General features: G+C 68.0%; 52 protein-coding genes, 1 tRNA gene and 3 pseudogenes (1 of these 56 running past the window's edge). 25 read left to right on the forward strand and 31 right to left on the reverse strand.

Annotated elements, in window-relative coordinates; all coding sequences use genetic code 11:
• Positions 1–147: 147 nt before the first annotated feature.
• From ACLBYA_RS28450 to glsA, 4 genes are all read right to left on the reverse strand, one after another.
• The gene (locus ACLBYA_RS28450; RefSeq protein WP_447712833.1) at positions 148–843 is read right to left on the reverse strand and encodes a YciI family protein; all 696 of its coding nucleotides are present in this window, start codon (positions 841–843) and stop codon (positions 148–150) included.
• A 106-nt stretch (positions 844–949) separates the two neighbouring features.
• Positions 950–2,266 (reverse strand): DUF222 domain-containing protein, encoded by a 1,317-nt coding sequence (locus ACLBYA_RS28455; protein ID WP_447712834.1) that lies wholly within the window; start codon positions 2,264–2,266, stop codon positions 950–952.
• Between the two features lie 114 nt (positions 2,267–2,380).
• Entirely contained in the window at positions 2,381–4,033 is a 1,653-nt protein-coding gene (locus ACLBYA_RS28460; protein WP_447712835.1) for an MFS transporter, read from the reverse strand.
• Complete coding sequence (gene glsA / locus ACLBYA_RS28465; RefSeq protein WP_447712836.1) at positions 4,030–5,049, reverse strand: glutaminase A; 1,020 nt, start codon at positions 5,047–5,049, stop codon at positions 4,030–4,032. Before glsA ends, ACLBYA_RS28460 begins: the two co-directional genes overlap by 4 nt.
• 156 nt (positions 5,050–5,205) lie before the next feature.
• Between glsA and ACLBYA_RS28470 the strand changes: the two genes are divergently transcribed.
• Positions 5,206–5,481: a hypothetical protein gene (locus ACLBYA_RS28470; protein ID WP_447712837.1), complete on the forward strand. Its 276-nt coding sequence runs from the start codon at positions 5,206–5,208 to the stop codon at positions 5,479–5,481.
• Positions 5,482–5,575: 94 nt separating this feature from the next.
• Here ACLBYA_RS28470 and ACLBYA_RS28475 read toward each other — a convergent pair whose 3' ends face one another.
• The 4 genes from ACLBYA_RS28475 to ACLBYA_RS28490 form a co-directional block, all read right to left on the reverse strand.
• Positions 5,576–6,553, reverse strand: a complete 978-nt coding sequence (locus ACLBYA_RS28475; protein ID WP_447712838.1) for an ornithine cyclodeaminase family protein — start codon at positions 6,551–6,553, stop codon at positions 5,576–5,578.
• A complete protein-coding gene (locus tag ACLBYA_RS28480) occupies positions 6,550–7,464 on the reverse strand; it encodes an ABC transporter substrate-binding protein (RefSeq protein ID WP_447712839.1) in 915 nt (304 codons plus the stop codon). The genes ACLBYA_RS28475 and ACLBYA_RS28480 overlap by 4 nt, the downstream gene beginning before the upstream one ends.
• Before the next feature lie 33 nt (positions 7,465–7,497).
• Complete coding sequence (locus ACLBYA_RS28485; RefSeq protein ID WP_447712840.1) at positions 7,498–8,952, reverse strand: MFS transporter; 1,455 nt, start codon at positions 8,950–8,952, stop codon at positions 7,498–7,500.
• A gap of 202 nt (positions 8,953–9,154) precedes the next feature.
• The gene (locus tag ACLBYA_RS28490; RefSeq protein WP_447712841.1) at positions 9,155–9,775 is read right to left on the reverse strand and encodes a GntR family transcriptional regulator; all 621 of its coding nucleotides are present in this window, start codon (positions 9,773–9,775) and stop codon (positions 9,155–9,157) included.
• Between the two features lie 102 nt (positions 9,776–9,877).
• Here ACLBYA_RS28490 and ACLBYA_RS28495 point away from each other — a divergent pair.
• Positions 9,878–10,402 (forward strand): annotated as a pseudogene (locus ACLBYA_RS28495) (DUF6611 family protein).
• A 106-nt stretch (positions 10,403–10,508) separates the two neighbouring features.
• On the opposite strand, the gene ACLBYA_RS28500 reads toward ACLBYA_RS28495, so the two are convergent.
• Entirely contained in the window at positions 10,509–11,180 is a 672-nt protein-coding gene (locus ACLBYA_RS28500) for a hypothetical protein (protein WP_447712842.1), read from the reverse strand.
• Positions 11,181–11,261: 81 nt separating this feature from the next.
• The gene (locus ACLBYA_RS28505; protein ID WP_447712843.1) at positions 11,262–11,933 is read right to left on the reverse strand and encodes a hypothetical protein; all 672 of its coding nucleotides are present in this window, start codon (positions 11,931–11,933) and stop codon (positions 11,262–11,264) included.
• Positions 11,934–12,126: 193 nt separating this feature from the next.
• Between ACLBYA_RS28505 and ACLBYA_RS28510 the strand changes: the two genes are divergently transcribed.
• From ACLBYA_RS28510 to ACLBYA_RS28520, 3 genes and pseudogenes are all read left to right on the forward strand, one after another.
• On the forward strand, positions 12,127–12,312 hold the full coding sequence (locus tag ACLBYA_RS28510; RefSeq protein WP_447712844.1) for a potassium-transporting ATPase subunit F: 186 nt from the start codon (positions 12,127–12,129) through the stop codon (positions 12,310–12,312).
• A pseudogene (locus tag ACLBYA_RS28515) lies at positions 12,249–12,841 on the forward strand (winged helix-turn-helix domain-containing protein); the annotation flags it as partial. The gene ACLBYA_RS28510 and the pseudogene ACLBYA_RS28515, both read left to right, overlap by 64 nt.
• 22 nt (positions 12,842–12,863) lie before the next feature.
• Positions 12,864–14,636: pseudogene (locus ACLBYA_RS28520) on the forward strand (DUF4118 domain-containing protein); the annotation flags it as partial.
• Here the strand turns inward: ACLBYA_RS28520 and ACLBYA_RS28525 are convergent.
• Positions 14,633–15,475 carry a helix-turn-helix domain-containing protein gene (locus ACLBYA_RS28525; RefSeq protein WP_447712845.1) on the reverse strand — a complete coding sequence of 281 codons (843 nt, stop codon included), beginning with the start codon at positions 15,473–15,475 and terminating at the stop codon, positions 14,633–14,635. The pseudogene ACLBYA_RS28520 and the gene ACLBYA_RS28525 overlap by 4 nt on opposite strands.
• 23 nt (positions 15,476–15,498) lie before the next feature.
• On the opposite strand from ACLBYA_RS28525, the gene ACLBYA_RS28530 reads away from it, so the two are divergent.
• Together ACLBYA_RS28530 and ACLBYA_RS28535 are read left to right on the forward strand one after the other, a co-directional pair.
• Entirely contained in the window at positions 15,499–16,050 is a 552-nt protein-coding gene (locus tag ACLBYA_RS28530; protein WP_447712846.1) for a maleylpyruvate isomerase family mycothiol-dependent enzyme, read from the forward strand.
• An 87-nt stretch (positions 16,051–16,137) separates the two neighbouring features.
• Positions 16,138–18,015, forward strand: a complete 1,878-nt coding sequence (locus tag ACLBYA_RS28535; RefSeq protein ID WP_447712847.1) for a propionyl-CoA synthetase — start codon at positions 16,138–16,140, stop codon at positions 18,013–18,015.
• Positions 18,016–18,090: 75 nt separating this feature from the next.
• On the opposite strand, the gene ACLBYA_RS28540 is transcribed toward ACLBYA_RS28535, so the two are convergent.
• The 6 genes from ACLBYA_RS28540 to ACLBYA_RS28565 all read right to left on the reverse strand — a co-directional run bounded on the left by ACLBYA_RS28540 (position 18,091) and on the right by ACLBYA_RS28565 (position 28,314).
• On the reverse strand, positions 18,091–19,134 hold the full coding sequence (locus ACLBYA_RS28540; protein ID WP_447712848.1) for an ABC transporter ATP-binding protein: 1,044 nt from the start codon (positions 19,132–19,134) through the stop codon (positions 18,091–18,093).
• Entirely contained in the window at positions 19,124–20,641 is a 1,518-nt protein-coding gene (locus ACLBYA_RS28545) for an ABC transporter permease (RefSeq protein WP_447712908.1), read from the reverse strand. The genes ACLBYA_RS28540 and ACLBYA_RS28545 overlap by 11 nt, the downstream gene beginning before the upstream one ends.
• Positions 20,642–20,682: 41 nt before the next feature.
• A complete protein-coding gene (locus ACLBYA_RS28550) occupies positions 20,683–21,759 on the reverse strand; it encodes an iron ABC transporter substrate-binding protein (RefSeq protein WP_447712849.1) in 1,077 nt (358 codons plus the stop codon).
• A gap of 307 nt (positions 21,760–22,066) precedes the next feature.
• Positions 22,067–22,903 (reverse strand): siderophore-interacting protein, encoded by an 837-nt coding sequence (locus ACLBYA_RS28555; RefSeq protein WP_447712850.1) that lies wholly within the window; start codon positions 22,901–22,903, stop codon positions 22,067–22,069.
• A gap of 22 nt (positions 22,904–22,925) precedes the next feature.
• Entirely contained in the window at positions 22,926–26,399 is a 3,474-nt protein-coding gene (locus ACLBYA_RS28560; protein ID WP_447712851.1) for an ATP-binding cassette domain-containing protein, read from the reverse strand.
• Between the two features lie 40 nt (positions 26,400–26,439).
• On the reverse strand, positions 26,440–28,314 hold the full coding sequence (locus ACLBYA_RS28565; protein ID WP_447712852.1) for a heavy metal translocating P-type ATPase: 1,875 nt from the start codon (positions 28,312–28,314) through the stop codon (positions 26,440–26,442).
• A 70-nt stretch (positions 28,315–28,384) separates the two neighbouring features.
• Here ACLBYA_RS28565 and ACLBYA_RS28570 point away from each other — a divergent pair, with 70 nt between their 5' ends.
• Together ACLBYA_RS28570 and ACLBYA_RS28575 are read left to right on the forward strand one after the other, a co-directional pair.
• On the forward strand, positions 28,385–28,738 hold the full coding sequence (locus tag ACLBYA_RS28570) for an ArsR/SmtB family transcription factor (RefSeq protein ID WP_447712853.1): 354 nt from the start codon (positions 28,385–28,387) through the stop codon (positions 28,736–28,738).
• A gap of 307 nt (positions 28,739–29,045) precedes the next feature.
• Positions 29,046–30,032 carry an MPT63 family protein gene (locus ACLBYA_RS28575; RefSeq protein ID WP_447712854.1) on the forward strand — a complete coding sequence of 329 codons (987 nt, stop codon included), beginning with the start codon at positions 29,046–29,048 and terminating at the stop codon, positions 30,030–30,032.
• Between the two features lie 87 nt (positions 30,033–30,119).
• On the opposite strand, the gene ACLBYA_RS28580 is transcribed toward ACLBYA_RS28575, so the two are convergent.
• From ACLBYA_RS28580 to ACLBYA_RS28605, 6 genes are all read right to left on the reverse strand, one after another.
• Positions 30,120–30,770: a hypothetical protein gene (locus ACLBYA_RS28580; protein ID WP_447712855.1), complete on the reverse strand. Its 651-nt coding sequence runs from the start codon at positions 30,768–30,770 to the stop codon at positions 30,120–30,122.
• A 32-nt stretch (positions 30,771–30,802) separates the two neighbouring features.
• Positions 30,803–31,735: a Ppx/GppA phosphatase family protein gene (locus tag ACLBYA_RS28585; RefSeq protein ID WP_447712856.1), complete on the reverse strand. Its 933-nt coding sequence runs from the start codon at positions 31,733–31,735 to the stop codon at positions 30,803–30,805.
• On the reverse strand, positions 31,726–32,217 hold the full coding sequence (locus tag ACLBYA_RS28590) for a DUF501 domain-containing protein (protein ID WP_447712857.1): 492 nt from the start codon (positions 32,215–32,217) through the stop codon (positions 31,726–31,728). The genes ACLBYA_RS28585 and ACLBYA_RS28590 overlap by 10 nt, the downstream gene beginning before the upstream one ends.
• Positions 32,210–32,914: an FtsB family cell division protein gene (locus tag ACLBYA_RS28595; protein ID WP_447712858.1), complete on the reverse strand. Its 705-nt coding sequence runs from the start codon at positions 32,912–32,914 to the stop codon at positions 32,210–32,212. Before ACLBYA_RS28595 ends, ACLBYA_RS28590 begins: the two co-directional genes overlap by 8 nt.
• A gap of 9 nt (positions 32,915–32,923) precedes the next feature.
• Positions 32,924–34,213: a phosphopyruvate hydratase gene (gene eno / locus ACLBYA_RS28600; RefSeq protein ID WP_447712859.1), complete on the reverse strand. Its 1,290-nt coding sequence runs from the start codon at positions 34,211–34,213 to the stop codon at positions 32,924–32,926.
• Positions 34,214–34,291: 78 nt separating this feature from the next.
• Positions 34,292–35,032 carry a lytic transglycosylase domain-containing protein gene (locus ACLBYA_RS28605; protein WP_447712909.1) on the reverse strand — a complete coding sequence of 247 codons (741 nt, stop codon included), beginning with the start codon at positions 35,030–35,032 and terminating at the stop codon, positions 34,292–34,294.
• A 237-nt stretch (positions 35,033–35,269) separates the two neighbouring features.
• Here ACLBYA_RS28605 and ACLBYA_RS28610 point away from each other — a divergent pair, with 237 nt between their 5' ends.
• The 6 genes from ACLBYA_RS28610 (at position 35,270) to ACLBYA_RS28635 (ending at position 41,282) form a co-directional block, all read left to right on the forward strand.
• Positions 35,270–36,208, forward strand: a complete 939-nt coding sequence (locus ACLBYA_RS28610; RefSeq protein ID WP_447712860.1) for an EfeM/EfeO family lipoprotein — start codon at positions 35,270–35,272, stop codon at positions 36,206–36,208.
• Positions 36,205–37,443 (forward strand): Dyp-type peroxidase, encoded by a 1,239-nt coding sequence (locus ACLBYA_RS28615; RefSeq protein ID WP_447712861.1) that lies wholly within the window; start codon positions 36,205–36,207, stop codon positions 37,441–37,443. The genes ACLBYA_RS28610 and ACLBYA_RS28615 overlap by 4 nt, the downstream gene beginning before the upstream one ends.
• Before the next feature lie 115 nt (positions 37,444–37,558).
• The gene (locus ACLBYA_RS28620; RefSeq protein WP_447712862.1) at positions 37,559–38,101 is read left to right on the forward strand and encodes a hypothetical protein; all 543 of its coding nucleotides are present in this window, start codon (positions 37,559–37,561) and stop codon (positions 38,099–38,101) included.
• A gap of 101 nt (positions 38,102–38,202) precedes the next feature.
• Positions 38,203–39,627 carry a PepSY-associated TM helix domain-containing protein gene (locus tag ACLBYA_RS28625; protein ID WP_447712863.1) on the forward strand — a complete coding sequence of 475 codons (1,425 nt, stop codon included), beginning with the start codon at positions 38,203–38,205 and terminating at the stop codon, positions 39,625–39,627.
• 61 nt (positions 39,628–39,688) lie between these two features.
• A complete protein-coding gene (locus ACLBYA_RS28630; RefSeq protein WP_447712864.1) occupies positions 39,689–40,099 on the forward strand; it encodes a copper chaperone PCu(A)C in 411 nt (136 codons plus the stop codon).
• The gene (locus ACLBYA_RS28635) at positions 40,092–41,282 is read left to right on the forward strand and encodes a Dyp-type peroxidase (protein ID WP_447712865.1); all 1,191 of its coding nucleotides are present in this window, start codon (positions 40,092–40,094) and stop codon (positions 41,280–41,282) included. The genes ACLBYA_RS28630 and ACLBYA_RS28635 overlap by 8 nt, the downstream gene beginning before the upstream one ends.
• Positions 41,283–41,356: 74 nt before the next feature.
• Here the strand turns inward: ACLBYA_RS28635 and ACLBYA_RS28640 are convergent, their stop codons facing one another.
• Both ACLBYA_RS28640 and mfd read right to left on the reverse strand, forming a co-directional pair.
• The gene (locus ACLBYA_RS28640; protein ID WP_447712866.1) at positions 41,357–42,280 is read right to left on the reverse strand and encodes a nucleoside triphosphate pyrophosphohydrolase; all 924 of its coding nucleotides are present in this window, start codon (positions 42,278–42,280) and stop codon (positions 41,357–41,359) included.
• Entirely contained in the window at positions 42,277–45,915 is a 3,639-nt protein-coding gene (gene mfd, locus ACLBYA_RS28645) for a transcription-repair coupling factor (RefSeq protein WP_447712867.1), read from the reverse strand. The genes ACLBYA_RS28640 and mfd overlap by 4 nt, the downstream gene beginning before the upstream one ends.
• A 112-nt stretch (positions 45,916–46,027) precedes the next feature.
• On the opposite strand from mfd, the gene ACLBYA_RS28650 reads away from it, so the two are divergent.
• A complete protein-coding gene (locus tag ACLBYA_RS28650) occupies positions 46,028–47,587 on the forward strand; it encodes an alpha/beta hydrolase (protein WP_447712868.1) in 1,560 nt (519 codons plus the stop codon).
• Positions 47,587–48,174 (forward strand): LppA family lipoprotein, encoded by a 588-nt coding sequence (locus tag ACLBYA_RS28655; RefSeq protein WP_447712869.1) that lies wholly within the window; start codon positions 47,587–47,589, stop codon positions 48,172–48,174. Before ACLBYA_RS28650 ends, ACLBYA_RS28655 begins: the two co-directional genes overlap by 1 nt.
• Before the next feature lies 1 nt (position 48,175).
• Here ACLBYA_RS28655 and ACLBYA_RS28660 read toward each other — a convergent pair whose 3' ends face one another.
• Positions 48,176–48,769, reverse strand: a complete 594-nt coding sequence (locus tag ACLBYA_RS28660; protein ID WP_447712910.1) for a TetR/AcrR family transcriptional regulator — start codon at positions 48,767–48,769, stop codon at positions 48,176–48,178.
• An 87-nt stretch (positions 48,770–48,856) separates the two neighbouring features.
• Between ACLBYA_RS28660 and ACLBYA_RS28665 the strand changes: the two genes are divergently transcribed.
• The 8 genes from ACLBYA_RS28665 (at position 48,857) to pth (ending at position 54,837) form a co-directional block, all read left to right on the forward strand.
• Positions 48,857–48,928, forward strand: a tRNA-Gln gene (locus ACLBYA_RS28665).
• Between the two features lie 143 nt (positions 48,929–49,071).
• Positions 49,072–50,451, forward strand: a complete 1,380-nt coding sequence (gene glmU, locus ACLBYA_RS28670) for a bifunctional UDP-N-acetylglucosamine diphosphorylase/glucosamine-1-phosphate N-acetyltransferase GlmU (protein WP_447712911.1) — start codon at positions 49,072–49,074, stop codon at positions 50,449–50,451.
• A 122-nt stretch (positions 50,452–50,573) separates the two neighbouring features.
• Positions 50,574–51,554 carry a ribose-phosphate diphosphokinase gene (locus tag ACLBYA_RS28675; RefSeq protein ID WP_447712870.1) on the forward strand — a complete coding sequence of 327 codons (981 nt, stop codon included), beginning with the start codon at positions 50,574–50,576 and terminating at the stop codon, positions 51,552–51,554.
• Positions 51,555–51,588: 34 nt separating this feature from the next.
• On the forward strand, positions 51,589–51,927 hold the full coding sequence (gene arsC, locus ACLBYA_RS28680; RefSeq protein ID WP_447712871.1) for an arsenate reductase (glutaredoxin): 339 nt from the start codon (positions 51,589–51,591) through the stop codon (positions 51,925–51,927).
• Positions 51,924–52,595 (forward strand): LpqN/LpqT family lipoprotein, encoded by a 672-nt coding sequence (locus ACLBYA_RS28685; RefSeq protein WP_447712872.1) that lies wholly within the window; start codon positions 51,924–51,926, stop codon positions 52,593–52,595. Before arsC ends, ACLBYA_RS28685 begins: the two co-directional genes overlap by 4 nt.
• Before the next feature lie 14 nt (positions 52,596–52,609).
• Positions 52,610–53,476 (forward strand): oxidoreductase, encoded by an 867-nt coding sequence (locus tag ACLBYA_RS28690; protein ID WP_447712873.1) that lies wholly within the window; start codon positions 52,610–52,612, stop codon positions 53,474–53,476.
• A 119-nt stretch (positions 53,477–53,595) separates the two neighbouring features.
• Complete coding sequence (locus tag ACLBYA_RS28695; RefSeq protein ID WP_447712874.1) at positions 53,596–54,249, forward strand: 50S ribosomal protein L25/general stress protein Ctc; 654 nt, start codon at positions 53,596–53,598, stop codon at positions 54,247–54,249.
• 12 nt (positions 54,250–54,261) lie between these two features.
• Positions 54,262–54,837 (forward strand): aminoacyl-tRNA hydrolase, encoded by a 576-nt coding sequence (gene pth / locus ACLBYA_RS28700; protein ID WP_447712875.1) that lies wholly within the window; start codon positions 54,262–54,264, stop codon positions 54,835–54,837.
• Between the two features lie 5 nt (positions 54,838–54,842).
• On the opposite strand, the gene ACLBYA_RS28705 is transcribed toward pth, so the two are convergent.
• The 5 genes from ACLBYA_RS28705 to ACLBYA_RS28725 all read right to left on the reverse strand — a co-directional run.
• Positions 54,843–55,505 carry a DUF998 domain-containing protein gene (locus ACLBYA_RS28705; protein ID WP_447712876.1) on the reverse strand — a complete coding sequence of 221 codons (663 nt, stop codon included), beginning with the start codon at positions 55,503–55,505 and terminating at the stop codon, positions 54,843–54,845.
• Between the two features lie 43 nt (positions 55,506–55,548).
• Complete coding sequence (locus tag ACLBYA_RS28710) at positions 55,549–55,782, reverse strand: hypothetical protein (RefSeq protein ID WP_447712877.1); 234 nt, start codon at positions 55,780–55,782, stop codon at positions 55,549–55,551.
• A gap of 28 nt (positions 55,783–55,810) precedes the next feature.
• Positions 55,811–56,083 carry a hypothetical protein gene (locus tag ACLBYA_RS28715; RefSeq protein WP_447712878.1) on the reverse strand — a complete coding sequence of 91 codons (273 nt, stop codon included), beginning with the start codon at positions 56,081–56,083 and terminating at the stop codon, positions 55,811–55,813.
• A gap of 11 nt (positions 56,084–56,094) precedes the next feature.
• Positions 56,095–56,268: a hypothetical protein gene (locus ACLBYA_RS28720; RefSeq protein ID WP_447712879.1), complete on the reverse strand. Its 174-nt coding sequence runs from the start codon at positions 56,266–56,268 to the stop codon at positions 56,095–56,097.
• A gap of 117 nt (positions 56,269–56,385) precedes the next feature.
• Positions 56,386–57,671, reverse strand: the 3' portion of a protein-coding gene (locus ACLBYA_RS28725; protein WP_447712880.1) for a fatty acyl-AMP ligase. It continues 352 nt past the right edge of the window; the window shows 1,286 of its 1,638 coding nt (coding positions 353–1,638); the start codon falls outside the window, past its right edge — the gene reads right to left on this strand; the stop codon is at positions 56,386–56,388.

A 57,671-nucleotide genomic window follows, 5' to 3' on the forward strand; every position in this document is an offset into this window, starting at 1 on the left:
TCCGAGAGGGTTGGTGCGTTCCTAGACAGCTCGCACTTCACTCGGAGGTCTTCTTCATGTCACCACGCCACGCCGTACCTAACGTCTGTGGTCAGTACAGCTAGCGACTACAGCAGAGCACCCTCGGCCGCACCGGCCGGGGGTGTTCTACGTCAACGCCGAGATGTTGGCGAGCTGGCGAAGCTCGACGATCGACACCGGGATCTGGCCGGCGATCTTGACGGCCTCCTCGCGGTCGGCGGCACGTAGTAGATAGAACCCGCCCGCCACCTCGGCGCCCTCGGCATACGGTCCGTCGGTGACGATCGCCTCGCCGCCGCGCACCCGCACCGAGGCCGCCGTGGCCGGGGGATGCAGGGCCGCCCCACCCAAGATGTGCTCGCCATAGGTTTCACCGAACACCTCGTGCTCGCGGATCTCGGTGTCCCACTGCTCACTGCCCGGCTCCGAGAACGTCACTCCGGGCGGCTCCAACAGCAGTGCGAACCAGTCGGCGCCCAGCGGGCCGGCCGGCGCCTCCCAGTCGACCATCGGCCACACCTCGACCCCGCCGGCCTTGCATGCCGGGATGTGCCGAGCCAATTCGACCGCCTCATCGAGACTGTCGGCCTCGAAGACGTAGTAGCCGCCCACCACCTCGGCTCCCTCGACAAACGGCCCGTCGGTGCTCACCCCGTTGGCAATCCGCACCGCCTCGGCAGCCGGAGCCAGCGCGTCGCCACCGCGGATGGCGTGACCGGCGCGGGTATTGAACTCGGTGTACTCGGCCATGATGGCCTCCGCAGCGGCGGCGTCGAACTCGCCCGTGGGCTCGGGGCCCCGCAGAATCGCCAGGTAATGCATCGTCGTCCGTCCTTCGGATCAGGGAGCGCAACCTCGTGTTGAACTCTCCATCCATACGACGAATGGCGCAACGCCGATCCGACACGTCGGCTCAGGAGAACCCCGCCTAATTCTCGGTGGGTGGGTCCTGGGGTTCATAGGGTGTGTACCACCACCATTGGGCGCGTTCCCCAGATGGGCCGCGACACGGTGCGACGTGCGGGGGTGGTCTGGTGGGTGGCCGGGCCAGCGACGCACTGGTCAAGAGTCGGCCCCACCGGTCGGTGACCCGGAGCCGATCCGCGGGTCCGATCAGGATGAGTTCACGTTTGTGATGCAGGCGGTGGTGGTAGGGGCAGACCAGCACCAGATTGCGCAGCTCGGTCTCCCCGCCGTCCTCCCAGTGCACCAAGTGGTGAGCATGCAACCCCATGGTCGCGCCGCGGCCGGGCACCACACAGGTCTTGTCCCGATGCTCCAACGCCCGCCGCAACCGCCGCGAAATGGTCCGCGTACTGCGGCCGGCGCCGATCGGGCGGCCATGGCGTTCCAGCCACACCTCACACGTGGCATCGCAGAGTAGGAATTGGCGTTCGGCATCGGTGAGCACCGGCCCCAGGTGCAGGGCGGCGACCTTGCTGCCCACATCGAGGTGCGCGATGACAGTCGTGTGCGCCCCGTGCGGACGCGCGGCGACGTCGGTGTCCCAGCCGGCCTCGACCACACTCATGAATGCATCCACATTGGTGGGCAACGGCGGCCTGGGATCCGCGGGCAGCGCCACATCAGGGTCCACCGTGGCCTCCGGAATCTGCGCGGCGGCATCACGGCTGCCTTGGGCCTCGCGGTCACGTGTCCAGTCCGCGACCAGTTTGTCTTTGTGGGAGGCCATCGCCGCGTCGAACGTCGCGGCCTCCAACTTGGGCAGCCGGATCCGGTAGGTGGTGTAGCCGTCCTGCTCGTAGCTGATGAAATCCCGCTTGGATTCCCGTTTCGGCTCCGGCTTGGACTGGGGTTCCTGTTTGACCGCGGTCCGCAACTGCGTCACCGTCGCGGTCTTGGCCAACTCTGCGTAGTGGTCATCGGAACCATCGGCGGCGCGCTCAGCGATCACCCCGAACTGATCCATCGACAACTGTCCCTCACACAGGCTGGCCGTCAACCGCGGAAACTGGTCGGTGCGTTGGGCGATCGCCACCAACGTTTGGGCGTTGCGTGGGGACATGCCGGTGCGCCACGCCACCAACGCCGCCAACGAACGACACCCCGAATCACCCCACAACGCCGGGCCCTGGCCACCGTCCATCTCGGCAACGATCCCCACCAATTCGCCGTCGATCGCGTTGCGTTGACCCATCAATTCCGCGATCCGGTCATACAAGCCCAACATCCGATCCGCCACCGACACCACATGCTCGGCGTATGGCGCTGTCGGAGGCGGCATACCCCGATTCTAAAGACAGGGTCCGACAAACCGGACCGCTGAAGCGAGCGCGCGAAAACTCCTCCCCGACACGGTGTGTCGGTCCGCAGACACGCACGCTCGCCGATAAGGCCGTCAATCCTCTGGCGACTCCAGGACGACGGGACTGGCTGCACTGCCGACGTTCTCGGGTATCTCGTCCGGTCGGTATCCCGGCAGCCTCGAGGCCGGCACGATCGCGATCGCGCTGACCCCGGCCAGAATCAGCAGCCCCAGCTTCAGCGCCCGCAGCCGCGCATCGGTGTTGATCTGAACCGCCGCATCGACTTCCGCGTCGGAAGCATCGGTCCGCGCGAGCACGTCACGCAGACGGTCATTACTGACGAAGTTGACCTGATCGAGGTCGACCTGGGCGATCAACCGGTCCGGGATGTCGACATCGTTGATGACCGCCTGACCCACATTCAGCGACAGAATGCCGACCAGCATGGCGCCGGCGATCGCCGTACCGACGGCGGAGGCGAGGTTCTGGGTGGTACCGCGCACCGAGCCGACGTCACCGGCCAACTCCTTGGGCGCCGCGGTCACGAGCACGTTGAAGACCAGTGTCACCAGGGCACCCTGCCCGATGCCGAAGACGATCAGGCCGAGGATCGTCGGCAGGGTCTCCCAGTTGTTGGTCACCACGAACGACAGCCAGATGAGCGCAGCGGTGGTCAGGACGAAGGAGAAGACACCGATGGCGCGAGGGGTGAAGCGCTTGTAGAACCGGACGACGAGGGTCGCGGTGACGAACACGGTCAGGTTGAACGGCAGCATCGCCATCGAGGTGTCAAATGGCGTGCGTCCCTGCACGATCTGGATGTACAGCGGAACAGTGAAATTGAGTGCCGCCTCCAGCGAGACCACGATGAACATGGCGTACACCGCTGCGCGTTCCCGGGGCGAACCCAGCACCGACAGGCTGACAAGTGGCACCTTGCCGGTGCGGGTACGGCGCCGTGTCCAGGCGAAGAAGGCCTGACCGAGCATCACGCCGATCACGACAAGGACGGGTGCGGGCGACAACCCCATCAGATCGAACGGCGCGTCGGGTGTCGCCTGCAGGACGCCCCACCCGTTGAGGTTGTTGAACCCCAGCGTCAAGGACATGACCGCCACGCCGATCAACACCGCAGCCAGGATGTCGATATCCACCGATTTGTCACCGGGAGCGGACTGGAGCCGGAAACTGAACACGAACACGGCCACCGCCAGCAGGAGCACGATCCCGAACACCGGCCGCCAGCCGACGAAGGTTCCGAGTGTCCCGCCGATAAGAAACGCGCTGACGCCAGACAAGGCCCGCGCTGAACCCAGCGATCCCACGGCTGTCGCCTGCTGTGCGCCACGGTAATTGGCAGCGATCAATGCGACCAGCGACGGAACGATGATCGCGGCGGACGCTCCCGCCACTGCCTGCGCGGCGATCACCCACGCCACCGCGGGCGAGAAGATCATCAGCAGAGCTGAACCGGCGAAGGCGGCGACCACGACGCGGAAGACGACGATCCAACCCACCCGCTGCCCGATTTTGGCGCCCACCATCACCAGTGCGGCGACCACCAGTCCGTAGGTGACGATCGCCGTGCTCACCGCGGTCGGCGGCACACCGAAGTCCTCGACCATGCCACCGATCGAAACTGGTAGTGCCGCAACATTGAACGACATCAACATCTGCGCGAGGAACAGCGCCACCATCGGCAGCCATGATGTGCGGTCTTCAGTGTCGATGGACCGGACGGTCACGGGCGCGCCTTTCGCTGTGCGGACAGAGTGTGGGCCTGCGAGGCAAAGATGTTGAGTCCCAGTACCCGTGAGAGGTAGGCGGTGGCGCGTTGGCCGCGCACACTATTTCCGGCCGAATCCAACGGCGGCGAGAACGTGCCGATGCCGGCCTTGCCCGGGGCGACCGTCACCAGACCACCCGCGACACCGGACTTCCCGGGCAGGCCGATCTCGAACAGCCACTCACCCGACCGCTCGTACGCTCCGTTCGAAGCCAGGATGGCCAAGGCGTCGCGACACACCCCCGCCGACACGACCCGCCGGCCGGTGACCGGGTTGACTCCCCCGTCTGCCAATGTCGCGCCCATCACCGCCAGATCTCGGGCCGTCACGCGCAGTGAACACTGGCGGGTGTAGACGTCGACGACCTCAAGCGGGTCCCGATCGATGCGCCCGTAGCTTTCCAACAACCGAGCGATCGCCCGGTTTCGCTGATTCGTCTCGGCTTCCGACCGGTACACGGCCTCGTCGATTTCCAACGGTCGACCGGCGAAGTCCGAGAGCCCGGCGACGATATGCTGCCACTGAGCCTCCGGATCAGCTCCAGGGATCAGCGCAGTGGTGGCGATCGCGCCGGCATTGACCATCGGATTCATGGGATGGCCGTCGTTGAGTTCGATCGCGATGACCGAGTTGAACGGCAGCCCGGTGTTGTTCACCCCGATCCGCTCGGCCACCGCCTGATGCCCGTATTCCTGACAGACCAACGCATAGACGAACGCCTTCGAAATCGACTGGATCGAGAACTCGATGTCGATATCGCCCGCAGCGTGCACACCACCGTCGACCTCGGCGACACATACTGCAAACCAGTTCGGATCGGCCTGCGCGAGAACCGGAATGTAGTCGGCAACCGAGCCATCTGTATCGGATCGGTGACGCCGATGTGCGGCCTCGACCAATGACTCGACCGCTGACCATTCCGGCAGTTCGCCGGTGTATGCGGCCTGCGCGACGTCGCCAACCTCGACTTCCACCAGACGAAGCCTAGGCAACGGCATGGGCCGATGCGACCGGTTCGGTCGTCATCGATCAGCCCGGACATGAGAGATCACTCATCTTCACCTCCAGCACTCCTCATCTGCCGACGTGACAGTGGAGTCATCGGGATGCGAGACGACAAGGAGACACATATGCAGATCATCGCGAAGCTCGCGATCGTGGGAGCCGCGATCGGCGGTCTGGGCATCGCCGGGGCCGGGGCCGCTGCCGCCGACACTGTGTTGCCGCGGTCGGTGAACATGATCACGGTCCCGGCCGACGCACCGTTCGACGACCTGGACGACTACGTCCGCGGCGAGATCCATCAGCACATCGCAGGTTGGCCGGGCTGGCAGCACAACTGGCATCCGGGCGACTGGCGCGACGACGACTGGGACGATGACTGGGATGATCGCTGGGACGACTGATCGCCGAGCACAGCAGCGACCGCCGTCAACAGACGGCGGGCGCTGTGGTGAGCGCGGGGACTGTATTTGACCGATACCGGCCCCGCGCCCACAGTCAGGAGGCCATGGCGACGGAGGTGCCGACCCCCTTCGCGTAGGCCTGTTCGATGACGAGTCCGGCGGTGGCCAGGTCCTGCAGTCCCAATCCGACCGACTCGAACAACGTTATATCGGAGTCGGATTCGCGACCTACAGCCGTCCCGGCGACCACTGCACCGAGCTCGGTGCGCACATCATCGGCAGTCAACAGCCCTTCCTCGATGGCCAGCAGGACCGCACCGGATTTCGCCAGGACCGTCGGTGTGCTGTCGACGACCAGTCGTGCCCGCCCCATGCCCGCTGCGTCAATCTCGCGGTGATCGGCCCGTGGCGGCGCCCCGACGGCGTTGATGTGCTGACCGGGCCGGAACCACTGCCCGAACCCGATCGGATCCTTCGACGGCGTCAATGTACAGACGATGTCGGCGGACCCGAAGACATCCTCGGGCTCGGGCACCGACACCACCGGAACCCGCAGGCTCTCCACTCGGGACCGGAACCGTTCGACCGTGTCGATGCTGCGCGACCACACCACGATGCGGTCGATATCGCGCACGGCGGCCACCGAATACGCATGCTCGACGGCGAGATTTCCGGCACCGATGAGGCCCAGAACCTTGGCCGAATCCCGGGCCAGATGGTCGGTGGCCACCGCACTGGCCGCCGCCGTCCGCACCGCGGTGATGGCCCGCCCGTCCAACAACGCCACACACTCCCCCGTCACCGCCGAGGTGACCAGAATGGTCGAGCGCTGCGTCGGCAGATCGCGTTCCCGGTTGCCCGGGACGTCGGACAACAGCTTCACCGTGGTCATCCCGGCGCCGGTCGCCACCATGGGCAGCGCCACCGCGTGATCGGGCAGTACCAGACCGTGCGGCGCCGGATTGCCGTACTCGCCGGCCGCCAGCCCTGCGAAGGCCTGCTCGACAGCCTTGCGGATCTGGTCCCGGTCCAGAAGTTCCGAGATCTGCGAGTGCGTCAGGATGAGCGTCATCGCGGTGCCAGTTCGGTGACTTGGTCGACCACAGCGGAGCTCACCAAATCGGTGAAGCGGGGTTGGGTGGCCACCATGCCTTCGGCGTGCAGGATTCCCGTCCACCGATCGGTGGCGTCGGCATCGATGACCGGGGTATCCCAGGTGTGCGACAACAGCATCCGCTCACACGCACCCGACAACGTCGGCAACGGCGTCGTCGGCCAGTGGTCGCGCATCAGCGGCGCCAGATCCTCCACGGCGACCGACTTGAGCAGCTGCATCGATTCCTGCAACGCCGAGACGAACCGGACCAGCCGCTCGGAGAGTTCGTCGAATCGGTCGGTGCGGCAATAATAGACGCTGTTGGGCCCCAGCCCGCCGACCTCCAGATAGTCGGCGGCGATGTACCCGGTTCCCTTGCGCTGCATCGCCTCCGCGGTGACCAGGTCGGCGACGATGGCGTCACCGAGTCCAGCACCGAACATCTCGACATACATCGGTGTCGAGAGGTCCCGCAGGAAGGTGATCGATGCCGGGTCCACACCGGACTCGCGGATCAACCCGGCGGTGAAGGCATACGGGGCGCTGCCGCCGATACCCGGTGCCAGAACTGTCTTGCCGACGAGGTCACTCCACGTGAAACCCGGCTGCGCCGAACGCATGACCAGGGCCTTGGGGAACTGATGATTCACCTGAGCGAAGACGGTCAACTCCCGCGGGCCCGCGTGGTACATCGCCGGGACCCACAGCCCGCCCAGGGCGACATCGGCGATTCCGGAGTCCAGATCGTCGAGCACACCGGTCCACGGGTCGCGGGCGGTAGCGCCCACCGTCAACTCACGATCGGCGAACACACCCACGTGATCGGCGTAGTACTGGGGCAGGTAGTTCAGTGCATGTGCGGTGGCGGAGATATTGAGATGCAACATATCTCGTGTTTCCTTTCTATCGTGGGAGGGTGATCAGGCCGGGGCGAGGACCCGCGGCTGCTCGGAGACCTCTTCCAGCGATTTGCCCAGGGTCTCGGGGCCGAAGCGGGAGGCGACGAACAGCAGCACGTACATCACCGCGATCATGAAGAACACCCCGGGCACTCCGAACCGGTCGAAGAAGAACAGCGCGGCGAACGGCATGACCGCGCCGGCGACGTTGCCGATACCGTTGACCACCGAGGTGCCCATGGCACGCACCGAGGTCGGGAACAGTTCCGGCGACCACACCGACAGCAGGGTGTTCGTCATCATGGTGAAGTATTTGAAGATCATGCCCAGGATGACGATCTTCAGCGCACTGTCGGCGAATACCGCGAAGCTGATGGCTGCGGCACACCCACAAATGGCGGCGCCTCCGACTGCAGTGCGGCGCTTGACTTTCCCTGCCAACAACGAGGCCGTCAGGGCGCCGAACACCGAGCCGATGTGCATGAACATGGTGTAGGCCAACGAGTCCGACAGCGAGTACCCACGCGACACCAGCAGGATCGGCATCAGGAAGAGCAGGGTCACCTGCGCACCGAAGGACATCCAGGACGCGGCGCCGACGGCGATGGTGCGGCGCAGGTTGCGGCCCTTGAAGACCTCGGCGTAGCTGCTCTTGGTCTGTAGCGGGATATCGTCGCCGGTCACGAATTGTTTTGTGGGGCCGGGATTGCGCAGACCTGCGACACTGCCGCTGGCCAGCCGGGTCAGGCTCTGGTTGGCTTCCTCGATGCGACCCTTGGAGAGCAGGAATCGGGGCGACTCGGGCAGGTAGCGACGGAAGTACACCACCAGGACCGCAGGCAGCGCCAGCATGACGTAGGTCCAGCGCCACGAGGTGTCGTTGCCACCGAGCGAGTCGTTCAGTGGGCCGAGCACCAGCCAGAAGAACCCGAACGAGACCAGGTTGCCGAAGCCGCCGGAGGCGAGGTTCAGGGTGGCCGTCATTGAGCCGCGGTAGCGGGTGGCCATGATCTCGCTCAAGATCGCCAGGCCGACGGTGAACTCGCCACCGAGTCCGATGCCGACAATGAAGCGGCTGGCCAAGAGCATCTCGTAGTTGATGGCGACGGCGCTGATCAAACCGCCGAGGGTATAGACCAATAGGTTGAGACTCAGCGCGAAGCGGCGACCGTACTTGTCGGCGAGGTAGCCGCCGATCAGCCGGCCGACCAGGCCGCCGACGACGGTGACCGTATTGATCATCGTCAGCTCGGCATTGCCGATCCCGAAGGTTTCCTTGAGCAACGGCCCCATGGCGCCGGTGGAGTTCTGCTCGAGCGAATCGAAGAACAATCCGGCCATCAGCAGCAGGATCAGGGCGGCCTGGACACGGCCGAAGCCGATGCGGTCCAGGACGGCGGTCAGGCCGGGGGCGGCCGCAGCATCGGCTTCTCCCTCGGCGTCGGGTGCGGACTTGAAACGATCCTTCAGGGACACGGCGGGCTCCGAATGTGATGAAAGGTGGCACCGACACCCCTCGTGTCGGTGAGCCCGACCGCAAGTCGTCCCTGACCTCAATCGCGCTGACTGAAGTTGTATACGACTTCTGTTTCATCAACATTGCCCAACAGGGTAGTTACGTTACAAGAATGAAAATCTACCCGATATTGTTAAACAATCCAAGCGGCGCTACTTCGGCTCAGCGGTCGTTGTCGGTGTCGAACATCTCGTCGAAATACCGCTCGTCACGCAGCAGATGCTCGTCCATCAGATAACCGGCCTGGGTGGTCGAACCGTTGACGATGGCCATGGCCAGAATCCGATGATCCCCGACTGAAGCGTCCGGATTGTTGCCCAATCCCCAGTTGACCCGCCGATTCACCGAGCTCAGCAGCTCGGCCAACTGCTGGTTACCCGACGCCTGCGCGACGAGCTCATGGAACGGGGTCTCGTGATCGTCGGTGCCGGCAGCGATGCCGGCGAGTTCGGCGGCGACGGCGCCACCCCGGTTCGCGGCGGCCAGTTGTGCTGCCAGTGACTCCAGTCCGCGACGGATCTGCAACAACTCCCGGCTGTCCTTGATCAGCGTCGTCGACACCGTCGCTCCGCGGTGCCGGATGATGCTGACAAACCCCTCGGACTGCAGCCGTGTCAGGGCCTCCCGCACCGGGATCCGCGACACCCCGAACTGCTTGGCGATGGTGTCCTCGACGAGGCGGGTGCCGGGCTGCAGGCGCCCGGCCAGGATGTCATCGCGCAGCGCATGGGCGATCGAGTCACCGGCGGATTCATCTCGCGGGGCGGGATTGCTCACGCACATCAGCCTAAATGGCGGTGGAGATCCCGTAAGGAAGGCTGCCGGGCCCGTCAAGATTCCGTATGAGACGGCTCGGCCGCGCCGAACCCGGCGCATCGTGGACAGGTGACCGACACCATCAGGCGACTCTGGCAGCTGCTCCTCGACGGCGACACCGCCTGGGGAGCGTTGACCATCCACCCTCAGCGCTGGGGCGCCACGTCCTACCGGATCGTCATGTACCCGCCCGGGATCTCCGTCGAGGAGCGACGCCGGGTCCGACTATGACGCGGCTTCCCGGCATGGGGTGCTGTGCTGTGGTTGTCGGCGACAGCCATCCTGTCCGGCTTCGCCGACCCGTGGTCGGCCGCGCTGATCGGCAGCTGCGCCACAGCGGCCGCCGGGATCAGCGCCCGGATCCGAGCGAAGGCAGTCAGCGCGGCGGTCCGGTCGATGGAAGTGACTGTGCCGGCGCCTAATTCCGACACCGCGCTGCTGATCCGGGCCCGCCTGATCGAAACGATCGGGACGGCCATGACGCGCGCGGACCGCCGACTCGACGACGGGGCGATCACTTGCGCCGACCATGAAACCGTGTGGTGGCGAGCGTACGAACAGCTCGACCCCACGACCGTCCCGGTGCTGAACTGATTTCGGAACCTGAGGACACAGTTGCAATGTTCCGCTGACAGCCTCGCCACGGAAACTATGGCACGGCGGCGCTGTCAGACGACCGTTGCGTCGGTCCGGCCCAGATCTAGGCGGCCGGGGCTTCCCACACGGAGGCGTCCACCGGCGAGCCGGTGACCATCTCGACGGCCGTGAAGATGAACTCGTCCTCGGTCATATCGCCGTCGACCGCCACCTGCTGCAGAGCCTCGTTGACCAACGGGAACCCGGCGGCCAGATCGAAGGTCCAACCCGACGAAGTCCGGGCGAACTCCCAATCCGTCCCGGCAGGCTCACCCTGCACCAGCATCGGGGCGTAGGCACGGTCGCCTTCGACGCGGACGTCGCCGAGGGTGTTGCCCTCCAGCGCAGCCGCGTCGATCATGCCCTCGTCCACCCCGTAGACCAACAGCCCGGAGCCGTCCATCGTGTCGAACTCCGGCGGCACCTGCACCCGCAGTCGCGCGATCATCAGCCGGTCCATCATCCCGACATTCGCGATCTCGGCCGGTCCGGCCGTCCGCGCCAGCGACACCACGTTGTCGTAGTGCTCAATGGTGGCCGGGCTGATCAGGGCGGGTACCGCCGCGCCGTTCTGCGCCCCCGCCTCGACGCGGTACTGCTCGAAGACCGCCTCCACGGCCTCGGCATCCGCGACGGGATCGGCCGAAGCCGCGACCGACTCCTCGGTGCTCGCGGAGCTCACCGCTGCGCCGTCCAGTTCCCGCTCGTTGCCGCAGCCGCTCAACAAGGCTGCCATTGCCAGAAAACCTGCCGCCAGGTGCAGTCGCACCGGATCACCTCCGCGTCGCGATTGTTTGCCATCGCAAACTCTAGCGTGTCAGTCCGATCGCGACGGCCCCAGCGTCACCGCCGGTCGCGCCAACCGCCACCGGGCGCAGCCGTCATCGATGGCCTCATCCACGGCCGACGCGATCGACGTCAGTTCCTGTTTGTCCGCCCGTAACCAGGGCGTCGCCGACCCACCGAGCAGGCTGATGCGGGTCACCTCCGCACCCCTGGAGCGCATACTCGCCAGTCGACCGAGCAGCCGCCCCGCCGCGGCAGCCCAGTCATCAGGTTCGGAACTGCTTATCTCACAATGCATCCCGATCACGCGGGGCATGCCCGGACCGGACACCGGGCAGCCCAGATCGAGATGCACCGATGCGGTCCCACCGGAGAACGCCGCCAACACCTCCAGATGGTGTTCGGTGCACGCGACAAAGCGCGTCACGCCGCTGGTCAACGCACCCGAAATACTCACTGCCGTCGCACCGCAACGCCACACCACCTGCTCGGGCGCCACCCCACTGCCACGGACCAACGCCAACTCGTCACCGCCGCGCGCATGCACCGTCACACCGTGTGCCCGCACCCAGGCCGACACCAGTGGATCGGTCAACAGCGCCGCAGGTAACCCGCACCCCGCCCGGGGCAACACCCGCCGCACGGCCCGCACCGAGGCGCGCAGCCGGTGCGGGCGAGCCGCATGCATACCCAGAACTGTCATGACTTCGGTGATACGCGGCCCGGCTGTCCGCCAGCTGTGCGGTAGCCGGAGATCACACTGGCGCATGAACGCCGTAAAGATCCCCGCTGCCGGCGTCAAGGAACCGTTAATGCCCAGTTCACGGGCCAAATCCAGCCGTAGTTTCGGCATCGGCTTCCGACCACGTTCGGCGGAGGCGTAAACGACCGCAGGAGTGTTGATCCGACGTGTTATCCACCGTCATATTCCTCGTGCTGACAGTCGCGGTGTTCGCGTTGCTCGGCCTGGTGCAGAAGCTGGTCGAGCGACTGTGAACGTTGCCAACGGCGTCGGCCTGGTGCTGGCGATCCTGATCGCGCTCTTCCTGTTCTCGGCCCTGCTGTTCCCGGAGAGGTACTAGTGACCACGACCACGCCCGACATGTCCGGGATCGACGTGCTGGCCGGGCTGCGCGGCTGGCTGACCGTGCCGGTGATCGTGCTCTCGGCGCGCACCGACTCCTCGGACAAGGTGGAGGCCCTCGATGCCGGCGCCGACGACTACGTCACCAAACCGTTCGGCATGGACGAGTTCCTGGCCCGGCTGCGCGCCGCCGTCCGGCGCGGCAGTACCGCCACCGAGGACGATCAGCCTGTCGTCGAAACCTCCTCGTTCACAGTCGATCTGACCGCCAAGAAGGCGACCCGCAGCGGTGCCGAGGTGCATCTCACCCCACCGAATGGGGCATGCTGGAGATGCTGGTGCGCCACCGCGGCAAGCTGGTCGGCCGCGAGGAACTGCTCAAGGAGGTGTGGGGCCCGGCGTACGCGAAGGAGACCCACTACCTGCGGGTGTATCTGGCCCAGCTGCGCCGCAAACTCGAGGTCGACCCGTCGCACCCGAAGCATCTGATCACGGAGGCCGGCATGGGATACCGTTTCCAGGAGTAGCCGCACAGGGGATGATGGGTGGGTGAGCATCCTCGGCCGTAAACGCGCAGACCTGCGCATCTACCTCGGTGCGGCGCCCGGCGTCGGCAAAACCTACTCGATGCTCTCCGAAGCCCACCGCCGGTTGGAACGCGGCACCGATGTGGTGGCCGCCGTCGTCGACACACACGGCCGCCGCAAGACCACCCAGCAGCTCGCCGGTATCGAGGTGATCCCGCCGAAGATCGTCGAACATCAGGGCACCCGGCAGCGCGAACTCGACGTCGACGCGGTGCTGGCGCGCCGACCCCAGGTCGTCCTGGTCGACGACCTGGCCCACACCAACACCCCGGGCTGCCGCAACGCACACCGGTGGCAGGACGTCGAGGAGATCCTCAACGCCGGCATCACCGTGATCAGCACCGTCAACGTGCAGCACCTGGAAAGCCTCAACGACGTCGTCGGGCACATCACCGGGGTCGTCGAACAGCAGCGCATCCCCGACGACATCGTGCGTGCGGCCGACCAGATCGAGCTGGTCGACATCACCCCGGAAGCCTTGCGGCGCAGACTCGCTCACGGCAACGTCTACCCGGCCGCCGAGGCGCAGGCCTCCCTGGAGGACTACTTCCGCCCCGGCAACCTGAGCGCGCTGCGACAGCTCGCACTGCTGTGGCTGGCCGACGAGGTGGACGCGGCGCTGGCCAAGTACCGCACCGACAAGAACATCACCGACACCTGGGAGGCCCGCGAACGGGTGGTGGTCGCGGTGTCCGGTGGACCCGAATCCGAGACGCTGGTACGCCGCGCCTCGCGGATCGCGTCGCGCTCCGGCGCGGAGCTCAAGGTCGTGCATGTGGTGCAGGGCGACGGGCTGGTGGCCATCACCCCGCAGCAGAAGAAGGTGCTGCGCGAGCTCGCCGCCAGCCTCGGTGCGACGATGCACACCGTGGTCGGCGAGGATGTCGCGGCCACCATGTTGGACTTCGCGCGCAGCGTCAATGCCACCCAGTTGGTACTCGGCACGTCCCGGCGGTCGAGGTGGGCGCGGATGTTCGACGAAGGTATCGGCGATCAGGTGATCCAGCAGTCCGGACGTGTCGACGTGCACATGGTCACCCACCCCGAGGCGCACTCCGGGATCACGTGGTCCCAGCTCAGCCCGCGTCGCCGCCACATCATGTCCTGGCTTGCCGCGCTGGTGATTCCGGGCGTCATCTGCGCGGTGATGACCTGGTTGCCGGCCGGTGCGCTGGGTATCGGCGGGCAGAGCGCGTTGTTCTTCACCGGTGTGCTGGCGGTGGCACTGCTGGGCGGGTTCGCCCCGGCCGCATTGTGCGCGGTGCTGTCCGGACTACTGCTGACCTACTTCCTGGTGCACCCGGTGCGCAGCCTCACCGTGTACGACGCCGACAGCGTGGTGACCATCCTGGTCCTGCTGTTGGTCGCGGTGGCCGTCGCCGCGCTGGTGGATCGCGCCGCGCACCGGGCGGCCGAGGCGCGGCGGCTGGCCCGGGAGGCCGAGTTGTTGGCGTTGTTCGCCGACTCCGCGTTGCGCAGCGCCGATCTGAGCCTGCTGCTGGAACGGGTCCGGGAGGCGTATTCGCAACGCGCCGTGAGCATCCTGGCCGCCGACGGTGACCTACTGGCCTCGGCTGGGCAGGACCCGTGCACGGATGTTGATGCCGCGGACACCGCGATCGACGTCATCGACCACGACCATTGGCTGCTGCTGTCGGGCCGCACGTTGAGCATCCGCGATCGCCGGGTGCTCAGCGCCGTGGCCGAGCAGGCGGTGACCATGGTGCGGAATCAGTCGGCGTAGCGCGCGGCGAACGCTCCCGGCGTCATCCCGGTGACACGCCGGAAATCGTGGCTCAGGTGTGCCTCGTCGGCGTAGCCCAGGTCGGCGGCGACGGCCGCGATCGTCGTCGCCCCGGTGCGCAGCCGCCAGGTCGCGTCCTGGATACGACGGCGACGGACCAGCCATTTCGGGCTGAGCCCGACACGGTGCCGGGTGAGCCGCTGCAGCGAGCGCTCCCCGATGTCGAAGTGGGCACAGACATCGGCGACCCGGCTCACCTCGGGATTGTCCTCGATGTGGGCGACGATGTCGTTGACCAGCCGGCCCTGCTCGTCGACCGGCAGGAAACGGCGCAGGAACTGGTGATAGAGCTCGACCGCGGCCGATTGTGACTGTGCCGCAGCCGGATCGGTGGCCATGGCGGCGCGAACCGGTGTGACCAGGGTGGCCCCGGATTCACCCAGCAGGTCGGCGAGTTCGATGTGGGTGTCGGTCCACCGCGCAACCGGCCCACCGGTGATCAGGGCTCCGGCGGCCGGTTCGAACATCACCCCGGCGGCCCAGCCGACACCCGACAGCGGCGTGCTGTTCAACCCCGAGGACGGACCGTAGAAGCGGGCATATTCGGCGGTGATCACCATCAGACAGACCGGGTATTGCAGTACCTGCTGGGTGTAGACCGCACCGGGCGGCACATCCCAGACCGGGATCCAGAACCGCCGAACCAGGCCGTCCAGGTCCGGTGCCGCCTCGGGTCGCGTCATCTGGATCGCGGCTTGGTGGGCGGGATCGAGCAGATGTGCCGGCTCTTCGGCGACGGTGTTGTCGGGTTTGTCCAATCCGTCAGCCATCGGTGCCACCTACCGTCTGTCCCATGACGGATTCGAGTGTCCCAGAGACCTACGACGCGTTGGCCGCGGGCATGGCCCAGGTGATCGCCACGCTGACGCCGGCCCAGTGGGCGGCGCCCAGCCCGTGCGAGGGGTGGACCGCCCGCGATGTGCTCGCCCACCTGATCGACACCCAGCGCGACTTCTTCGACCGGCACGGTTTTGACCTGCCCGCGCGCCCCGACCTGGCCGACCCATCGGCGGCCTGGGCCGCGCACACCTCCGCCATCATGGAGGTGCTGGCCGATCCCGAGGTGCCCGGCCGCAAGTTCGACGGGCACTTCGGCCCGACCACCATCGGGGACGTGCTACTGCAGTTCTACGGTTTCGACCTGATTGCGCACCGTTGGGACCTGGCCGCGGTCACGGCGACGCCGTACCGGTTCACCGAGCCCGAACTCGATTCACTGGAGCAGGCCATCACCGGCTTCGGCGACGCGATCAGGATGGACGGGGTCTGCGGGCCGGCCGTCGACCCGGGGCCTGATGCCGACCGGCAGCGCCAGGTGCTGGCCGCGCTGGGCCGCACCGGATAGCCCGCTGGGCGCAGCTCGTCGACCGCTGGTCCGCCTTTCGTGGCGTTGCAACCGCGTTGCAACGTGACGCAGATTACGGTTTGAACCATGTCCGGCTACCGTGCACTTTTTGACGCCAGCATCTCCGACCCGGAGGCGTTCTGGGCCGACGCCGCCAAGGCTGTCACCTGGACCAAGGAACCGCAGCGGGTGCTCGATGCCAGCAACCCGCCGTTCTACCGCTGGTTCCCCGACGGGGAGCTCAACACCTGCGCCAACGCGCTGGACCGGCACATCGGTGAGCGCGGCGATCAGACCGCGCTGATCTACGACTCCCCCGTCACCGGTACCAAGCGCACCTATACCTACCGCGAACTGCTGGATCAGACCGCCCTGTTCGCCGGTGTGCTGCGCGGGCTCGGTGTCGGCAAGGGCGACCGGGTGGTCATCTACATGCCGATGGTGCCCGAGGCCCTCATCGCCATGCTGGCCTGCGCACGCCTCGGCGCGGTGCACTCGGTGGTGTTCGGCGGGTTCGCCGGGCACGAGCTGGCCACCCGCATCGACGACGCCCGACCGACCGTCGTGGTGTCGGCATCATGCGGCATCGAACCGACCCGCGTCGTCGAGTACAAGCCGATGCTGGACACCGCGCTGACGCTGGCCGAGCACACCACGCCGCGCTGCGTGATCCTGCAGCGTGAGCAGCACCCATGCGAGTTGGTCGAGGGCCGCGATGTCGACTGGGCGGAGGCCATGGCCGCCGCGGAGCCAGTCGACCCGGTACCGGTCGCCGCCACCGACCCGCTGTACGTCCTCTACACCTCCGGCACCACCGGCAAGCCCAAGGGCATCGTCCGCGACAACGGTGGCCATGCCGTGGCGTTGTTGTGGACCATGCGCCACCTCTACGACCTCGCGCCCGGCGAGGTGTTCTGGGCCGCCTCCGATGTCGGCTGGGTGGTGGGCCACTCCTACATCGTCTACGCGCCGCTGCTGCTGGGCGCGACAACCGTTCTGTACGAAGGCAAACCGGTCGGCACCCCCGATGCCGGGGCGTTCTGGCGGGTGGCCGCCGAACACAACGTCAAGGCACTGTTCACCGCGCCGACCGCGATCCGGGCCATCAAGAAAGATGACCCGGACGCGACCAAGCTCGCCGACTATGACCTGTCCGGGCTCAAGTACCTGTTCCAGGCCGGCGAACGGCTGGATCCCGGCACCTACGAGTGGGCCTCAGAGAAGCTGGGCATCCCGATCATCGACCACTGGTGGCAGACCGAGACCGGCTGGGCCATCGCCGCCGACCCGATGGGTGTCGAACAGCTGCCGGTCAAGCCCGGTTCGGCGACCGTGCCGATGCCCGGGTACGACGTGAAGGTGCTACGCCCAGACGGTTCGGAATGTGATGCGGGCGAAGAGGGTTCGATCGTCGTCAAGCTGCCGCTGCCGCCGGGCACGCTGCCCACACTGTGGGGTGAGGACGATCGCTTCGTGTCCTCGTATCTGCGGGCCTTCGACGGGTACTACCTGACCGGCGACGGCGGACACATCGATTCCGACGGGTACCTGTTCGTGGTGGGACGGACCGACGATGTGATCAACGTGGCCGGGCACCGGATGTCCACCGGGTCGATCGAGGCCGTGCTGGCCACGCACCCGGCGGTGGCCGAATGCGCCGTCATCGGCGTGGCCGACGATCTGAAGGGTCAGGTGCCGCGCGCCCTGGTGGTCCTGAAATCCGGATTCAGCGCCGACGGGCTGGATTCCGAGCTGATCGAGGCCGTGCGCAACGATATCGGTGCGGTGGCGAGCTTCAAGCTGGTGGATGTGGTTGCCGCTCTGCCGAAGACACGGTCGGGCAAGATCCTGCGCAAGACCATGCGCGGGATCGCAGACGGCAAGGACGAGCCGGTACCCTCGACCATCGAGGATCCGAGCGTGTTGGACGCGCTGAAGGCGACGCTGTCCCAGCGGCGAAACTGAAGTAGATCGCAAGATCTGGCCGAGATACCGCCATCAACTTCATGTTCGGCGTCAGACGTGACGCCCGGCCACGAACTACCCTGACGGGTAGGCGAGCACGGTACCGTCCACCGCCACCCTGACGACCTCCCCGATACCGGCACCCTCTGCTGCCGGGCGCCGAATCACCAGTGGCGTACCGTCGTTCAACTCGACATGCACCGCGATATCGGACCCGAAGAACCGGCTGGCCGTCACCGTCGCGGCCGCAACGGTTGGGTCCCCGACCAGGCGCACCTGCTCGGGTCGCAGCACCACCACCACGTCACCATCGACGACACGGCCGCGCACCCGGTGGCTGCCGAGGGCGGTGCTCGCCACTCCGGCACGGACCACTCCGGCCAGTTCGATGGTGTCCCCGATGAATCTGGCCACAGCGAGCGTCTGCGGACACGCGTACAGCTCGTCCGGCGGTCCGTGCTGAGAAACCCTGCCGTTCAACAGAAGTACCACCGAATCGGCCAGCGACAGTGCCTCGGTCTGATCGTGGGTGACCAGCAACGCGGTGGTCTGCGTCGCGCGCAGAATACCTGCGATCTCCTCGCGCACCCGGGCCCGCAGGCCGGCGTCGAGAGCGGCAAAGGGCTCGTCGAGCAACAAGACGCTCGGCTCCGCTGCCAACGCTCGGGCCAGCGCGACCCGTTGTTGTTGACCGCCGGAAAGTTCGTGCGGGCGAGCCGCACCGAAGCCACCTAGATCCACGATATCGAGCCAGCGCTGCGCGACGCCGGCATCCGACCGCAGCCGGCGCGGCAGTCCGAAGGTCACGTTCCTCGCCACGCTCAGGTGCGGGAACAGCGCACCCTCCTGGGGCATCAGACCCACCCGACGATGATGGGCGGGAACACCTTTCACCCCCGGTCCTGCCACCGGGCGGCCGTCGACGACCACCGATCCCCGGTCCGGATACTCGAACCCCGCGAGGATTCGGAGCAATGTCGTCTTGCCACACCCCGACGGCCCGAGCAGCGCCGTGATGTTGCCGGCAGCGACCTCAAGGTCGACACCATCCAGGACGACCTTGCCACCGAAGGACTTTCCGATGCCGGTGGCGCTGATACCGGGTGATCTATCGGTCACCGCGGCCCTCCCTACCGATGTTGGCACTCCACCATCCGAGCACTGCGGTCGGCACGGCCGCAAAGGCGATGAGCGCCGCGGCATACGGTGCCGCCTCCGCGTAGTCGCTGACGAAGCTGTGACCCCACAATCTGGTCGCCAAGGTGCTGGTGCCGGTGGGGTGCAACAGCAAGGTGACCGGCAGTTCCTTCATACAGGTCAGCAGAACCAGCGCCGCGCCCGCCGCGATGGCAGGCAGCGCACCACGCGCGGTGATACCGAGGAACGCCTGCAGCGGAGTCCGGCCCAGCGATCGGGCGACCTCCTCGAGCCGGATGGGTGCCGCTTCCACCGCCGTGCGGATCGAACCGACCGCCAGCGGAACGAACAGCACCGCATACGCGAGAACCAGCAGTGGCTCACGCTGGTAGATCGGTCGTAGCAGCAGCACGCCGACCGAAACCATGGCGATGGCAACAACAATGGACGGCAGCCCGTGCGACAGATAGGCGGCGCCCTCCAACATTCTGGTGGTACGGCTGCGATAGCGCGCGGCGAGCACCCCGAGCGGTAGCGCGGCCAGGGTGCACACCACCGCGGCGACTGCCGACAACCAGATCGTCGCCAGCAGCGCCGAGGTCCACTCATCCCTGTCGAATCGGACACCGCCGGCCGACAGCCACCGTGCCAGCTCCAGGAACGGAACCACCAGCGCCGCGGTCAGTACCGCGATGACCGGGAGGGAGGCGACCGGGGTCCACCGGCCGAGGTGACTCACCGGCGCGGGCCGCGGGGACCCCGACCCGATTCGCGCGGCCGCTGCCCGACCGCGGGCGCGGTGTTCGGCGACGATCAGGGCCACCGCGAACACCAAGAGCACCAGCGACAGTACGGCGGCCCGTGCCGGATTGAACCCGGATCGGTAGGCGCCGTAGATCACCCAGGTGAACGCCTCGTACCGCATCGCCGCGACGGCGCCGAAATCGCTGAGCACATAAAGCGCGACCAGCAGCGCACCGGCCGCGATGGCCGCCCGGGCTTGTCGCAGAGTCACCCGGACCAACACGGCAAACCCATTGAGCCCCAGAGACCGGGCCACTTCTTCCTGCGCCGCATCGGCCCGCGCGAAGGCGGCCATCACCGGCATCATCACCAGCGGGTAGCTGACCAGGGTGAGCACCAAGCAGGCACCCCAGAAGCCGACGATCGAGGGGGCCGCAGACGCCCACAGGTAGCTGAGCAGATAACTCGGCATCGCCAGCGGCAAGGTCAACGCCACCGCCAACACCTTGCGGCCAGGAATGTCGGTGCGCCGGATCAGGACCGCGAACCCGACCCCGAGTACCACACAGGCCGCGGTGACCACCCCCACGAGCAGGGCCGTCCGGCCGACGAGCGCGGCAGTGCGCGGCTGGACGAGTTCGTGGACGACGAATCCGAGACCACGTTCGTTGGCCCGCAGCGCCAGGTACCACAACGGCAGCAGCAGTGCGCCCCCCACGGCGACGGCCGCGGACACCAGTGCTATCGGTGTCCGCGGTCGCCGTATCCGGTTGAGCGACAGTCGGTTCAGTTGGTCAGCAGGCCCGTCTCGACGAGCAGTTCCTGGGTGGCTTCGAGATCGTCGAGCTGGGACAGGTCCACCGCCGGCGGCTGCAACTCGGTCAGCGGCGGCATCTCGGCGCTCGGTGCCACACCCTCGATCAACGGGTACTCGGTGGTCTCGGCAGCGAAGTACTCCTGGCCGGCGGTGCCGACCAGGTAGGCGGCGAACTGCTGAGCCTGCTCGGCGTGCGGAGCGGAGTTGAGGACACCAACCCCGGCCACATTGATCAGTCCACCGGGATCACCCGGTGCCATGAACTGGTTCTGCGCCTTCACCTCGTCGGCGGAGGTGCTCTGGATCAGCTCGTACAGGTAGTAGTGGTTGGTCAGCCCCAGCGGCAATTCGCCCGAGTTGATCGCGTCGCGCATCGGACCATTGCCCTCGAACGGCACCGGGTCCTGGGCGGCGAAAGCCTGCAGCCACTCGCGGGCACCGTCCTCGCCTCGGGTGATCCGCAGGCCGGTCACGAAGGCCTGCCAGGACGCGTTGCTCGGGGCGTAGCCGATCTTGCCCTTCCACTCCGGGTCGAGCAGCCCGTCGATGGTGTCCGGCACGGTGGGGGCCAGTTCCGGATTGAAGGCGATGACCCGGGCACGACCCGACACCCCCAGCCAGGTGCCGTCGGCCGCGGAGTACGCGGTCGGCACCTTCGCCAGTGTCTCGGCGTCGATCGGCGCGAACAGTCCGGCATTGGAGACCGCACCCAACGCGCCGGCATCCTGGGACAGGAAGACATCTGCCGGTGAGGCGTCGCCCTCGGTGATCAGCTGTGCTGCCAACTCGCCCGAGCCCGCGTAGCGGACCTCGACCTCGATACCGGTGTCGGTGGTGAACTGCTCCAGCAGCGGGGAGACCAGTTCCTCGTCCCGGCCCGAGTAGATGACCAGAGTATCGGCCGATTCGGCCGCACCGGTCTCGGTGGTTCCGGTCTCGTCCGACCCCGGGGAACCCGATCCGCACGCGGTCAAGGTGAGGGCGAACGCGGCCAGTCCGGCCGTGAAGGCCCACCGAGATTTTCGGCTGCTCCAGTTTTCCGACATGCTGCCCACGGCCACCTTTCCATACAGATTTCGACGTTTCGGCTGTTAAGTCAGCCTGACCTTAGATCGACCCGGCTGTGGGAGTTCTCAGCAAGTGCGTTCAGATATTGCAGTACATACGATTTCGGACGATCGAAGCCGTATTCCGTTCTGGCACAGAATCGAATGCGGCGAGCAACGTTTGTATTTTCGGTTCACCGAAAACCGTTGCATTCCCGGATTCGGCACCGCTCGGTCCACCTCGTCGCATAGCGGCCGATGCTAGGTCGGCCGCGCTGAAGGCACGCTGAGAAGCCCAGGCCGCCCCTTACAGTCCAGCCCGCTCGAGCGCCTCATCGTACTCCTCGTCGGCGACCCGCTCACCCTTACCCTCGGCCACCGCCCGCTCCCAGACAGCGACGACCTCGTCGGACACCAAGGCGAACTTGGCGTCCCAGGCTTCGGAGTCGAATCGCCAGTAGCCGGTCACGTCGAGTTGGTCGACGGCCCATCCGGCGCCGCGCAGATGCTTACGGACCGAACGGGATTCGGCGGCCTCCCCGGCAAACCAGCAGTATCCCGTACCGTCGGGCAATGGATGAGCACGCACCAATGCCGCGAGTTCGCTTGCCGCATGGCCATTTCCAGTTCCCGAACTGGCCACGATATCGACGTTGGAGCGGGCCGGCAGGTACGCCAGATCGCCGGGTTCGACAACTTCGGCGATGACGGTCACCGGCACACTCGTCGGCAGTTCCTCGATGATGCGCGCCAAAGCGGGCAGGCCGGACATGTCGGCCACCAGCAGTTGCCATTCGGTGTTCGGACCGGGGTGATACCACGACCGGGCATGGTCGAGCCCGACCCGGTCACCCGGTGCAGCACCGGCCGCCCACGTCGTGGCGATACCGCGGGCATGCAACACGATGTCGAGCACGATCTGATCACCGTCGCTGTGGCGCACCGAATAGTTGCGCCCCTCGGCCTCCGCGGACGCCGGGTCGCCATGCGTACCGTCGGCCCGGACCGGGAAATAGACCCCGACCGCGGAGTCCCCGCCCGCTTTTACCTGCAGCGCCGCCGGATCGTCGATCTGCAGGGTGATCCGGCGCAGCCGGGGGGTCAGGTGTGTCGCCTCGACAACGGTCGCATACGAAAAGCTCACCTGTCCGAGGCTAACCGCAAAGTCAGGCCGACAGGTGACTCCATGTTGGGCTCAGCTGCGCCCAGGGACCGACCGCCGCGACGGCTCCGTCGACGAGGACGACCACCCGGTCGGCCCGGGCCAGCGCCGCACGTTTGGACGACGACCCGACGATCGTGATGCCGCGGGCGCGTAGATCCGTCCACAGCGCCACCTCCGTCACCGCGTCCAGAGCGCTGGACACATCGTCGGCGAGCAGCAGTTCCGGTTCGGCTGCCAACGCCCTGGCCAGCGCCACCCGCTGCACCTGGCCCCCGGACAGCCGGACGCCGCGGTGCCCGACGAGCGCGTCCACCCCGCCCGCCGCATCGATATCGGGCAGCAACTGGGCGTCGGCGATCGCAGCGCCGATCTCGCGGCGATGGTCGAGTCGGATGTTGTCGGCGAAGGTGCCCGAGACGACGCGGGGCACCTGCGCCACGTGCGCCACCTGGCCGGGGCGCAGGAATGCCTGCGCGTCCTGGACCTCGATCCCGTTCCAGCGGATCGATCCGGTGTGCCCGGCCAGCCCACACAGCGCCGAGAGCAGGCTCGACTTACCGGACCCGACCTGGCCGAGCAGCAGGACCAGCTCACCGGCCTCGACGGTGAGGTCGACACCGGTGACGCCGCGGGTGCCGTCGTCGTGCACCACGTCCACACCACGAAGTTCCAACCGCCGCAACGGGGTCCGCTCGACCGGTGCCGGCGGCGGCGCCGCGCCCCGCCATAGATCCACACCGGCCGGGATCGCCATCAGATCCGCACCTCCGGCGAACCGTGCGGTCTCCAGCTGCCAGGCGCGGGTGCCCGGCGCCTCGGTCACCACTGCGCCCGCCACACTGCCGTAGTAGCCGAAGCCGGACACCGCACCCGAAACCAGCAGCGCCGCAGCCAGACTCCACCCGTCGAGCAGATAAACGGTCCAGGCGGCGACGACACCGAACTGCACCATCAGCACCGGGACACCGAACAGCACGGCATCGATCCGGTGCTCGCGCAACGCCGCCTGCACCCGGCCGCCGTCGACGCGGTCGAGGTGCCTGCGGACGTCGTCGACGGCCGCGGCCAACTTCAGCGTGCGCACACACTCCAGCACCGAGACCAGCGACCGGCCGAAATGGGCGCGGGTGGTGGAGGCGGCCACGGCGGATCGACCTGCCATCGGCCGTCCCGCGACCGACGCCACCGCTGCGGCCACCATGACCGCGAGCAGAATCAGTCCGGCGATCGCCGTGCCGCTCAACGCCGAGGCAACGACCACCACGAACAATCCGCCGACGACGTCGTTGCACCGGTCGGAGTAGAGCAGGAACCGATCCGAGTCCAACACCCGGGAGACGACCTCGCCGGGCGGTGTCCGGACCAGTCGGTGCTGACGTGTCTGCGCCGCCAGCACCGTCGTCCGGATCCGCAGCAGGCAGGCCGTCCACCACGGGAAGAACCGGCGCATGGCCCAGACCAACAGGAACGGTTCGACGATGATGCAGATGACCGAGCCCGCCGTCAGCAACACCGGGGCCTCACCGCGTTCCAGACCCTCGACGAGGCGTCCCCAGACGAAGCCGCTGACCGCGCCCGTCGCACCGAACAGGCCGGTCACGATGAACAGCACGCTGCCCGTCAGGCCCCAGGCCGGCAGCACCCGGATCATGCTCAGGATCCCGCGGACCAGACTGGGCCCGTCACCGGTCTCGACCGACTGCGGCGGTGCACCCTGTCTGCGCACTCCGCCCAAGGCGGTGTCACTCGGCGCGGCAACGTTTTCCGTGTCCGAGGCGGCAATTTCGGTGCCTGCGGCATCCAACATCCGCCGGTACGGTCCGGGGCGCATCGCCAACTCGGCCCGAGGCCCCTGGTCGACGATGCGGCCACCGTCGAGGACGACGATGTGACCGGCTCGCTGCACGGTCGCCAGCCGGTGCGCGATGACGATCCCGGTCCGCCGGGACAACAGCCGTTCGGCCGCGTTGACCACCCGCTCCTCGGTCAGCGGATCCATCCGTGCCGTCGCCTCGTCCAGCACGACGACGCGGACATCGCGTACCAGCAGCCGGGCGAAGGCGACCAGTTGCTCTTCACCGGCCGACAGCGTGGTGCCGCCCGGTCCCAGCCGGGTGTCCATGCCCTCGGGGAGGCTCTCGATCCACGGCCTGAGATCGAGTTCGGTGATCGCCTGCCACAGCCGATTACGCGGTATGTCGGCGAACAGACAGATGTTCTCGGCCAACGTGCCTGCCAGTATCTCGGTGCGTTGGGTGACCACCCCGACCGCCGCACGGAGCTCGTGCAGATCCAACCGGAGCACATCGGTGCCGCCGAGGAACAACGATCCGGGCTCGGGGTCGACCGCCCGGGACACCAGCGAAGCCAGCGTCGACTTACCCGATCCCGTCCGCCCGACGAGCGCGCACGTGGTGCCGGCCGGTACGCGCAGATCGATGCCGCGCAGCGCAAAGCTTCCCTCGGCGTACGAGAAATGCAGATCCCGAAAATCGATATCGGCCGGGTGCGCGGCCGGCGCCAGCCCGCCGGTGGGCTCGGCCGCACTGTCCATGAGCTGACGGACTCGCAGGATCGCCCCCACCCCGGCCTGCAACTCGGGGAGCTGGCGCGCCAGTTCGGCGATGCTGCCGACCATCGTCGCGGTCACCAGGAACAGTGTGATCAGTGCGGCGACATCCAGATTGCCGCCGGACACCAGGGCGACACCGGCCACGACGACCCCGGCGAGCAGCGCGTGCAGCAGGCCGATGGCTCGCAGGACCATCCGCGATTCGACCGCCACGACCGCCCCGACCCGACGTTGTACGGTGCTGGACAGTTCGGCGCAGACCCGCAGCAGATAGGCCTGACCGAGACTGGCGCGCAGGTCATCTCGGGCGGCGATACCCTCTTCCATCATCGCGGCGTGTTCGGTCCAGGCCGTCTCCTCGGCCACCTTGCGGTCGCTGAGCCGTCCCAGCAGTGGCCGGATCGTGAGCACTGTCAACGGCCCCACCACCGGAAAGATGAACCAGGCGGGCCACCAGGTCAGGCCGGCGACTATCCACATCGGCACCGTGCCGATGACCGTGCCGATCGCATCCCAGAGTTGCCCGCGGACGAGCGCACCGATGTCGTGGGTGTCGTCGTCGACGCGGTCCAGTACCTCACCCACGGCCTGTTCGGACAGGTGTTCCAGCGGTTGGTCCAGCGCCGCGGTCAGCAGGTCGGCGCGCAGACACCCCTCGGCACGATCGACGGCGCCTGCCCAACCGATCCGGCCCACGGTGTCCAAGACCGCAGCGCCGAGCAGACAGCCGGCCAGGACAGCGAGCGTCGTCCACAACGGGTCGGCCGCGACCCGGCCGATGGCCACCGTGCTCAGGGCCTGCAGGGTTGCGGCGATGGTCAGCGCTACAAGTGCCGCGCCTGCTCCCCGTCCCCGCAGACGCCGCCAGTCGACGGTGCGGTCGAGCGGCTTTTCTTCTGACATCGCCTCGCAAGGTAACCGGTGCACGCACCGACCGGCGACATCAGGGGGTCGGCCAGGCCCTGTCCCGCAGCAGTCGCAGCCCGTTGAGCGCCACGATGATCGTCGATCCCTCATGCCCGGCCACACCGAGCGGGAGCGGCAGATGCCAGAACAAATCCCAGGTCACCAGCACCACGATGAATCCGCCGGCAATGACGAGGTTGGCCAGTACCATCCGGCGCGCCCGACGGGCCAGCGCCACCACCGCGGGAATGGCCGAGAGATCATCGCGGACGGTGATCGCATCGGCGGTCTGCAGGGTGAGATCAGAACCGCTGCGTCCCATGGCAATCGAGACATGTGCCGCGGCCATCGCGGGCGCGTCGTTCACGCCGTCGCCCACCACCAGCACCCGTCCGGGTAGGTCGCGTACCGCGTCCACCTTCTGCTCGGGCAGCACCCCACCGCGGGCCTGCATCCCCAGGCGATCTCCCAGATACCCTGCCGCGCTGGGATTGTCACCGGTCAACAGGACCGGCGGCGCACTCGTCATCGCCGCGAGCCGACGCACTGTCGGTTCGGCATCGGCGCGCAGCGCGTCGCGCAGACCGATCACCCCGGCCGGCTCACCGTCGACCCAGACCACGACGGCGGTGGCACCCTCGGCCTCCAGAGCACTGACCTGCGACCCCGGCGTCGTGCCCGGCCGCAGCACCTCGACAAGATGGCCGTCGACCGTCGCCCGCACGCCGCGCCCGGGCAGCGCGGTGAACTCGCCGGCCTGCGCGAGCCGGATGCTCCGCTCCCGCGCCGCCGCCACGATCGCCCGGCCCAGCGGGTGCTCACTGGGCTGCTCGGCGGCGGCGGCCAGCGCCAGCACGTCATCGGCCGGTGCGGACACCACACGCGGCCGGCCGGTGCTGAGCGTGCCGGTCTTGTCGAAGGCGACGGTGTCGACTCCTGCCAGGTGTTCCATGGCGACAGCCGATTTCACCAACACACCGTGCCGACCCGCGGTGGCGATCGCCGACAGCAGCGGCGGCATCGTGGCCAGCACCACGGCACACGGGGAGGCCACGATCATGAAGGTCATCGCCCGCAGCAGCGCGCTTCGCAGGTCCTCTCCGAACAGCTGCGGCACGATGAACAACGCCACCGTCGCGCACACCATCACCACCGAGTAGCGCTGTTCGATCTTCTCGATGAACAGCTGGGTGCGGGCCTTGGTCGCCGAGGCCTGCTCGACCATCGCGACGATGCGAGCGACCACACTGTCGGCCGGGTCCCGGATCACCTGCGCCTGCAGCGCGCCGGCACCGTTGAGGGTGCCGGCGAAGATCTCGTCACCAGGGCCTGCAGCCACCGGCAGCGGCTCCCCGGTGATGGTGGACTGGTCGATGTCGCTGGCGCCCCCGACGACGGTGGCATCTGCGGAGATGCGCTCCCCGGGCCGGATCAGGATCCGGTCACCGACCCGCAGGTCGGCGGCGGCGACCACCACCTCGTCGGATCCTTCGAGTCGGACGGCACGTTGCGGCGCGAGATCGAGCAGGGCCCGCACGGAGTCCTCGGTGCGCCGAGTGGCGACGTCCTCCAACGCGCCCGAGGTGGCGAAGATCAGGATCAACAGGGCCCCGTCGAAGACCTGACCGATGGCGGCGGCGCCGATCGCCGCGAGGATCATCAGCAGGTCGACATCGAGACGGCGGCCGGCGAGCTCGCAAAGCCCGTCGCGGGCCGGCTGCCACCCGCCCGCCGCGTAACACGCGAGATACAGTGTCCACCAGATGATTTCGGGCACGCCGGCGAGCTGAAGAGTGAAGGCGGCAGCGAAGATGACCAACGCGGCGGCAGCCCAGCGCACCGAACTCAGCGTCCATACCGATCGCCTGGCGGTCCGATCGGCCCGCATGTCCGTTTCGATCTGCGTGGTCATCACCGATACATATAAACATGTAAAGTTCTACATGTCTAAAGGTTCAGATGACGCATGGTTGAATACATGAATGGGACACGGAGTCGAGGGGCGCACCCCGCCCGCCGCGTCGCTCGACGCCGCCTCGGCGGTCAAGGTCGCCGAGACCCTGCAGGCCCTGGCCTCACCCAATCGACTGCTGATCCTGACCCGGTTGCGACAGTCACCGTGCACGGTGACCGACCTGTCCGCCGCCGTCGGCATGGAGCAACCGGCGGTTTCCAATCAACTGCGACTGCTGCGCGCGCTGGGCCTGGTGGCCGGCGATCGGAACGGTCGCAACATCGTCTACCGGCTCTATGACGCCCACGTCGCACAACTGCTCGACGAGGCCGTCTACCACATCGAGCACCTGCGCCTGGGCGCCCGCGACGACACCGCCTGAGCCGTTTTGCCGCACAGCTTTCGCTAATCGTCCGCACAGCGGACAACTATCGGGGAGCAAAGCCCGGCGAGTTAGCAGGCTCCCGGCGAAACAATGTGCTGACCTTTGTAGCAAATGATGACCATACGCTTGAATTGTTTGCTGCCATTGTCGGTCGCGAGCCGCCACCAACGCCGCCGTCACCGCGACGACAACCGCCGTCGACCTCGCGGCGGTTCCATCGCCCCAGGCCACCTGCTAACTTCGGTCTGTGATGCACCCCATCGGGGGGATGCCGTCAATCTGACGACTCAGGAGTGGAATCACCGTGAAGACCACGAGCATTGCCGCCGCGTTTGCGGCTGCTGCCGTCGCCGCTGCAGGGGCGATCACCGCGTTCAGCGCGCCCACCGCCTTCGCCGACGATCACAGCGCCACCGTCACCACCACCCAGCTGGGCAGCCAGGCCGAGTTGCACGACGGGAACGTCGTCCAGGGCTGGACCGTCACCGGACTGAAGGTCAGCACCGACACCATCCCGGCCGAGATCCACGGCACCTTGTGGGAGGCCACCGCGACCGACGAGGCCCTGGAAGGCAGCGCCACGCCGATCGTCTCGAACTTCAATGCCCGCGCCCGCAACGGTGACACCTACCGCGCGCTGTTCGGTGTCGCCACCGCGCAGGGTGTGAACCCGTCAACCCTTTCGCAGGGCCAGCAGACCTCCGGCAAGGTGTACTTCGACGTCACCGGCGAGGCTCCCGACAGCGTCGTTTATGCGACCAACGCCGCCGACCTGATCGTCTGGCTGACCCCGCCGCCTGCCGCGAGCACCGGTACCGGCGCCAGCACGGGCACCCGGACCTACCAGGCACCGGCCGCCGCCGAGGCCACCGAGGGTACCGAGGCCACGACGACCGAGACCACGACGACCGAGACCCCGGCCGCGGAGGCCGGCGAGAGCACGGAGACCACGGAGACCCCCGCTCCCGGCGAGCCGACGACGGCACCCGCCGGCAGCGTGGGCACCCCGCTGCCCGAAGGCACCCCCGAGACGGCCCCGGCCCCGGCCGGCAGTGTCGGCACCCCGCTGCCCGAGGGCCAGCCCGGCCTGACCCCGGCAGGCGTCCAGGAAGCGTCGGTGCCAGGCGCTCCGGCACCCGCGGCCGTCCCGGCTCCCGAGGGCACCGTCCCGGCACCCGCCGCAGCTCCGGCGCCCGAGCCCGTCGCCCAGGCCGAGGTCGGCAGCCAGGGCACCCCGCTGCCCGCCGGCGCGGCACCGGTCACCACCCCGGTGCCGGCTCCCCCGGCCTGACATCTGGCGGTACTGAGCTCAAAAACAATGGCGCCCCGGTCCTTCGGACCGGGGCGCCATTGACGTGCAAGGTTGTCATGCGAGACCTCAGGAGTGTGTGCTCCACCAGGTGTACAGATGATCCAGGTTCGGCGCGGCCGGACGGCCCTGCACCACGGCGAACATCTGGTCGTCGATATTGGTCCAGGCCAGCATGGGATTGTCGTTCTGGATACCGCACATGACGGTGCCGCTGACCTCGTGCAGTGAGGCGTTGTGCCGCCACGGCCCCGGTGACTGGATCCGGCCCGGGCAGTCCACCACGGTCGCCGTCGACCCGAGATCATCGATCGCGGCGTTGAGCGCCGCGGTGTCGAGCAACAGCGAATAGGTCGCCGACATCGGGCCGCCGGCATCCTTGTTGACGGTGCAGGCGATGGTCGCCAGCGCACCCTGCAGCCGGGCCACCGGCTCGCAGGCGCCGTCCGGGTAGCCCTTGGGCAGAACCTTCATCAGCCGCGTGTTCGCATCCTCGGACGGTTCCGAGTCGGCCGCGGCCGATGTCTCGGCTGCCACCGAAGGCTCTTGGGCGGCAGGCGCATCCGGCGATGACGGACGCAACACCAGATACGCGACACCGGCCCCGATGGCCACCGCGCCGACGGTGATACCGACGATCAGACCGATGTTCGGGCCGCCCCGCGACGGTGGACGCGGGACGATCGGCGGTGGTCCCCCGCCGGAATTCCACGTGCTCACGCCACTCCCCTCGTATGTCTACCCCGTACACGCTAAGCGATGGACAGTGCGATTCCGTCCAGGATGTCGTGCTCGCTGACCACGAGTTCGTCGATTCCGGCCCGCTCGGCCAACACCCGGGCCAACTCCTGCACCACGATCGCACCGCCGGCGATGACATCGGCGCGCCCTTCGTGCATGGGCCCCAGCGCCAACCGCTGCTGCGCGGTCTTGGCGATCAGGTCATCGCACACCGCCAGCAGATCGCCGAAGGGCGTCCGTGACAGGTGAATCGCGGCGGGATCGTAGGCCGGCAACTTGTGCGCCAGCGCCGCCAGCGTGGTGAAGGTGCCCGCCACCCCGACCCAGGTGCGGGCACCGTCGACGGGCACCGCAGCCAGCGCCTCGTCGAGGCGTTCGGCCACCACTGCTCGGGCCGCGTCGATCTCGTCGGCCGCGGGTGGATCGGTATGCAGGCAGCGCTCTTTGAGCCGCACGCACCCGATATTGGCGGAGAACGAAGCCTGAACGCCGTCGGCATCGCCCAGGATCAGCTCGGTGGACCCGCCACCCAGGTCGACGACCACGAAAGGCGCACCCGCAGGGTCGAGTTCACCGACCGCACCGCGGAAGGACAGCTGCGCCTCCTCGGTGCCGGTGATCACCTCGGCCACGGCACCGGGAACGACCGAACCCAACAGCCGGGCCGTCATGGCGAAGAAGTCGTCGCGGTTGCCGGCGTCGCGGGCGGCCGAGGTGGCCACCATGCGCACCCGGGACACCCCGTGCTCACGCATCAGATCGACATAGTCGGCAAGCGCGGATTCGGTGCGCGCCAATGCCTCCGGGGCGAACTCGCCGGTGGCGTCGACTCCCTGGCCGAGTCGTACGATCCGCATCTCGCGGTGCACGTCGACACCGTTCTCGGCGATCAGCAGCCGGATGGAGTTGGTACCGCAGTCGACCGCTCCCACCCTCACGTCCACACCTCCGGATCCAGGATGCCGGCCATGCCGGGTTCGACGGCCAGCAGGGCGAGCGCCTCGTCACCGAAGGGGTTCACCCCCGGGCCCTTGGCCAACGCATGCGCCATCACCACATGCAGACATTTCACCCGGTCTGGCATACCGCCACCGGTGAAGGTGGTGCCCAACGATTCGATGGCGTCACGTTCGGCCAGGAACGACTCGTGGGCCCGCAGGTATGCTGTCGCCAATTCCTCGTCGTCCGAGAGCCTTTCGGTCATCTCCCGCATCAGTCCGGATGACTCCAGCCGGCTCGCGGCCGCCGTCAGCGCCGGGTGCGTCAGGTAGTACAGCGTCGGGAACGGGGTGCCGTCGGGCAGCCGTGGGGCGGTCTTGACCACCGCGGGTTCCCCGTTGGGGCACCGGTATGCGATCTCCAGGACACCGCGCGGCTCACGGCCGAGCTGGCGTGCGACGGCGTCCAGGTCCGCCGGGTCAACCACCGGCGGGCGGGGGGTCGGCCGGCACCGGCGGCACCGGGGCAGGTAGCGGAGGCGCCGGTGAAACACCGTGTGGCTCATCGGCAATGGTGTGCCACAGCGAGGTGTACCAGGGATCGGTGTTGATCGCCGTGGGCGCGTCGGTACCGGCGTCGGGTTCGACGATCGCCGACGGCGGCAGCTGCACCTGATACGGGATGTCGCCGGGCATCACGAAGCCCAGCCGCTCGCGGGCCTGGGCCGCGACGAACACCGGATCGGCCAGCTTGATCTTCTGCTGTTCCAGATCCGCGATTTGTGAACGCAATTGTTCCTCAACCATTTTCAGCTGGTTCATCTCGGCCCGCTGCGCGAAGTAGGTGCGGACCGGGCCGGCGATGGTCAACGTCAACACGCACACCACCGCAGCCAGGATCGCCGCCCGCCGCGCCGCCGACCCGAAACGCTGGTCGGATTGCTGATCGGCGGTGTCGGTGACCGAACGGCGGATCGCCTCGGCCACGGTGTCAGAGGTGGCCTCGGCCGTGGTGTCATCGGGCGTCTGCCCGGCAACACGCGCCTCCCGGGCACCGCGGCTCTCGATCGCCTTGGGCTCGCGGCGCGCCGCGGACCCACCACGCGGACGGCCCGACCCACCCGCCTTGCCCGGCCCGGAGGCCGGGCCGCGGCGGCGCTGGTCGGGCCGTTTCGCGTCGGGCATACAGCGACGTTACTGGCTCGCAGGCGTGAACCGGGGGAACGCGAGGTCACCGGCGTACCGAGCGGCGTCACCGAGGGCCTCCTCGATGCGCAGCAACTGGTTGTACTTGGCCACCCGCTCGCTGCGAGCAGGCGCACCGGTCTTGATCTGACCGCTGCCCACGGCGACGGCCAGGTCGGCGATGGTGGTGTCCTCGGTCTCACCGGAGCGGTGGCTCATCATGGTGCGGTAGCCGCTGTTGTGCGCCAACGACACGGCGTCCAGCGTCTCGGTGAGGGTGCCGATCTGGTTGACCTTGACCAGCAGCGCGTTCGCGGCACCCTTCTCGATGCCCTCCTCCAGGCGCTCCGGGTTGGTGACGAACAGGTCGTCGCCGACCAGCTGCACCCGGTCACCGATGGCGGTCGTCAGGGCGACCCAGCCCTCCCAGTCGTCCTCGGACAGCGGATCCTCGATGGACACCAGCGGGTAGGAGTCGAGCAGACCGGCGTAGAACTCGGCCATCTGCTCGGCGGTGCGGGTCTCCTTCTCGAAGGCGTAACCCGTTCCGTCGGTGTAGAACTCGGTGGCTGCGACGTCCAGCGCCAGCGCCACATCGGTGCCGACCTTGAAGCCGGCGGCCTCGATGGCGGTGCCGATGAGGTCCAGGGCGGCCTTGGTGCCGGGCAGATCGGGGGCGAAACCACCCTCGTCGCCCAGGCCGGTGGACAGGCCCTGCTTCTTGAGGACCGACTTCAGCGAGTGGTAGACCTCGGCGCCCCAGCGCAGCGACTCCTTGAAGGTCGGGGCGCCGATCGGGGCGATCATGAATTCCTGGACGTCCACCCCGGTGTCGGCGTGGGCGCCGCCGTTGATGATGTTCATCATCGGCACCGGCAGGATGTGCGCGTTCGGGCCGCCGACATAACGGAACAGCGGCAGACCGGCCGAGTCGGCCGCGGCGCGAGCCACCGCCAGGGACAGGCCGAGGATGGCGTTGGCGCCCAGCCGGGACTTGTCCGGGGTGCCGTCCAGATCCAGCAGGGCCTGGTCGACCAGGCGCTGATCATCGGCGGACAGCCCGATGACCGCGGGGGCGATCTCGTCGAGCACGGCCTCGACGGCCTTCTCGACGCCCTTGCCCAGATAGCGGGGGCCGCCGTCACGCAACTCGACCGCCTCGTGTTCGCCGGTGGACGCGCCGGACGGCACGGCCGCGCGGGCCACGGTGCCGTCGATCAGGGCCACCTCGACCTCAACGGTCGGGTTACCACGAGAGTCGAGGATCTCGCGGGCTCCGACCTGTTCGATGATGGGCACGGGTTCCTCCTGGAAATCGGTCTTGGGATGGGCGTGCGTTCGCTATGAGCCTAGAGGTTGCGTCTCAACCTGGCGTTATCAGAGGGGGTGCCCGTCGGCGTAGGCCGTGGCCCAGTCCCGGACACCGCGGGCGTACTGGTTGGACAGGTTGTAGGCGCGCAACGCCTCCATCCAGCCCCGCGGGGTGGACAGGTCCTTACCGCGCCAGCACAGGTACCCGGCCGCCGACAGGGCCGCATCGTCGAAATTGTCGGGACTGATCACACCGTCGTTGTTGGCGTCGACGCCGTACAGCCGCCAGGTCTCGGGGATGAACTGCATGGGGCCCATCGCCCGGTCCAGATGCGGGTCGCCGTCCAGGCGGCCCTGGTCGGTGTCGAGGATCTGCATGTTGCCCATCGTCCCGTCCAGCTGGACACCCCGAATGGGCGGGCGCACATCGCCGTTCGGGGCGATGGTCGCACCGTGGTAGGTGCCGTGATGGCTTTCCACCATGCCGATGCCGGCCAACGTGGTCCAGGCCAGATTGCATTTCGGGTTGACCACCTCGGCCACCCGCGCCGCATAGGCGTAGGCCTGCAGCGCCTGCTCCGGGATGCCGATGTCCGGGGCCAGTTCGGCGGCCCATTCGCGCAGCTGGTCCGCGGGACGGCCGGGAGCGTTGGTGTCGATGGCCGGAACGGGGGCACCGCGCGGGGGTGGCACACCGTCGGGGATCGGATCGCCGGATTGGAAGGAGCAGCTGGACGCGAGCAGCAACAACGCGGCGGCGACCACCAGGGCCACCCGCAGCCAGCGGGTACGCCACGTACCGGCAATACCGCGCGTGGCAACCGGCGGCACCGGCTCGACGGTCGGCGCCGCGGGCGACACACTCCCGGCCACACTCCGCACGTCCGACAAGGCACTCCCTAGATGCAACCCGGGGCCCTCACACCCCCGGTCAAGAGTAACTGCGGCGGTGACACGGACAGTCGATCGCTCGAGTTCGGTCAGGTATGCCTATCCAATACTCCTCGAACATGTACTGTGCACGCAGTCCCCCAAGGAGGTTCGATGAAGCACCATATTGCCTGGCAGATACCGGTTGTCGCGGCAGCCTTGATTCTCAGCGGATGTTCGGGTGGTGATTCGAACAGCGGCTCGGACACCTCGAGCAGCGCTGCCTCCTCGGGCGCGTCGACCACCACGTCTGCCGAGGCAGCGGCGCCCAACCCGCTGACCGAGAAGGCCGCCGAGGAATACAAGGCCTACGCGATCGCCGAGATCGACCAGCTCGTCACCGTGGTGAAGGTGTTCACCGACGCCGTGCGCGCCGGTGACCTGCAGGCCGCCCAGGACGCCTACGCGCCGTCCCGTGCGCCGTGGGAGCGCATCGAACCGATCGCCGGCCTGGTCGAGGAGATCGACGGCAAGATCGACGCCCGCGTCGACGACTTCGCCGGTGTCGACGACCCGGAGTTCACCGGCTGGCACCGGTTGGAGTACCTGCTGTTCGAGAAGAACACCCTCGAGGGCGCCGCACCGTTCGCCGATCAGCTCGACGCCGATATCGCCGAACTCAAGGCGCAGTTCCCGTCGGTCGAGGTGAAGCCCGTCGATGTGTCGACCGGTGCCGCCGAGCTGATCGAAGAGGTCTCCGAGGGCAAGATCACCGGCGAAGAGGACCGCTACGCCAAGACCGACCTGTGGGACTTCGACGCCAACGTCCAGGGCGCCCGCGATGCCATCGGCAAGCTCAACCCGGCACTCGTGGAGGCCGATCCGGCGTTGCTGGGCAAGATCGAGGCCGGCCTCAACTCGGTGTTCGACACCCTGGGCCCGCTGCGCCGCGGTGACGGCTGGGTGCTGTTCTGCACCGAGAACGATCCGTACCCGTCGGCGCGTTGCCCCGAGGTCACCGTCACCCCTGAGGTGATCGACACCCTCAAGTCCGAACTCGCGGGCCTGTCGGAGAACCTGTCGCAGGTCTCGGGAGTCCTCAAACTGCAGTGAGCCGGATATCGCGGCGCGGCTTCGTCACCGGGGCGCTGGGCGCCGGCGCACTCGGTGTCGGCGCCGGGGCACTGGCGGGCTGCGGGCCCGAACCGCAGGTACCCACACCGGCCGAACGGTTCATCGAGTTCGAAGGCGCCCATCAGGCCGGGATCACCGCGCTGCCCATTCCGGAGCAGGGTCTGATCGCGTCGTTCAATGTGCACGCCAAGGATCGCGCCGAGCTGACGTCGACGCTGCAGGAACTCACCGACGAGATCCGTGGCCTGATGGCCGGCCGCCCGCCCGAGCAGCGCGACCCGGCCTATCCGCCGGTGGACTCCGGAATCCTGGGCGAGCACCCGCCCGCGGACAACCTGTCCATCGTGGTCGGGGTCGGGGCCTCGTTGTTCGACCGCCGGTTCGGGCTGGCCGACCGCAAACCCCGTGAGCTGGTCACCATGCCGTTTCTGGCCAACGACCGGCTGGACCCGAAGCTGTCGCACGGCGACATCTCGATCATCTTCGAGTCCGGGCACAACGACACCATGCAGTTCGCGCTGCGGCAGCTGATGCGCCGCACCCGCAGTGACCTGGTGCTGCGCTGGATGATCGACGGTTACGCGCGCGGTATCGGCGCGGGTAAAGCGTCCGAGGCCGCCACCCCGCGCAATCTGCTGGGCTTCAAGGACGGCACCGCCAACCTCGACGTCGCCGACCCTGCCGTGATGGACCGCCATGTCTGGGTGGGCCCCGATGACGGCGAGCCGGCCTGGGCGACCGGAGGCACCTATCAGGCCGTGCGCATCATCCGGAACTTCGTCGAGTTCTGGGATCGCACCCAGCTGGTCGAGCAGGAGGCGCTGATCGGCCGGGCCAAGGTGAGCGGCGCCCCGCTGGGGCTGGCCGGGGAATTCGACGACCCGGACTACGCGGCGGACCCGGACGGGCTGCGGATCAAGCTGAACGCGCACATCCGGCTGGCCAACCCGCGCACCCCGGAGACCGAGGAGAACCTGATCCTGCGCCGCGGGTTCAACTACTCCCGCGGTTTCGACGGGGCGGGACGCCTCGATCAGGGGTTGGCGTTCGTCGCCTACCAGCGCAGCCTGCAGAGGGGTTTCCTGGCGGTGCAGGAACGCCTCAAGGGTGAACCGCTGGAGGAGTACATCATGCCCGTCGGCGGTGGCTTCTTCTTCGTGCTGCCGGGGGTGACGGGCGAGGACCGGTTCCTGGGCGACGAACTCGTCCGCTGACAACCCGCGAGATTGCAGTTGTCGAGCGAAACTGCGACGAGTAGAGGGCTCGACAACGGCAATCTCACGATGGCTCTACTAGGCGTTGTAGTAGCACAGCGGTAGAGTCCCGCTGATGAGCACACCGACGGCACGCGCGCACGGGTTGCGCGCCACGCTGGTCGGCCTGTGCTCGGCGGTCGTCACCGTCGGCGCGCACACCGCCGTGGCCGGCGCCATGCCGCACGGCGCCGCCCTGGTCGCCGCACTGCTGGTCTGCGCGACGGCCGGTGCCGCCGCGGGCGCCGTCACCGTCGCCCACCGGCACGCCCAGGTGGTCGTGCTGGCGTGCGCGCTCGGCGCGGCACAACTGCTCAGCCACCTCACGTTGAGCGTGACCGGCGGGCACCACCACGGCGATCTCGGATTCACACCGTCGATGATCGCCGCGCACGCCGTCGCCGCCGTGGTCCTCGGGATCGCGATCGCGGCCGTCGAGCACCTGTACCGGGTGTGCGCGTCGGTGCTGTGCTGGCTGCGCCTCTTCGCCGCCCGCAATCCTGTCCCGGCGCCGCCACGCATCCGGCGGCGTACCAACAACGTTGTCGCACAGTCTGTTCTGCTGGCTCCTGGCCTCGGTATGCGGGCCCCGCCGATGGGTGACGTCGCGACCGCCTGACGGTCGACGACCTCTGACGTCCTGTACGCCGTGACCGTCTGGTCACGGCGCTTCGTGCGTACGCACGCACCCATCACTCTTGACTGAGCAGAAGGCTTTTCATGACCATTCCCGACGATATCGTCGAACCCGCAGCACCCGTTTCCGGTCCACCCCAACAACGTTGGCGCCCCCTCGTGGTGCGCCTGCACTTCTACGCCGGTGTGTTGATCGCACCGTTCATCCTGATCGCCGCCCTGACCGGTGGGCTGTACGCGATGGCCCCGACCATCGAGACAGTCGTCTACGGCGACATCCTGACCGTGGAACCGGCCGGCGAGTCACTGCCGCTGGATGAACAGGCCGCCGCGGCGCAGAACGCGTTCCCCGGGCTGACGATGGCCGGCCTGCGCCCGGCCGCCGCACCGGACGAGTCCACCCGGGTGTACTTCGCCGACCCCACCCTGAACGAGGAGCTGCAGCGCGCGGTATTCGTCGATCCGCACACCGGCCGGGTGCTCGGCGACGAGGTGACGTGGCTGGGCTACCTGCCGGTGAGCACTTGGCTGGACGGGATGCACCGGCACCTGAATCTCGGTGAGCCGGGCCGGATCTACAGCGAACTCGCGGCATCCTGGCTGTGGGTGGTGGCACTCGGCGGGCTGACCCTGTGGCTGACCAAGGCGGCCGCCGAACGCCGACGCGGACGGCCCGGCCGGGTGCTGCGGGTCGACCGCAGCGTCGACGGTCGTGCCCGCACCATGAACTGGCACGGCGCCACCGGGGTGTGGCTGCTGGTCGGGCTGCTTTTCCTCAGCGCCACCGGAATCACCTGGTCGACCTACGCCGGCGCCCACGTCACCGAACTGCGCTCGGCGATGGAGTGGAAACGCCCCGCCCTGAACACCGCACTGGACCCGGCCGCCGAAAGCGTGCACACCGGGCACGGTGAGCACGCCGGACACGGCGCCCCGACGTCGGGCACGACGGCGGTCGACTATGACGCGGTGCTGCGCGCCGCAGCCGGTGCCGGAGTGCAGCTACCGGTGGAGATGACGCTGCCCGCCGAGCCCGGCCAGGGTGTTGCGGTCACCGAGATCGACAAGCCGTACCGGCTCACCACCAATGCGGCATCGATCGACCCAGCCACCAACACCGTGAGCAGCTCGGTGGACTACTGGCGCGATTACTCGGGGATCGCAATGCTGGCCGACTGGGGCATCCGCGGGCACATGGGATTCCTGTTCGGGCTGGCCAATCAGCTGTTGCTGCTCGGGATCGCGGTGGCGTTGGTGGCGGTGATCGTCGGCGGCTACCGGATGTGGTGGCAACGCCGCCCGACCCGCGGCTCGGCCTGGGCGGTGGGCCGGCCGCCGCGCCGCGGTGGCTGGAAGCGGCTGTCGCCGTGGGCCATCGGTGCTCTGCTGCTCGGTGCCGTGGCAGTGGGCTGGTTCCTGCCGCTGCTGGGTATCTCGTTGGCGGTGTTCGTGGTGGTGGATATGGCTATCGGCGCGGCCAAGCGTCGCAAGGAGTCCGCCGATGCATAAGGTTCTTATAATCGTTGCAGCGCTTATGCTTTCGGCCTGCGCTGGTCCCGATGCCCGCACGATGGCTGATCAGGTCGCCATCGAGGAACAGTGGGCCGCCGCCACCGACGACGGTATGGCCGCCCTGTTCGGCACGCTGACCAACGCCGGGGGCACCGAAGCCCGAGTCACGTCGGGCACCTCGCCGGCGGCGGGCATGGTGGAGCTGCACGAAGTGGTCGGCGAGGCCGGCAGTAAGACCATGCAGGCCAAGGACGGTGGGCTGGTCATCCCGCCCGGCGGCAGCCACGAACTCGTGCCCGGCGGCGACCACGTGATGTTGATGGACCTGACCGGTCCGCTGGCACCGGGAGCCGAGGTCACCGTCACATTGGCCTTCGAGGACGGCTCGACGCTGCCGGTCACCGCGCAGGTGCGTGATTTCGCCGGGGCCAACGAGGAATACCAGCCCGGCCACGGCAACCATGGTTGATGTGAACCGGCGGCGCCTCCTCACCGGGGGCGCCGCCGCGCTGGCTGCCGGGACGGCGCTGACGCAATGCGGTGCCGCGCAGTCGGCGACCGTCGACGGTTTCGGTACCGCGGTGGAACCGTTCCACGGTTCGCATCAGGCCGGCATCACCACCGTCCCGCAGGCCCACGCACTGTTCGTCGCGCTGGACCTGACACCCGATACCGGTCGCAGCCCGCGCGAGGCAATCACCGCGGTGCTCAAGTTGTGGAGCGCCGACGCCGCCCGGCTCACCCAGGGCCGGCCGGCGCTGGCCGACACCGAACCCGAACTGGCTCTGCGGCCGGCCCGGTTGACCGTGACCGTCGGGTTGGGGCCGACGCTGTTCGACCGGATCGGATTGGGGCACAAGCGACCTCCGTCCGTGATCGATATGCCGGCGTTCCGGACCGACCGACTCGATCCACGATTCGGTGGCGGTGAGGTACTGCTGCAGATCTGCGCCGACGACCCGATGGTCGTCGCGCACGCGAGCCGGGTGCTGCTCAAGAATGTCCGGGCGATGACGGTGCAGCGCTGGCGGCAGTGTGGGTTCCGCAATGCGCACGGCGCAGCTGCCTCGGGCACCACCATGCGCAATGTGATGGGCCAGGTGGACGGGACCGCGAACCTGCGGACGCCGGCCGAGTTCGACCGCCATGTCTGGGATGACGGTGCGGCGCAGCCATGGTTCGCCGGTGGCTCCGTGCTGGTGTTACGACGGGTGCGTGCCGAGATGGACACCTGGGACGAACTTGACCGGGCCAGCAAGGAGTTCGCGGTAGGCCGACGCCTGGACAGCGGGGCGCCGCTGACCGGGTCCCGGGAATCCGATGTGCCCGATCTGGATGCGCAGGCGGCCGGTATCCCGGTGATCCCGCCGAATTCGCATATCGCGCTGGCGCATGCCCGCACCGACGATGAGCGGTTCCTGCGGCGACCGTACAACTATGACGATCCGCCACCGGCCGGGGTGACCACCGACAGTGGTCTGGTGTTCGCGGTGTACCAACGCGATCCGGTGCGCCAGTTCATCCCGGTACAGCAGCGACTGGCCGAGGCGGACGCCATGAATCAGTGGATCACCACGGTCGGGTCAGCGACGTTCGCGATGCTGCCCGGGGTGGCCGAGGGCGACTGGCTGGGCCAGGGGTTGCTGGCCTGAATAGTCGCCGAAACACGCGTACCCGGGGTGGGCAAGCGCTTGCCCACCCCGGGTACGCGAGTTTCGCCAGGTGCTCAGCCGGGCCAGTGGGCGCGCCACTCGTCGGCGTCGATCGGTTCGCGGGGCGCTTCCCCGATCCCGTCGGCACCCCGAGCGACCGCGACGGACCGCTCGGCCCGGCGCACGGTGTCCATGAACTCCAATACCGCTGCGCGCAGGATGTTCTCGGCGTCGGACTCGACGCCGACCTCCACGGTGCGCAGCGACTCCGGGACCAGATCGTCGGGCAGCCCGGCACCGGCGGCGCGCTCGAGCACCTTCTGGGTCAACGCCAGCGACGGCTGCCCGGTCGGCACATCGTCCATGCACGAGTCGCGGGTCTTCTCGGCCAGCTTGCGTTCCTCCCACTGGGCCAACTGCTCCTCCAGCGAAACCGACTCCCCCGCAAGCACACCCGAGGCCCGATTCCCGAGCTTGCGGACCAGGGCATCGGCGACATCGTCGATATCGAAGGAATGCTGCGGGGCGTCCTGGGCGATCCGGGCATGGAACAGCACCTGCAGCAGCACATCTCCGAGTTCGACGCGCAGTTCGTCGGCGTCCCCGCTGCGCACGGCGTCGAACAGTTCGTAGGTCTCCTCCAGCAGATAGCGGCGCAGCGAATGGTGGGTCTGCTCGCTCTCCCACGGTCCGTCGGTGCGCAGCCGGTCCATGATCGCGACGGCGTCGACCAACCGCTCACCGACGTGCGGTGCGGGCGCGGCGATCAGCTTGGCACCGGCCGCCAGCCGGGACCTGACCTCGGGATGATCAGGATCCGAGGACAGCAGCACCGGTGCGGCGTCGGAGCCATCGGACAGAAACGGCCGCGCCGACGGCAACGACCACGGCACCTTGATCGGCATCTCCTCGGTGTACTGCACATCACCGGCGAGCAGCGCGACGGCCTCCACCGGGACCAGCAGCGGCCGTCGCGGATCAACGAGAACGACGGTCATTTGACGCCTCCGGCGTCCGAACTCGACGTGACACCGCCGGTGATGTCGACCTCGTCGGCGGGGCGGCCGTCCAGCGCGAGCAGCAGCCCGGCAACCGCCTGCAACAACTCCAGATCGCGGATCCGGGGTGCGCCCACCCCGCTGCCGGCCCGCGGGATCGGGATCTGCACCGTCGAGGTGGTGGCCCGGTACGCCGAGCCGGGATAGATCCTCTTGAGCCGTAATTGACCGGAGTCCAGCAGCGTCAACGGTGAAACTTTCAGCGTGGAGTCCGAGATGGCGGCCACCTCGGTGACCCCGTACTCACGGCACAGCAGGCGCAGCCGCGCGACGGCGACCAACCGCTGCGCGGCCTCGGGCAGCGGGCCGTACCGGTCGACGAGTTCCTCGATGACACGGCCGATTCCGGCACCGTCGGATGCCGCGGCGAGGCGTCGGTAGGCCTCCAACCGGAGCCGGTCGCTGCCGATGTAGTCCGGTGGCAGGTGCGCGTCCACCGGCAGGTCGATGCGCACATCCTTTGGTTCCTCAACACCTACAACGGTTTTGCCGTCCACCGCGGCGCGGTAGGCCTCGACGGCCTCGCCCACCAGCCGCACGTACAGGTCGAATCCGACCCCTGCGACGTGCCCGGACTGCTCGACACCGAGCACATTGCCGGCACCGCGGATCTCCAGGTCCTTCATCGCGACCGCCATACCGGCGCCCAGATCGTTGTTCTGCGCGATGGTGGCCAGCCGGTCGTGTGCGGTCTCGGTGAGCGGAACCTCGGGCGGATACAGGAAATACGCGTAACCACGTTCGCGGCTTCGGCCCACCCGGCCGCGCAGCTGATGCAGCTGGGACAGACCGAAGGTGTCGGCGCGCTCAACGATCAGGGTGTTGGCGTTCGAGATGTCCAACCCGGTCTCGACGATGGTGGTGCACACCAGGATGTCGAACTCCCGGTTCCAGAATCCCTCGACCGTCTTCTCCAGGGTCTCCTCGTTCATCTGGCCGTGTGCCACCACCACCCGGGCCTCGGGCACCATCGCCTGCACCCGGGCGGCGGCCTGATCGATGGACTTCACCCGGTTGTGGATGTAGAACGCCTGCCCGTCGCGCAGCAGCTCCCGGCGCAGTGCCGCGGCGACCTGTTTGTCGTCATGCGGGCCGACGTAGGTCAGCACCGGGAAGCGTTCCTCGGGCGGGGTCAGGATGGTCGACATCTCGCGGATACCGGCCAGGCTCATCTCCAGGGTGCGCGGGATCGGGGTGGCGCTCATGGTGAGCACGTCGACGTGGGTGCGCAGGCTCTTGATGTGTTCCTTGTGTTCGACGCCGAAGCGCTGTTCCTCGTCGACGATGACCAGACCGAGGTCCTTCCAGCGCACCGCGGTCTGCAACAGCCGGTGCGTGCCGATGACGACATCGACCGAACCGTCCACCATTCCGTCCAGCACGGCCTTGGACTCGCTCGGATCGGTGAACCGCGACAGGCCTTTCACCGTCACCGGGAAGCCGGCCATCCGGGCGGTGAAGGTCTGCAGGTGCTGATCGGCCAACAGCGTCGTGGGCACCAGCACTGCGACCTGCTTACCGTCCTGCACCGCCTTGAATGCCGCGCGGACCGCGATCTCGGTCTTGCCGTAGCCGACGTCACCGCAGATCACCCGGTCCATCGGGACCGGCTTCTCCATATCCGCCTTGACCTCGGTGATGGCCGTCATCTGGTCCATCGTTTCGGTGAAGCCGAACGCGTCCTCCATCTCGGCCTGCCACGGGGTGTCCGGGCCGAAGGCGTGCCCGGGGGCCGCCTGCCGTTTGGCGTACAACGACACCAGCTCTCCGGCGATCTCGCGAACCGCCTTGCGCGCCTTGGTCTTCGTGTTGGTCCAGTCGCTGCCACCGAGCCGGCTCAGGGTGGGCGCCTGCCCGCCGACGTAGCGGGACAGCTGATCCAGCGAGTCCATCGGGACGTACAGCTTGTCGGTGCCGCCACCGCGCTTGGCCGAGGCGTACTCCAGCACCAGGTATTCGCGGCGCGCCCCGCCGATGACCCGCTCGGTCATCTCGACGAACTTGCCGATGCCGTGCTGATCGTGCACCACCAGGTCACCGGCGGCCAGCGCCAGCGGGTCGACCACGTTACGACGTTTGGCGGCAAGGCGTTTGCCGTCGGTGGCGGCGACCCGGTTACCGGTCAGATCGGTCTCCGTGATGACCACCAGGTTGGCGCCGGGGATCACCACACCGTCGTGCAGCGGCCCCTTCAAGACGCCGACCACACCGGCGGCCGGTTGCGCCCCGGACTCCAGAAGCGTTGCGGGCGTGTCAGCTTCGGCGAGCTGCTCGACAACACGCTGCGCGGTACCCGAACCCGGTGTGACCACCACGGCGAAGCCACCGGTCGCCACATGCGCCCGCAGCATCGCGAAGATCTCGTCGACCGCGTGTTGGCTGCGCGCGGACGGCGCGGGCCGCACATCGAGCTCGACGGCACCCTCATCGGTCAGCTGGGTCAGCGTCCACCAGCGACCCGCGGCGGCACGCACCTCCTCGAGTTCACGGAAACCCGAGCCACCGAGGGCCTCGATGTCCACCGGGGCCGCGCCGCCGAGGGCGGCCACCGACCAGGAGGCCTCCAGGAATTCGCGGCCGGTGCGGATCAGGTCCGCGGCCCGGGTGCGCACCTTCTCGGGATCGCATACCAGCACCGGGGTGCCCACAGGCAGGTGGCCGGTGAGCAGGGTCAGCTCGTCGGGCTGCAGCACCGGCAGCAACGCCTCCATACCGTCGACCGGGATACCGTCGGCCAGTTTGGCCAGCATGTCGCCGATCGAACCGGCCACGGTGTTGTCGGTCTGAGGCATCGAGCCGACCAACTGCGCGGCACGGTCCTTGACGGTCTCGGTGATCAGGATCTCCCGGCACGGCACCGCGTCCACCCGGTTGATCTCGATCTCGGTGATGGATCGCTGGTCAGCCACCGAGAACATCCGCATCTCAGAGACCTCGTCACCCCAGAACTCCACGCGCACAGGGTGTTCGGCGGTCGGCGGGAAGACATCCAGGATGCCGCCGCGGACCGCGAACTCACCGCGCTTGGCGACCATGTCCACGCGGGTGTAGGCCAGTTCCACCAGCCGCGCGATGGTGTCGTCGAAATCGGATTCCGCCCCGACGGCCAGCGTCACCGGCGCCAGATCACCCAGGCCGGCGACCATCGGCTGCAACAGCGACCGGGCCGTGGTGACCACCACCTGCAGCGGCGGGCCGAGGTGCTCGTCATCGGGGCGGGCCAGCCGACGCAGCACCAGCATCCGCGCACCGACGGTTTCCACCCCGGGTGAGAGCCGCTCATGCGGCAGCGTCTCCCAGGACGGGAACAGCGCGACAGCCTCGCCGAGGACGGCCTTGAGTTCGGCGGTCAGGTCGTCGGCTTCGCGGCCGGTCGCGGTGACCACCAGCAGCGGGCCGGTGCGGGCCAGCGCCGCGGCGGTGAACAGCCGGGCACTGGCCGGGCCGACCATCGACAACGTGTCGGGGCGGCCCTGCGCACGGTCGATCAGATCGATGAAGGTGGGCGAGGTGAGCGCCAGATCGACGAGCCCCGCGATCGGGATTTGGACATGCGTGTGCCCCGGTGCGGTCATGATGGGTCCATCTTAGGTGGCGCCGGTGCAGCCCGAAATTTGGCGCAGGACCGCCGTCGGCGCGGTGTTAGCGTGCTGACAGCACGTCTGTCGGGGGTCAGGGGGTGACACGGTGACCGTGACGATCCCGGTCGTCGCCGCCAGCAACCCTGCCACCCTGTCCGACGCCGCCGCAGGCCTGCAGGGCAAGATCGGCCTGCTCGATTCGGCGATCGCCGACCAGCAACGCATGCTCACCGACCTGTCCGCCGGCTGGGAGGGCACCGCGTCGACGGCCGCGGCGGCCGGCGGCATGCAGACCGTGGCGCGGCTCACGGATCTGCGGACCCGGCTGCAGACCGTCCAAGCCACGCTGGCCGCGGGCGGTACCAATCTCACACCGCTGCGGCAGGCCGTCGTCGACGTGGCACAGCAGGCCGCCGCGCTCGGCGGCATCGTCGGCGCGGACGGCACGGTGACCTCGACCGGTTCCGGCGCGCTGCTGACACCACAGGTTGCCGCCGCCTACAGCAGCGTGCTCAAGTCGCTGCTGCAACAGTTCGATGCCGTCGATCAGGCCACCGCCGACGCCGTCAAGCAGGCGTCCTGGGGCATGGACGGCGAACCCGGTGAGGCGCCGCCATCGGAACCCGATATCGAGGAGCTCAAGCCTCCCGAGGGCGCCACCGACACCGAGGTCAACCAGTGGTGGGACGGGCTGAGCGCGCAGGATCAGCAGCGCATCATCGCCGAGCGCCCGCAATGGATCGGCAATCTCGACGGGGTGCCGGGCACCGCACGTGATCTGGCCAACCGCAACCGGCTGGAGACCATGCGTCGCGACCCGAATCTGAGCCCCGAGGAACGCGGCACCATCGCCGCGATCGATGACGCATTGTCCAAACCGGACCGCCAACTTCTGGTGCTGGATTTCGACGGCGAGCATCCCAAGGTGGCCATCGCGAGCGGCAACGTCGACACCGCCGACCACGTCAGCGTGTACGTGCCGGGAACCGGATCGGTGCCCTACGACAAACCCAAGGCCGGTAACGATCTGCCGACCTATGTCGAGCAGTCGGAGTGGCTGCGGGCCGAGACCGAACGGGTGCTCGACAACGCCGGTAAGTCGGACGAGACAGTCGCCACGGTGGCCTGGTTGGGTTACGAGCCGCCGTCGAACCTGGCCCAGGCCGGCAGCGGCCACTACGCCGACGACAATGCGCCCAAGCTGGCTTCGTTCCTGAACGGCATCGACAGCTCCCGCGAGACCGACCCGCACCTCACCGTGCTGGGCCACTCCTACGGTTCGACGCTGGCCAGCGAGGCCCTGCAGCGCGGCACCGCCGCCGATGACGTGGTGTTCATGGGCTCGCCGGGACTGGAGACCAACCCGTGGCAGTACTTCGACGATGTGACCCCGGCCGACCTGCACATGGCCGAGGGCAACGTGTACATCCAGCACGCCAAGAACGACATCGTGGCCGATCTGGGACGCTACGGTGCGGCCATGCCGTCGAGCCTGCCCGGTTTCATCGACCTGTCGACCAATGCCGAGGCGACACCGCTGGGCGCGCGCAACGAATCGACCGGCCACAGCGAGTACTCCTTCGTCGACACCACCGCGCTGTACAACCAGGCGGTGGTGGTGGCAGGTCTGGGATCCGACGATCGATACGTGAAGGTGGAGGATTGATGTGGCGCCCGCTGATCGCTTTTCTGGTGGCATTGGCACTGACGGGCTGCGGACCGATGTTTGAGTCGCAGTACACCGGCCCCGGCGAGGGTGACTACGGCTACGGGGTGCCCGAGGAACTGCAGCCGCTGCTGGAGCGCCGCGACGCCGAAGACGTTCTGGCCGACCGCGATCGGATGATCGGCGAGATCACCGCGGAGCTGAGCCGCATCGTCCCAGGCTCGTCATGGCTGCCCAACCGCGACGAGCGCAGCACCGGATGCGGCGATTTCGGCTCGACCGACGGCAACGTCTACTTCAGCCGCAACTATGTGTCGCAGGTGCCGGTCACCGCGGCGCTGTGGCCGGCGGCATCGCAGGCCGTCGTCGATATCGCCGCGCGGTACGGCTTCACCGATGTCACCGGCCGCACAGAGAATGAGACCGACGATCAGGCCGGCCCCCATGCGATGGACCTGACCATCGCCGACGAGCACGGCGGCCGGGTCGCGTTCGGATCGATGGTGGCGGCGTCGCTGCAGGTCACCACGGGGTGCTACCTGACGGCCGAGAACAAGCGCAAGGCCCGCGAGGCCGCGCCGAGTTAGCTCACTCCGCGTGCAGCTGCGGGTCGGCCTCCAGGTGCGTCAACCCGTTCCACACCACGTTGACGACGTGCGCGGCGACCACTTCCTTCTTTGGTTCGCGTACATCGAGCCACCACTGCGCGGTCATCGAGACCGATCCGACCAACGCCTGCGCGTACAGCGGAGCCAGGTCCGGGTCCAGCCCGCGGCGGGAGAAATCGCCGGCGAGGATCGAGGCGACCTGGTTGGCGGCGTCGTTGAGCAGCGTCGCATAGGTGCCCGAGGTGAGCGCCGCCGGCGAATCGCGGACCAGGATGCGAAACCCGTCGGTGTGTTCCTCGACATAGGTCAGCAATGCCAGGGCCACCAGCTCGATCCGCACCCGGGACCGGTTCTTCACCAGCGATGAGGTGATGCCGTCGAGCAGTGTCGACATCTCACGATCCACGACGACGGCGTACAGCCCCTCCTTGCCGCCGAAATGCTCGTACACGACGGGTTTGGACACGTTGGCGCGCTGCGCGATCTCCTCGATGGAGGTGCCGTCAAAGCCGCGTTCGGCAAACAGCGACTTGGCGATCTCGATGAGCTGCTGGCGGCGTTCGCTGCCGGTCATCCGGGCACGCGGTGCCCGGGCGTCTTTCTCGGGTGCTGCCACGGACTAAAGACTAGCCGCCGTCGACTAGAGTCTCGGGTTGATCGGTCCGTCGTGGTGTAATCGGCAGCACCTCTGATTTTGGTTCAGATAGTTCAGGTTCGAGTCCTGGCGACGGAGCAGACAGCACCCGCAGCGCGAGTGACCCCGAACGCACAGCGGCGACGGCGTGTCCGCGTACAGACACGGTCGCTCGCCGGAAGGAAGGGCCCGTGTCGACTGAAATCGCCGTGATCGTCCTGGCCGCCGGGGCCGGTACCCGGATGCGGTCGGCCATCCCCAAGGTCCTGCACCCGCTCGGCGGGCGCAGCATGCTGGCCCACACCCTGCACGCCATCGGCGCGCTGACACCCACCCACACCGTGGTTGTCGTCGGGCACGGTCGTGACCAGGTGAGCGCCGAGGTCGCCCGGATCAGCGGCCAGGCCGTCACCGTGGTGCAGGAGGAACAGCTCGGCACCGGGCATGCCGTCGGCGTCGGGCTGTCCGGGCTGCCCGACGGTTTCGCCGGCACCGTCATCGTCACCACCGCCGATGTGCCGTTGCTCGACGGCGCGACCCTGACGACGCTGGCCGACGCGCACACCGGAGCCGGCGTCACCATCTTGACCACCACACTGACCGACCCGACCGGGTACGGGCGCATCATCCGCGACGCCGACAGCTCGGTGACCGCGATCGTCGAACAGGCCGACGCCGACGAAGCCCAACGCGCCATCGCCGAGATCAACTCCGGGGTCTACGCATTCGACGCCGCCGCGCTGCGGACGGCACTGACCCGGCTGCGCACCGACAACGCCCAGGGCGAGCTGTACCTGACCGACGCCATCGCGCTGATCCGCACCGCAGGCCTGCCGGTGCGGGCCCAGCACGTCGACGACACCACCCTGGTCTCCGGCGTCAACGACCGGGTGCAGCTGTCGGTGCTGGCAGCCGAGCTGAACCGGCGCACCATCGAACGCCACCAGCGGGCCGGGGTCACCGTCATCGATCCGGGCACCACCTGGATCGACGTCGACGTCGAGATCGGCCCCGACACCGTCATCAACCCCGGCACCCAGCTGCTGGGGGTCACCGCGATCGGCTCCGGTGCCACCATCGGTCCGGACACCACGCTGACGTCGATGGAGGTCGGCGACGGCGCCACCGTCATCCGCACCCACGGCGAGTTGTCGGTGATCGGCGCGGGCGCCACCGTCGGCCCGTTCACCTATCTGCGGCCGGGCACCACGCTGGGCGCCGACGGCAAGCTCGGCGCGTTCGTGGAGACCAAGAACTCGACCATCGGTGCGGGCACCAAGGTGCCGCACCTGACCTATGTCGGCGACGCCGATATCGGCGAACACAGCAATATCGGCGCCTCCAGTGTGTTCGTCAACTACGACGGAGAGACCAAGCGGCGCACCACCATCGGGTCGCACGTCCGCACCGGGTCGGACACCATGTTCGTGGCACCGGTGACCGTCGGCGACGGCGCCTACACCGGTGCCGGCACGGTGCTGCGCGAGGACGTACCGCCCGGCGCGCTGGCGGTCTCGGACAACACCCAACGCACCATCGAGGGCTGGGTGCTACGCAAGCGCCCAGCAAGTTCGTCGGCCGAGGCCGCCCGCAACGCCGGAGCAGCCGAACCCGACGCCTGATGTTGGCATTCTGGTAACCCGGGGACGCGGGGCGGTTACTGGCCCGTACGATTGCCCCGTATCGATCCCCGAACGGCTTGATCGCCGACCCGCCTGATCGCCAAACCACAGAGGCACAACACATGAGCCACGACTGGACCGACAACCGCAAGAACCTGATGCTGTTCTCCGGCCGGGCCCACCCCGAGCTGGCCGAGCAGGTCGCCAAGGAGCTCGACGTCCCGGTGACCGCGCAGACCGCGCGGGACTTCGCCAACGGCGAGATCTTCGTCCGCTTCGACGAGTCGGTGCGCGGCTCGGACGCGTTCGTCCTGCAGAGCCATCCCGCGCCGCTGAACCAGTGGCTGATGGAACAGCTGATCATGATCGATGCGCTCAAGCGCGGCAGCGCCAAGCGGATCACCGCGATCCTGCCGTTCTACCCGTACGCGCGGCAGGACAAGAAGCACCGCGGCCGTGAGCCGATCTCGGCGCGGTTGGTCGCCGATCTGTACAAGACCGCCGGCGCCGACCGCATCCTGACGGTCGACCTGCACACCGATCAGATCCAGGGCTTCTTCGACGGCCCCGTAGACCACATGCGCGGTCAGTCGCTGCTGTGCGGCTACATCGCCGACAAGTACGCCGACGCCGACAAGGTCGTCGTCTCCCCCGACTCCGGCCGCGTGCGTGTCGCCGAGAAGTGGGCCGACTCGCTGGGTGGCGTGCCGCTGGCCTTCATCCACAAGACCCGTGACCCGCTGGTGCCCAATCAGGTGAAGTCCAACCGTGTGGTCGGCGATGTGAAGGGCAAGACCTGCATCCTGACCGACGACATGATCGACACCGGCGGCACCATCGCCGGCGCGGTCAAGCTGCTTCTCGACGATGGCGCCAAGGACGTGGTGATCGCCGCGACCCACGGTGTGCTGTCCGATCCCGCCGCCCAGCGGCTGGCCGACTCGGGTGCGCTTGAGGTGATCGTCACCAACACGCTGCCGATCACCGAGGAGAAGAAGTTCCCGCAGCTGACGGTGCTGTCCATCGCGCCGCTGCTGGCCAGCACCATCCGCGCGGTGTTCGACAATGGTTCGGTGACCGGACTGTTCGACGGATCGGCCTAGCGACCAGCGCTTGCGCGAGGAGTAATCAGACATAGTGGCGAAGATCCTGCACAACCCGAAATGCTCGACTTCACGCAAGACGCTGGATCTGTTGCGCGAGAACGGGATCGAACCGGAGATCGTGCTGTACCTGAAGACCCCGCCGTCACGTGACGAGCTGGTGACGATGATCGCCGACGCCGGTATCGAAGTCCGCGCGGCGGTGCGCAAACGCGAATCGCTCTACGGCGAACTGGGTTTGGCCGATGCTTCTGATGACGCGCTGCTCGACGCGATGGCCGAGCACCCGATCCTGATCGAACGGCCGTGGGTGGTCACCGACAAGGGTGCCCGACTGGCCCGCCCGATCGAGAACGTCCGCGACATCTTGTGAGACGGTGGGCGGCGGCCGTTCTGGCGTGTCTGACGTTGGCCGGGTGCGGTGAGGCCACCCCCGACTACCAGTCACTGCTGGCCACCACCCCGACCCGGCCGAGCGCCGAGGCGCCGTCGGATACCGACGTGCCGCTGTCGGCCTATCTGGAGAACGTCGGGGTGAAGGGCGAACCCGTCGCCCCGGAGAAACTCACCGATCTGACCGTGACGGTGCCCCGCCCCGAGGGCTGGCAGGACTACGTCAACACCAACCTCGCACCGGGCACCCGGATGATCGCCCGCGGCGAGACCTACCCGACCGCGATGCTCATGGTCTTCACCCTCGACGGCGACTTCGACACCACCGAGGCGCTCAAGCATGCCGACGTCGACGCCGAGATATCGTCGAACTTCAAGAAGCTCAACGGTTCCCGCGACAATTTCCACGGTTTTCCGTCCTCGATGATCGAGGGCACCTACGACGCCGGTGGGCAGCGCATGCAGAGCTACAACCGCATCGTGTTCGCCACCGGAGCTCCGCGCAAGGCACCCGCGGCCGGTCAGCCCATCCCGAAACCGCAGAAGTACCTGGTTCAGTTCACCGTCACCAGCTTCGCCGACGATGCCCAGGCCCAGGGCCCGGACATCGAGCAGATCATCTCCGGGTTCGACGTCACCGCCGAGTAGCTACGCTGGCTGCCATGAGCTCATGGACCGCTTCGGACCTGCCCTCCTTCGCCGGCCGCTCGGTGATCGTGACCGGAGCCAACAGCGGCCTCGGCCTGGTGACCGCCCGTGAGTTGGCCCGCGTCGGCGCCGTTGTCACCCTCGCCTGCCGTAACACCGACAAGGGTGACGCCGCAGCCGCGCAGATGACCGGTGACGTCCGGGTCCGCAAGCTGGATCTGCAGAGCCTGGAGTCGGTACGCGAGTTCGCCGCCGCGACCGACACCGTCGACGTGCTGGTGAACAACGCCGGCATCATGGCCGTGCCGTACGCGCAGACCGCCGAGGGTTTCGAGAGCCAGATCGGTACCAACCATCTGGGCCACTTCGCGTTGACCAACCTGCTGCTGCCCAAGATCACCGACCGGGTGGTGACGGTGTCCTCGATGATGCACCTGATCGGCATCATCAGCCTCAAGGATCTGAACTGGCGGGCCCGGCCGTATTCGGCCTGGTTGGCCTACGGCCAGTCCAAGCTGGCGAATCTGCTGTTCACCACCGAGTTGCAGCGCCTGCTGACCGCCGCCGGGTCCCCGGTGCGCGCGGTGGCGGCACACCCCGGCTACTCGGCCACCAACCTGCAGGGCCAGACCGGCAACCCCACCGGTGACAAGATCTTCAAGGCCGCCAACGCGGTGGCCACCGACGCCGATTTCGGAGCCCGGCAGACGCTGTACGCGGCGGCCGCCGACATCCCCGGTGACAGCTTCATCGGCCCGCGGTTCGCCATGCGCGGGCCGACCGGCCCGAGCTTCCGCAGTCCACTGGCCCGCAACACCACCACGGCAGCGGCGTTATGGGCGCTGTCGGCCCAGCTCACGGGTACCGAATTTCAGGTCTGAGGCCGTTGTCGGCTACCCTTGCCGAGTCACGGCGAGGGTGGTTACCAGAACACCGTTATCGACGGGAACCCATTTCGTTGGACCCTGGCCGTGTGTGAACCGGCTACAGGAGAGACAACATGGCCAAGAACTCGGCCCCCAACAAGCTGACCGCTACCGTGCGCGAGCGCACCGGCAAGGGCGCCTCGCGCCAGGCCCGCCGCGACGGCAAGGTCCCCACCGTGCTCTACGGCCACGGCACCGATCCGCAGCACCTGGAGCTCAACGCGCGTGACTTCGCCGCCGTGATGCGTAACTCGGGCACCAACGCGATCCTGACCCTGGACATCAACGGCACCGAGCAGCTCGCGCTGACCAAGGCGCTGGACATCCACCCGGTGCGCCGCAACATCCAGCACGTCGACCTGCTCGTCGTGAAGAAGGGCGAGAAGGTTCAGGTCGACGTGACCGTCGTCGTCGAGGGTGAGGCCGCCGCGGGCACCCTGGTCACCCAGGACGCCAACACCGTCGCCATCGAGGCCGAGGCGCTGTCCATCCCCGAGCAGCTGACCGTGTCGGTCGAGGGCGTCGAGGCGGGCACCCAGATCACCGCCGGCCAGATCGAGCTGCCCAAGGGTGTCGAGCTCGTCGTCGACCCGGAGACCCTGGTGGTCAACGTCGTCGAGGCCCCGACCGCCGAGGATCTGGACAGCGAGGGTGCCGGCGATGCCGACGACGCCGCCGCTGCCCCGGCCGAGGAAGCCGCCGAGGGCGACGCCGAAGCCGCCGAGTAACTCGACGACGACATGGCCGAGCCGCTGCTGGTGGTCGGCCTGGGAAACCCCGGGCCGAACTACGCCAAGACCCGGCACAACATCGGGTTCATGGTGGCCGACATTCTGGCCGACCGCATCGGCTCGGGTTTCAAGTTGCACAAGAAGTCCGGCGCCGAGGCGACCACTGGTCGCCTCGGTGGCCGGGCTGTCGTATTGGCCAAACCACGGGTCTATATGAACGAATCCGGCCGTCAGGTCGGGCCGTTGGCGAAGTTCTACTCGGTGGACCCCGCCGACGTGGTGGTGCTGCACGACGAACTCGATATCGATTTCGGCCGGGTCCGGCTGAAGCTCGGCGGCGGCGAGGGCGGCCACAACGGCCTCCGCTCGGTGGCTGCCGCGCTGGGCACCAAGAATTTTCAGCGGGTCCGTATCGGGGTGGGCCGTCCCCCCGGCCGCAAGGATCCGGCCGCCTTTGTGCTGGAGCAGTTCAGTTCGGTGGAGCGGCCCGAGGTTCCGCTGTTGTGCGAGAACGCCGCCGACGCCGCCGAATTACTGCTCGCCCACGGGCTGGAGTCCGCGCAGAACACCGTGCACGCCTGGTAGTGGGCTCAGGCCGCTTCGAGCTGTTTCTCGGCGCGGAAGTTGCCGCGTATCAACCAGATTCCGAGCGCGATCACCGCGGCCACCTCGAACGCGACGATGCCCCGCTCGACGATCCCGAGCGGGATGATGCGATACCAGCGCAGATCGGTGATCATGCCGATGACGATGGCGCCGAACAGCACCGACAGCCAGGCGATGGATCCGTAGGCCATCCAGACCGCGGGGCGGGCCTGCCGGTGCCGACGCGCGATGGCGAGCACCGCGACGGGCAACGACAGGAACGCCAGCAGTGTCGCCACCCGATGGATGGAACCGCTTGCGCTGGGCCCGATTTCCCAGTTGTGTTTGGGGAATGCCGCGACACCGACGAGGCCGATCACCCACAGCGACATCATGATCGAGCCGAGGGACAGCGGTGCGGCGAGGCCGGCCAGGACCAGGCCGACCAACAGCAGCGTCGAACCCAGCGCCAGCGCAAGCACTCCGGTGAGGAACGCCCAGTCGCCGGGGGTGTAGATGTATTCGGAGATGGTCGCCATCCGCAGAGTGCGACCGGGCCGGTGCGATTCGCTGCCGAGGATCGCGTCCAAGGACAGGATCGCGACCACCGAGATGGCGGCCCCGATCACGCCGAACCAACCGAGCAGGGCGTGTGAGGACCGTTCCATCAGACCAGGATACGGACTCCCGCCGAGGTGGGCCGGGCGCGCGCTACCAGCTCAGGATGATCCCGGACCGGTTGTTGCCGCGCGGGATCGACTCGGCGACGTTCGGCGCCCGGGTTCCCGGCACCGCCTTGATCGAGACACTGCCGTTCGTCTGGCAGCGGACGACGCTGCCGGCGTCCTGACAGGTCGGCGTGGCACCGACCGTGGGCGCCGAGATCAGCGCGACGCTCGCGGCGCCGACCGCGACCAGTGCGGGGTATTTCATCCGGTGGGTCATGGCACCTTCCTGGGCCGCGGTGGACATGTCAGGGGCAGGACGAGGCCAGCACGCGGGCGGTCGGCCCGAATGCCACCCCGGCGCGACCGGCGTTAACGTGGGCGTCGTCCCGGGCCGCCTCGACCGACAGGCCCGCTCCCCCGGCGACCACGCCGCTGCCGTCGTCACCGACGGTCGCCACGCAGAAGACGTCATTGGTGACTTCGTCACTACTGCACTGTTCGGCCCCGGCCGTCTTGCACATGGCCACCACGGATGCCGATGCCGCGTCGTTGTCGGCACCGGAAGCGTTGAAGCCCACCAGGATTCCGTTCAGCACCCCGAGCCGACGGCCCGCGAGATGTCGCCACCTTCGACGTATCCGCCCGGCCCGTCGGCCGCCGCCGACGGTGCGAGCAATGTTGCGGCGACACCGAATGCCGCCAACGCAGGAACCAGCACTGCCGAACCGAGGCGGACCCTGCCGCCATCGCGATAACGCGTCACGGTGGAAGAACCTACCGCTAAATTGACGCTTCCGTAAGTCGAAGGTCGCCGAGCGTGCGGGAACTCGGCTTCGGGGGCGGCGTGGTGCCCGCAGACATGCACGCTCGCCAGAGGGACTCAGCCGGTGACGAGGGCGACCGAGTTGGCCCGGCGCAGCTTGCCCGACGGGGTCTTCGGGATGGTGCCCGGGCCCAGCACAACGACGTTGCGCGGCCGCACGTCGACCTCGGTCACGACCTCATGGGCGACCTGATGCTCGATGCGACGCACGGCGGCGGGATCCTGGTACTGGTTGGATTCCACTGCGACGGCGAAGGTTTCGCGTGAATGCCCGGCGTCCAGGCGAACGGCGACGGCACAGCCGGGGCGCACACCCTCGACGCGGCCGGCGGCGCGCTCGATATCGGTCGGGTAGATGTTGCGGCCGGCCATGATGATGACGTCCTTGACGCGACCGCACACGACGACGTTGCCCTCGTCGGTGATGTAGCCCAGGTCGCCGGTGTCGTACCAGCCGTTCTCATCCTGGGTCGGCAGGAAGCCGGCCATGGTGATGTAGCCCGGGGTTACCGATTCGCCGCGCAGCTGGATGACACCGACACCGCGACTGGGCAGGACGGCGCCGTCCTCGTCGACGATGCGGGCGTCCAGATCGTTGAGCAGCGGGCCGAGCGAGGCCAGCCGGCGGGTGTTGCCCTTGGACGAGGGCACCGCCCGGCGCAACGCGGCCAGCAGGTCGGCGTCGACCTCGTCGACGACCAGACCGGCGTTGCACGGCGAGAAGGACACCGCCAGGCAGGTCTCGGCCATGCCGTAGGCGGGCAGGATCGCCGTCTCGGGTAGCCCGAACGGGCGGCCGGCGTCGATCAGGTCCTCGACATCGGCGGGCTCGACCGGCTCGGCGCCCGACAGTGCGAAGCGCAGCGTGGACAGGTCGAACTCACCGGGCTGGGCCTGGCGGCGCAGACGCTTGGCGAACAGCGCGTACGCGAAGTTCGGGGCCGCGGTCATGGTGCCCTTGTACTTGTCGATCAACCGCGCCCACAGCAGGGTGTCGCGCAAGAAGTCCATCGGGGTGACCTTGACCAGCTCGGCACCGAAGTACATCGGGATGGTCAGGAAGCCGACCATGCCCATGTCGTGGAAGCAGGGCAGCCAGCTGACCATGACGTCCTTGTCGACGTCGTACTCGGCGCCGATGAACATGGCCTCGGCGTTGGAGTGGATGTTGCGGTGGGTGATCTGCACGGCCTTCGGCGAACCGGTCGAGCCGGACGTCAGCTGCATCAGCGCCAGGTCGTCCTCGTCGGTCTCGACGGGGTCGATCGGGTCGGCGGCCAGCAGATCGGCGACCTTGAGGACCTTGATGCCTTTTTCCTCGAGCACCGGGATCGCGACGATGA

Source organism: Mycobacterium sp. C31M, assembly GCF_053345865.1.

Excerpts from the sequence above, each read along its gene's own strand:
- ACLBYA_RS28450 (WP_447712833.1), bottom strand. The coding sequence starts at position 843 with ATGCATTACCTGGCGATTCTGCGGGGCCCCGAGCCCACGGGCGAGTTC.
- ACLBYA_RS28455 (WP_447712834.1), bottom strand. The coding sequence starts at position 2,266 with ATGCCGCCTCCGACAGCGCCATACGCCGAGCATGTGGTGTCGGTGGCG.
- ACLBYA_RS28470 (WP_447712837.1), top strand. The coding sequence starts at position 5,206 with ATGCAGATCATCGCGAAGCTCGCGATCGTGGGAGCCGCGATCGGCGGT.
- ACLBYA_RS28475 (WP_447712838.1), bottom strand. The coding sequence starts at position 6,553 with ATGACGCTCATCCTGACGCACTCGCAGATCTCGGAACTTCTGGACCGG.
- ACLBYA_RS28480 (WP_447712839.1), bottom strand. The coding sequence starts at position 7,464 with ATGTTGCATCTCAATATCTCCGCCACCGCACATGCACTGAACTACCTG.
- ACLBYA_RS28490 (WP_447712841.1), bottom strand. The coding sequence starts at position 9,775 with ATGTGCGTGAGCAATCCCGCCCCGCGAGATGAATCCGCCGGTGACTCG.
- ACLBYA_RS28500 (WP_447712842.1), bottom strand. The coding sequence starts at position 11,180 with ATGGCAGCCTTGTTGAGCGGCTGCGGCAACGAGCGGGAACTGGACGGC.
- ACLBYA_RS28505 (WP_447712843.1), bottom strand. The coding sequence starts at position 11,933 with ATGACAGTTCTGGGTATGCATGCGGCTCGCCCGCACCGGCTGCGCGCC.
- ACLBYA_RS28525 (WP_447712845.1), bottom strand. The coding sequence starts at position 15,475 with ATGGCTGACGGATTGGACAAACCCGACAACACCGTCGCCGAAGAGCCG.
- ACLBYA_RS28530 (WP_447712846.1), top strand. The coding sequence starts at position 15,499 with ATGACGGATTCGAGTGTCCCAGAGACCTACGACGCGTTGGCCGCGGGC.
- ACLBYA_RS28535 (WP_447712847.1), top strand. The coding sequence starts at position 16,138 with ATGTCCGGCTACCGTGCACTTTTTGACGCCAGCATCTCCGACCCGGAG.
- ACLBYA_RS28550 (WP_447712849.1), bottom strand. The coding sequence starts at position 21,759 with ATGTCGGAAAACTGGAGCAGCCGAAAATCTCGGTGGGCCTTCACGGCC.
- ACLBYA_RS28560 (WP_447712851.1), bottom strand. The coding sequence starts at position 26,399 with ATGTCAGAAGAAAAGCCGCTCGACCGCACCGTCGACTGGCGGCGTCTG.
- ACLBYA_RS28565 (WP_447712852.1), bottom strand. The coding sequence starts at position 28,314 with ATGACCACGCAGATCGAAACGGACATGCGGGCCGATCGGACCGCCAGG.
- ACLBYA_RS28570 (WP_447712853.1), top strand. The coding sequence starts at position 28,385 with ATGGGACACGGAGTCGAGGGGCGCACCCCGCCCGCCGCGTCGCTCGAC.
- ACLBYA_RS28595 (WP_447712858.1), bottom strand. The coding sequence starts at position 32,914 with ATGCCCGACGCGAAACGGCCCGACCAGCGCCGCCGCGGCCCGGCCTCC.
- ACLBYA_RS28610 (WP_447712860.1), top strand. The coding sequence starts at position 35,270 with ATGAAGCACCATATTGCCTGGCAGATACCGGTTGTCGCGGCAGCCTTG.
- ACLBYA_RS28620 (WP_447712862.1), top strand. The coding sequence starts at position 37,559 with ATGAGCACACCGACGGCACGCGCGCACGGGTTGCGCGCCACGCTGGTC.
- ACLBYA_RS28625 (WP_447712863.1), top strand. The coding sequence starts at position 38,203 with ATGACCATTCCCGACGATATCGTCGAACCCGCAGCACCCGTTTCCGGT.
- ACLBYA_RS28630 (WP_447712864.1), top strand. The coding sequence starts at position 39,689 with ATGGCTGATCAGGTCGCCATCGAGGAACAGTGGGCCGCCGCCACCGAC.
- ACLBYA_RS28635 (WP_447712865.1), top strand. The coding sequence starts at position 40,092 with ATGGTTGATGTGAACCGGCGGCGCCTCCTCACCGGGGGCGCCGCCGCG.
- ACLBYA_RS28640 (WP_447712866.1), bottom strand. The coding sequence starts at position 42,280 with ATGACCGTCGTTCTCGTTGATCCGCGACGGCCGCTGCTGGTCCCGGTG.
- mfd (WP_447712867.1), bottom strand. The coding sequence starts at position 45,915 with ATGACCGCACCGGGGCACACGCATGTCCAAATCCCGATCGCGGGGCTC.
- ACLBYA_RS28655 (WP_447712869.1), top strand. The coding sequence starts at position 47,587 with ATGTGGCGCCCGCTGATCGCTTTTCTGGTGGCATTGGCACTGACGGGC.
- ACLBYA_RS28660 (WP_447712910.1), bottom strand. The coding sequence starts at position 48,769 with ATGACCGGCAGCGAACGCCGCCAGCAGCTCATCGAGATCGCCAAGTCG.
- glmU (WP_447712911.1), top strand. The coding sequence starts at position 49,072 with ATGCGGTCGGCCATCCCCAAGGTCCTGCACCCGCTCGGCGGGCGCAGC.
- ACLBYA_RS28675 (WP_447712870.1), top strand. The coding sequence starts at position 50,574 with ATGAGCCACGACTGGACCGACAACCGCAAGAACCTGATGCTGTTCTCC.
- ACLBYA_RS28690 (WP_447712873.1), top strand. The coding sequence starts at position 52,610 with ATGAGCTCATGGACCGCTTCGGACCTGCCCTCCTTCGCCGGCCGCTCG.
- ACLBYA_RS28695 (WP_447712874.1), top strand. The coding sequence starts at position 53,596 with ATGGCCAAGAACTCGGCCCCCAACAAGCTGACCGCTACCGTGCGCGAG.
- pth (WP_447712875.1), top strand. The coding sequence starts at position 54,262 with ATGGCCGAGCCGCTGCTGGTGGTCGGCCTGGGAAACCCCGGGCCGAAC.
- ACLBYA_RS28705 (WP_447712876.1), bottom strand. The coding sequence starts at position 55,505 with ATGGAACGGTCCTCACACGCCCTGCTCGGTTGGTTCGGCGTGATCGGG.
- ACLBYA_RS28710 (WP_447712877.1), bottom strand. The coding sequence starts at position 55,782 with ATGACCCACCGGATGAAATACCCCGCACTGGTCGCGGTCGGCGCCGCG.